The 57,671-nt window shown below is 72.5% G+C and carries 42 protein-coding genes; 14 read left to right on the top strand and 28 right to left on the bottom strand.

Annotated features, from left to right (window positions below):
* The first annotated feature begins 240 nt into the window (after nucleotides 1-240).
* Complete coding sequence (locus ACFQSB_RS25105; protein WP_380829436.1) at nucleotides 241-1,386, top strand: PQQ-dependent sugar dehydrogenase; 1,146 nt, start codon at nucleotides 241-243, stop codon at nucleotides 1,384-1,386.
* 183 nt (nucleotides 1,387-1,569) lie between these two features.
* On the opposite strand, the gene ACFQSB_RS25100 is transcribed toward ACFQSB_RS25105, so the two are convergent.
* From ACFQSB_RS25100 to ACFQSB_RS25075, 6 genes are all read right to left on the bottom strand, one after another.
* Entirely contained in the window at nucleotides 1,570-4,029 is a 2,460-nt protein-coding gene (locus ACFQSB_RS25100) for a VanW family protein (protein ID WP_380829435.1), read from the bottom strand.
* A gap of 231 nt (nucleotides 4,030-4,260) precedes the next feature.
* Entirely contained in the window at nucleotides 4,261-5,769 is a 1,509-nt protein-coding gene (gene gatB, locus ACFQSB_RS25095; protein WP_380829434.1) for an Asp-tRNA(Asn)/Glu-tRNA(Gln) amidotransferase subunit GatB, read from the bottom strand.
* Complete coding sequence (gene gatA, locus ACFQSB_RS25090) at nucleotides 5,766-7,256, bottom strand: Asp-tRNA(Asn)/Glu-tRNA(Gln) amidotransferase subunit GatA (RefSeq protein ID WP_380829433.1); 1,491 nt, start codon at nucleotides 7,254-7,256, stop codon at nucleotides 5,766-5,768. Before gatA ends, gatB begins: the two co-directional genes overlap by 4 nt.
* A complete protein-coding gene (gene gatC / locus ACFQSB_RS25085) occupies nucleotides 7,253-7,552 on the bottom strand; it encodes an Asp-tRNA(Asn)/Glu-tRNA(Gln) amidotransferase subunit GatC (RefSeq protein WP_354847287.1) in 300 nt (99 codons plus the stop codon). Before gatC ends, gatA begins: the two co-directional genes overlap by 4 nt.
* Nucleotides 7,553-7,686: 134 nt before the next feature.
* Nucleotides 7,687-9,753: a putative bifunctional diguanylate cyclase/phosphodiesterase gene (locus ACFQSB_RS25080; RefSeq protein ID WP_380829432.1), complete on the bottom strand. Its 2,067-nt coding sequence runs from the start codon at nucleotides 9,751-9,753 to the stop codon at nucleotides 7,687-7,689.
* Nucleotides 9,754-10,218: 465 nt separating this feature from the next.
* Nucleotides 10,219-14,265: a S8 family serine peptidase gene (locus ACFQSB_RS25075; RefSeq protein ID WP_380829431.1), complete on the bottom strand. Its 4,047-nt coding sequence runs from the start codon at nucleotides 14,263-14,265 to the stop codon at nucleotides 10,219-10,221.
* Between the two features lie 304 nt (nucleotides 14,266-14,569).
* Between ACFQSB_RS25075 and ACFQSB_RS25070 the strand changes: the two genes are divergently transcribed.
* Entirely contained in the window at nucleotides 14,570-15,679 is a 1,110-nt protein-coding gene (locus tag ACFQSB_RS25070; RefSeq protein WP_380829430.1) for a LuxR C-terminal-related transcriptional regulator, read from the top strand.
* Between the two features lie 316 nt (nucleotides 15,680-15,995).
* Here the strand turns inward: ACFQSB_RS25070 and ligA are convergent, their stop codons facing one another.
* The 3 genes from ligA to ACFQSB_RS25055 all read right to left on the bottom strand — a co-directional run bounded on the left by ligA (nucleotide 15,996) and on the right by ACFQSB_RS25055 (nucleotide 20,291).
* A complete protein-coding gene (ligA, locus tag ACFQSB_RS25065; protein ID WP_380829429.1) occupies nucleotides 15,996-18,308 on the bottom strand; it encodes an NAD-dependent DNA ligase LigA in 2,313 nt (770 codons plus the stop codon).
* A 217-nt stretch (nucleotides 18,309-18,525) separates the two neighbouring features.
* Entirely contained in the window at nucleotides 18,526-19,056 is a 531-nt protein-coding gene (locus tag ACFQSB_RS25060; protein WP_380829428.1) for a hypothetical protein, read from the bottom strand.
* A 224-nt stretch (nucleotides 19,057-19,280) separates the two neighbouring features.
* Nucleotides 19,281-20,291, bottom strand: a complete 1,011-nt coding sequence (locus ACFQSB_RS25055; protein WP_380829427.1) for a methionine synthase — start codon at nucleotides 20,289-20,291, stop codon at nucleotides 19,281-19,283.
* 116 nt (nucleotides 20,292-20,407) lie between these two features.
* Between ACFQSB_RS25055 and ACFQSB_RS25050 the strand changes: the two genes are divergently transcribed.
* Nucleotides 20,408-21,043: an MBL fold metallo-hydrolase gene (locus tag ACFQSB_RS25050; protein ID WP_380829426.1), complete on the top strand. Its 636-nt coding sequence runs from the start codon at nucleotides 20,408-20,410 to the stop codon at nucleotides 21,041-21,043.
* 18 nt (nucleotides 21,044-21,061) lie between these two features.
* Here ACFQSB_RS25050 and mnmA read toward each other — a convergent pair whose 3' ends face one another.
* Nucleotides 21,062-22,132, bottom strand: coding sequence for a tRNA 2-thiouridine(34) synthase MnmA (mnmA, locus tag ACFQSB_RS25045; RefSeq protein WP_380829424.1), 1,071 nt, complete (start codon nucleotides 22,130-22,132; stop codon nucleotides 21,062-21,064).
* A gap of 183 nt (nucleotides 22,133-22,315) precedes the next feature.
* Between mnmA and ACFQSB_RS25040 the strand changes: the two genes are divergently transcribed.
* Complete coding sequence (locus ACFQSB_RS25040) at nucleotides 22,316-23,359, top strand: DUF695 domain-containing protein (RefSeq protein WP_380829423.1); 1,044 nt, start codon at nucleotides 22,316-22,318, stop codon at nucleotides 23,357-23,359.
* Nucleotides 23,360-23,382: 23 nt separating this feature from the next.
* Here the strand turns inward: ACFQSB_RS25040 and ACFQSB_RS25035 are convergent, their stop codons facing one another.
* Complete coding sequence (locus ACFQSB_RS25035; RefSeq protein WP_380829422.1) at nucleotides 23,383-24,330, bottom strand: MerR family transcriptional regulator; 948 nt, start codon at nucleotides 24,328-24,330, stop codon at nucleotides 23,383-23,385.
* 75 nt (nucleotides 24,331-24,405) lie between these two features.
* Between ACFQSB_RS25035 and rplK the strand changes: the two genes are divergently transcribed.
* A complete protein-coding gene (gene rplK / locus ACFQSB_RS25030) occupies nucleotides 24,406-24,831 on the top strand; it encodes a 50S ribosomal protein L11 (protein ID WP_380829421.1) in 426 nt (141 codons plus the stop codon).
* 125 nt (nucleotides 24,832-24,956) lie between these two features.
* Here rplK and ACFQSB_RS25025 read toward each other — a convergent pair whose 3' ends face one another.
* The gene (locus tag ACFQSB_RS25025; protein WP_380829420.1) at nucleotides 24,957-25,790 is read right to left on the bottom strand and encodes a CPBP family intramembrane glutamic endopeptidase; all 834 of its coding nucleotides are present in this window, start codon (nucleotides 25,788-25,790) and stop codon (nucleotides 24,957-24,959) included.
* A gap of 332 nt (nucleotides 25,791-26,122) precedes the next feature.
* Between ACFQSB_RS25025 and ACFQSB_RS25020 the strand changes: the two genes are divergently transcribed.
* Complete coding sequence (locus ACFQSB_RS25020) at nucleotides 26,123-27,340, top strand: serine hydrolase domain-containing protein (protein WP_380829419.1); 1,218 nt, start codon at nucleotides 26,123-26,125, stop codon at nucleotides 27,338-27,340.
* A 172-nt stretch (nucleotides 27,341-27,512) separates the two neighbouring features.
* Complete coding sequence (locus ACFQSB_RS25015; protein ID WP_354847246.1) at nucleotides 27,513-27,929, top strand: DUF2871 domain-containing protein; 417 nt, start codon at nucleotides 27,513-27,515, stop codon at nucleotides 27,927-27,929.
* A gap of 55 nt (nucleotides 27,930-27,984) precedes the next feature.
* Here the strand turns inward: ACFQSB_RS25015 and ACFQSB_RS25010 are convergent, their stop codons facing one another.
* A complete protein-coding gene (locus ACFQSB_RS25010; RefSeq protein ID WP_380829418.1) occupies nucleotides 27,985-29,145 on the bottom strand; it encodes a cysteine desulfurase family protein in 1,161 nt (386 codons plus the stop codon).
* Between the two features lie 60 nt (nucleotides 29,146-29,205).
* Between ACFQSB_RS25010 and ACFQSB_RS25005 the strand changes: the two genes are divergently transcribed.
* Nucleotides 29,206-29,715 (top strand): TetR/AcrR family transcriptional regulator, encoded by a 510-nt coding sequence (locus ACFQSB_RS25005; RefSeq protein WP_380829417.1) that lies wholly within the window; start codon nucleotides 29,206-29,208, stop codon nucleotides 29,713-29,715.
* A 656-nt stretch (nucleotides 29,716-30,371) separates the two neighbouring features.
* Nucleotides 30,372-31,745, top strand: coding sequence for an MFS transporter (locus ACFQSB_RS25000; protein ID WP_380829416.1), 1,374 nt, complete (start codon nucleotides 30,372-30,374; stop codon nucleotides 31,743-31,745).
* A gap of 131 nt (nucleotides 31,746-31,876) precedes the next feature.
* On the opposite strand, the gene ACFQSB_RS24995 is transcribed toward ACFQSB_RS25000, so the two are convergent.
* From ACFQSB_RS24995 to ACFQSB_RS24950, 10 genes are all read right to left on the bottom strand, one after another.
* Nucleotides 31,877-32,830 carry an electron transfer flavoprotein subunit alpha/FixB family protein gene (locus ACFQSB_RS24995; RefSeq protein ID WP_380829415.1) on the bottom strand — a complete coding sequence of 318 codons (954 nt, stop codon included), beginning with the start codon at nucleotides 32,828-32,830 and terminating at the stop codon, nucleotides 31,877-31,879.
* A gap of 11 nt (nucleotides 32,831-32,841) precedes the next feature.
* Nucleotides 32,842-33,621, bottom strand: coding sequence for an electron transfer flavoprotein subunit beta/FixA family protein (locus tag ACFQSB_RS24990; RefSeq protein ID WP_354847226.1), 780 nt, complete (start codon nucleotides 33,619-33,621; stop codon nucleotides 32,842-32,844).
* A 423-nt stretch (nucleotides 33,622-34,044) separates the two neighbouring features.
* Nucleotides 34,045-35,259: a serine/threonine-protein kinase gene (locus ACFQSB_RS24985; protein WP_380829414.1), complete on the bottom strand. Its 1,215-nt coding sequence runs from the start codon at nucleotides 35,257-35,259 to the stop codon at nucleotides 34,045-34,047.
* A 45-nt stretch (nucleotides 35,260-35,304) separates the two neighbouring features.
* Nucleotides 35,305-37,359, bottom strand: a complete 2,055-nt coding sequence (locus ACFQSB_RS24980; protein WP_380829413.1) for a serine/threonine-protein kinase — start codon at nucleotides 37,357-37,359, stop codon at nucleotides 35,305-35,307.
* Nucleotides 37,356-40,067 (bottom strand): serine/threonine-protein kinase, encoded by a 2,712-nt coding sequence (locus ACFQSB_RS24975; RefSeq protein WP_380829412.1) that lies wholly within the window; start codon nucleotides 40,065-40,067, stop codon nucleotides 37,356-37,358. Before ACFQSB_RS24975 ends, ACFQSB_RS24980 begins: the two co-directional genes overlap by 4 nt.
* 479 nt (nucleotides 40,068-40,546) lie before the next feature.
* A complete protein-coding gene (locus tag ACFQSB_RS24970) occupies nucleotides 40,547-41,095 on the bottom strand; it encodes a YbaK/EbsC family protein (protein WP_380829411.1) in 549 nt (182 codons plus the stop codon).
* 3 nt (nucleotides 41,096-41,098) lie between these two features.
* Nucleotides 41,099-42,826: a flavin monoamine oxidase family protein gene (locus ACFQSB_RS24965; RefSeq protein WP_380829410.1), complete on the bottom strand. Its 1,728-nt coding sequence runs from the start codon at nucleotides 42,824-42,826 to the stop codon at nucleotides 41,099-41,101.
* A 64-nt stretch (nucleotides 42,827-42,890) separates the two neighbouring features.
* Nucleotides 42,891-43,733 (bottom strand): M55 family metallopeptidase, encoded by an 843-nt coding sequence (locus ACFQSB_RS24960; protein WP_380829409.1) that lies wholly within the window; start codon nucleotides 43,731-43,733, stop codon nucleotides 42,891-42,893.
* Nucleotides 43,730-45,031, bottom strand: coding sequence for a DUF6395 domain-containing protein (locus tag ACFQSB_RS24955; protein ID WP_380829408.1), 1,302 nt, complete (start codon nucleotides 45,029-45,031; stop codon nucleotides 43,730-43,732). The genes ACFQSB_RS24960 and ACFQSB_RS24955 overlap by 4 nt, the downstream gene beginning before the upstream one ends.
* Nucleotides 45,032-45,137: 106 nt before the next feature.
* Nucleotides 45,138-45,500 carry a hypothetical protein gene (locus ACFQSB_RS24950; protein ID WP_354847203.1) on the bottom strand — a complete coding sequence of 121 codons (363 nt, stop codon included), beginning with the start codon at nucleotides 45,498-45,500 and terminating at the stop codon, nucleotides 45,138-45,140.
* Between the two features lie 198 nt (nucleotides 45,501-45,698).
* Here ACFQSB_RS24950 and ACFQSB_RS24945 point away from each other — a divergent pair, with 198 nt between their 5' ends.
* The gene (locus ACFQSB_RS24945) at nucleotides 45,699-45,956 is read left to right on the top strand and encodes a hypothetical protein (protein WP_380829407.1); all 258 of its coding nucleotides are present in this window, start codon (nucleotides 45,699-45,701) and stop codon (nucleotides 45,954-45,956) included.
* 173 nt (nucleotides 45,957-46,129) lie between these two features.
* On the opposite strand, the gene ACFQSB_RS24940 is transcribed toward ACFQSB_RS24945, so the two are convergent.
* From ACFQSB_RS24940 to glgP, 5 genes are all read right to left on the bottom strand, one after another.
* Complete coding sequence (locus tag ACFQSB_RS24940; RefSeq protein ID WP_380829406.1) at nucleotides 46,130-46,486, bottom strand: winged helix-turn-helix transcriptional regulator; 357 nt, start codon at nucleotides 46,484-46,486, stop codon at nucleotides 46,130-46,132.
* A gap of 10 nt (nucleotides 46,487-46,496) precedes the next feature.
* Nucleotides 46,497-47,075 carry an NADPH-dependent FMN reductase gene (locus ACFQSB_RS24935; protein WP_380829405.1) on the bottom strand — a complete coding sequence of 193 codons (579 nt, stop codon included), beginning with the start codon at nucleotides 47,073-47,075 and terminating at the stop codon, nucleotides 46,497-46,499.
* A 103-nt stretch (nucleotides 47,076-47,178) separates the two neighbouring features.
* A complete protein-coding gene (locus tag ACFQSB_RS24930) occupies nucleotides 47,179-48,462 on the bottom strand; it encodes an RNA polymerase sigma factor (protein WP_380829404.1) in 1,284 nt (427 codons plus the stop codon).
* 66 nt (nucleotides 48,463-48,528) lie between these two features.
* Nucleotides 48,529-48,912: a YciI family protein gene (locus tag ACFQSB_RS24925; RefSeq protein WP_380829403.1), complete on the bottom strand. Its 384-nt coding sequence runs from the start codon at nucleotides 48,910-48,912 to the stop codon at nucleotides 48,529-48,531.
* Nucleotides 48,913-49,030: 118 nt separating this feature from the next.
* On the bottom strand, nucleotides 49,031-51,628 hold the full coding sequence (gene glgP, locus ACFQSB_RS24920; protein WP_380829402.1) for an alpha-glucan family phosphorylase: 2,598 nt from the start codon (nucleotides 51,626-51,628) through the stop codon (nucleotides 49,031-49,033).
* Nucleotides 51,629-52,077: 449 nt separating this feature from the next.
* Here glgP and ACFQSB_RS24915 point away from each other — a divergent pair, with 449 nt between their 5' ends.
* From ACFQSB_RS24915 to ACFQSB_RS24900, 4 genes are all read left to right on the top strand, one after another.
* The gene (locus ACFQSB_RS24915) at nucleotides 52,078-54,105 is read left to right on the top strand and encodes an alpha-1,4-glucan--maltose-1-phosphate maltosyltransferase (protein WP_380829401.1); all 2,028 of its coding nucleotides are present in this window, start codon (nucleotides 52,078-52,080) and stop codon (nucleotides 54,103-54,105) included.
* Nucleotides 54,106-54,157: 52 nt separating this feature from the next.
* Entirely contained in the window at nucleotides 54,158-55,870 is a 1,713-nt protein-coding gene (gene treS / locus ACFQSB_RS24910) for a maltose alpha-D-glucosyltransferase (RefSeq protein WP_354847182.1), read from the top strand.
* Nucleotides 55,867-57,294 (top strand): maltokinase N-terminal cap-like domain-containing protein, encoded by a 1,428-nt coding sequence (locus ACFQSB_RS24905; protein ID WP_380829400.1) that lies wholly within the window; start codon nucleotides 55,867-55,869, stop codon nucleotides 57,292-57,294. The genes treS and ACFQSB_RS24905 overlap by 4 nt, the downstream gene beginning before the upstream one ends.
* A 146-nt stretch (nucleotides 57,295-57,440) precedes the next feature.
* Nucleotides 57,441-57,671, top strand: a 231-nt coding sequence (locus ACFQSB_RS24900) for a hypothetical protein (RefSeq protein ID WP_380829399.1), incomplete at its 3' end; no start/stop codon positions are given.

Genomic DNA, 57,671 nt, shown 5'->3' with positions numbered 1-57,671 from the left:
CACGCCGGCACCGCACGCGACCACCGGCACCCCACCCCGCCCATCCCCCCGCCCGTTGCTTCGCCCACCCCGCCCATCCCCCCGCCCGTTGCTTCGCCCACCCCGCCTGTCCGCCCGCCCGTCTCTTCGCCCACCCCGCCCGCATCCGCCGTCGCCCGGACCCCGCCGGCCGACGGCCCGCTCCCACCGGCCGGCCCGAGGACGGCGCCCCGCGCGCCGGTCCTGAGCAGGGCGCACGCGGTGCGGCGGGTGCTCGCCGCCGCGACCGCCGCCGTGCTGCTGGCGGGGTGCGCGCCCGGGAAGGCGGAGCGCGCGGACGGCGACGGCTCCTCCGTCCCGCCGACCGGCGCCGCGCCCGCGGCTCCGTCCTCCGGCGCGGCCCCGCCCTCCGGCGCGACGGAGTCCCCCGCCAAGGTGGCGACGCCCGGCACCCCTCACACGCTCGTGGGAGGTCTGGCCGTGCCCTGGGCCATCGCCTTCCTGCCCGGCGGCGACGCTCTGGTCACCGAACGCGGCTCCCCGCGGTTGCTGCGCGTGTCCCCCTCCGGCGAGGTGAGCGAAGCCGGGGTGATCGAAGGCGTGTCCCCGAGCGGGGAGGGCGGCTCGCTCGGCGTCGCCGTCTCCCCCCGGTTCGCGCAGGACCACTACGTCTTCGTCTACTACACGGCCGCCACCGAGAACCGCATCGTGCGCTACCGCTACCAGAACCGCCTGAGCGACCCGGTGACGATCCTCAGCGGCATCCCCAAGGGCGCCATCCACAACGGCGGGCGGCTCGCGTTCGGGCCCGACGGGTACCTGTACGCCACGACCGGCGAGACCGGCGAGCGTCCCCTGGCCCAGGCGCTCGGCACGCTGGGCGGCAAGATCCTGCGGATGACCGTCGACGGCAAACCCGCACCGGGCAACCCGTTCGAGAACGTGATCTGGAGCTACGGGCACCGCAACGTCCAAGGCGTCGCCTGGGACCCGGACGAGCGCATGTACGCCTCGGAGTTCGGCCAGAACACCTATGACGAGGTCAATCTGATCAAGAAGGGCGGGAACTACGGCTGGCCGGGGGTGGAGGGCTTCGGCGGCGGCGACGGTTACACCGACCCGCTGCTCACCTGGTCTCCCGCCGAGGCATCGCCCTCGGGGATGGCCTACGCGAAGGGCTCCCTGTGGATCGCCGCCCTGCGTGGGACGCGGCTGTGGCAGGTGCCGGTGATCGGCATCGGCCGCGTGGGCACGCCCATCGCCCACTACACGGGAAAGTACGGCCGCCTGCGCGCCGTGGCCGCCACCCCCGACGGCTCCTCGCTTTATGTCAGCACCAGCAACAAGGACGGCCACGCCCCTTCCACAGGCGGCGAGGACCGCATCCTGGTCATCCCGCTCCGCTGACCCGGAACCCTCCGCGGACCGGAGCCCGGCCCTGGCTTCTCCCGGCCGGAGCCCGGTCCGGCCTGTGCGGGGACGGGCCCGAGCCCGGCGCCGGTCGGCCCGAGATGGACGCCCGGGTCAGGACGGCCTCATCGGCCGGAGCCGCTCCTGGCGACGATGCCGGTGACGATGCCGCTGACGGCGTCAGTCGCTTCCGGTCGTCCCCGCGGCGCCGCGCCCATTGCCGTCGTTCCCGCTGCCGCTCGACCGGCCGTTCCCGTTGTTGCCGTTCCCGTTCCCGTTCCCGTTCCCGTTCCCGTTCGAGTTGCCGTTCCCGTTCGAGTTGCCGTTGCCGTTGCCATTGCCGTTCGAGTTGCCGTTGCCGTTCGGCGTGGTGTTCCTGCGGCCGTTCCCGTTCGGGTTGGCGTTGCCGTTCGGCGTGGTGTTCTTGTTGCCGTTGCCGTTGCCGTTGTTGTCGGAGGTGACGGGCGTGCTGGGCTCCGACTGCTTCTTACCGCCGTTGCGGCGCTGCTTGGCCGAGCCGTCGAGGTCCTGACCGGAGGGCTCGGACTGGACGGTGGAGTCGTTCTGCCGTTCGGGACCGCTCGGCTGCTCCGGCCGGCAGATCACCTTCGGCGCGGCCTCGTACACCGTCGTCCGCGGGCGGTCCTTCTTGACGATCTTGCCGTCCTTGTGGAAGACCCGGGTGACCGTGACGGTGTAGCCGGGGATGCCCTCCATGGGGATGCAGTCGGGATCGGTGACGGTCCTGGTCTCCGGCTGGCCGGGGTTGGCGCGCTGCGAGGTCTCGATGGCGATGCGGTCGTACTTCCTGGTGCTCCACAGCGACACCGTCAGCGCCGTGCCGGTGTAGGACGCCTTGACCAGCACGCCGTACTCGGTGACGTTGCGCCACCGCAGGTCCTCGTCGGGGTAGTTCACCGACGCCTCGCGGCCCATCGGGTAACGCGTCACGTAGAACGGATAGGGGGTGCGGGCGACCTCCTCCATCCCGGCGAGGAAGGCCGCGTCGTACAGGGTCGTCGCGAACTGCGACATGCCGCCGCCCGTCGCGATGACCAGACGGTCGCCCCCGACGGACTGGGCACGGACGAAGCCGCGGGTGGCCGGGTCGCCGATGGCCTCGTTCAGCGAGAAGACCTGCCCCGGCCGCACGATCATGCCGTCCACCAGGTCGGCCGCCTTGTGGATGTTGGTCACCCTGGCGGCGCAGCACGGGTAGGTCGTGGTGGACTGCGCGATCTGCTCCTTCACCCCGAGCCTCACGGCCTCCGCGTCGCTGAGCGTGGGCTCGGTGATGGCCAGGGACACCGGGATGGTGCGCGCCCCGCCGACGGTGATCACCTTGCCCACCGCGTCGGCCAACTTGGCGCTGTCGACCCCCTTGCCCGTGCGGGCGTGCACCAGCTTGGGCCGCTGGTTCTCGATGACGAACCCGGCCTCGCGAGGCGCCGCGGCCATGCCGACCAGCTTGGTCTCCAGCCCGGCGACCGCCTTGTGCGCGTCGAAGACGGGGCGGACGACGCCGGCCTGGTCGGGGGTGAAGGTCAGGTGGGCGGCGATCAGCTTGGGGGTGAGGTGGGCGCGCCTGCCGCCGTTGACCAGCGTGATCGGCTCGGCCACCGCGCGCCGGGCGACCGCGAGCGCCCCGTCGAAGGCCTGGATGCCCGCCTTGGGCTGGACGAGGTCCACCGACAGCGGCACCGGGGACGGGGCGTCCAGGAACGCCCGCCTGATCGCCTTGGCGGTGGCCGCCTCATCCAGGACCTGCCCTTCCTTGGGGGTGCGCAGCTCCGGCGTGGTGCCGTTGTAGACGATCGCGCCCTCCTGGGCGGGACGGCCGACGTCGGCGGCGATCCGGCGGAGGCGGTCGGCGAACTTGGTCTGGTTGAGCGAGATGCGCAGCGGCAGCTCGCGTTCGCCGGTGAAGGACTGCCAGACGGCGATGGGGCTGGGGAAGCCGGTCTCGGCGTCGGCGATCGTGGCGTCGACGTCGATCGTGAGCCCGGCGTCGCGCGGGTCCAGCACTCCGACGCGCCGCCCGTCCAGCATGAGGACGAGGGGCTGCTGGTCGTTGCCGTCGAACCGCTCGTGCAGGCGGTCGAGCGCCTGGGTGGCGTTCATGCCGCCGATGCGCACGTCTTTGACGTGCGTTCCCGGCGGCACCTTCCCCCAGATCAACGTGGCAGGAACGCCGTAGCCGAGCAGGAAGAGGAGTGTGAGCGCTCCCACGGCCAGCAGGACGCGCCGCAGCCCATGCCGCCGCACGGACGGTTCAGGGTCGTCCAGGTCCGCCGGCTCGGGCTTGGGCTCGTCCTCCGGGCGGCGCACCCGCACGCCGGCCGTCATCGGCCACGGCTCGGGCGGGCCGGCGGGCGGCGGCAGGGTCACCGGCGGGCTGGAAGGAGCACCGGACGGCGGCGGGGTGTTGACGAAGATCTCGGGAGACACGCCGGGCGGCAGCGGTGAGACCCCGCGCGGCAGCTTCCTGCGCGTCGCGGACGCGTGGCCCGCGGCGGGGTCCTTCTGCTCGCCGGTGTCCTTGGCGAGTTGCCGGTCGGCCGGAAGCGCGACGGGCGAGTCAGGCCGGACCGCCGCGAACGGGTCGGGAGGCGGGTCGATGGACGCTCCGGCGTTCCGCACGCCTCCGTCCTCCTCCCACTCCGTACCGAATCCCCCGCATCACCCTAAACCAACACCACTCACAAATTCTTCAACATCGCTGGATGAATCCAGTCCCAGGTATGAGCGATTTATAGGTGAAAAGCGTACTAAGTACGGAAGATAGGTTCGCCTCACATAAGGCGGACGGGTCTCGCGGACCATTTCCGCGAGACCCACACGCACACCGACGGACGGTTCGGCGCCCGGCGCCTACTCGGAGACGCCGAGCTTCTCCAGGATCAGCTCGCGGGCACGGCCGGCGTCCGCCTTGCCGCGGCTGGCCTTCATCACGCCGCCCACCAGCGCGCCCACCGCGGCGATCTTGCCCGAGCGCACCTTGTCGGCCGCGTCGGCGTTGGCGGACAGCACCTGGTCGATGATCGAGGACAGCTCGCCCTCGTCGCTGACGATGCGCAGGCCGCGGGCCTCGACCACCTCGTCCGGGGAGCCCTCGCCGGCCAGCACGCCCTCGAGCACCTGCCGGGCCAGCTTGTCGTTCAGCGCGCCGGAGGCCACCAGCTCGACCACCCGGGCGATCTGCTCCGGCGTGATCGGCAGCTCGGCCAGGGGCGTGCCGGACTCGTTGGCGCGCCGCGCCAGCTCGCCCATCCACCACTTGCGCGCGTCGGCCGCGGGCACTCCCGCCTTGACGGTCGCCTCGACCAGGCCGAAGGCGTCGGCGTTGTGCATGGCCGCCATGTCCAGGTCGGAGACGCCCCACTCGGCCTGCAGCCGCCTGCGCCGCGCCGTGGGCAGCTCGGGGAGCTCGGCGCGCAGCTCGGCGATCCACTCCGGGCTCGGCGCGATGGGCAGCAGGTCGGGCTCGGGGAAGTAGCGGTAGTCCTGCGCCTCCTCCTTGGACCGGCCAGAGGTGGTGGCGCCGGTGTCCTCGTGGAAGTGGCGGGTCTCCTGGACGATCTTGCCGCCGTCGGCGAGGATCGCCGCCTGCCGCTCGATCTCACCGCGCACCGCCCGCTCGACGCTGCGCAGCGAGTTGACGTTCTTGGTCTCGGTGCGGGTGCCCCACTCGCCGGCGCCGCGCGGCATCAGCGAGACGTTCACGTCGCACCGCAGGGAGCCTTCCTCCATGCGGACGTCGGACACGCCGAGCGTGCGCATGACCTCGCGCAGTTCGGTGACGTACGCGCGGGCGACCTCGGGCGCGAGCTTCTCGGTGCCCGGGATGGGCTTGGTGACGATCTCGACCAGCGGGATGCCCGCGCGGTTGTAGTCGACGATCGAGTAGTCGGCGCCGTGGATGCGGCCGGTCGCGCCGCCCACGTGCGTGGACTTGCCGGTGTCCTCCTCCAGGTGGACCCGCTCGATCTCGATGCGGACCGTCTCGCCGCCCACCTCGACGTCGAGGTAGCCGTTGCCGCACAGCGGCTCGTCGTACTGGCTGATCTGGTAGTTCTTCGGCATATCCGGATAGAAGTAATTCTTCCGGGCGAAGCGGCACCATTCAGCGATCGTGCAGTTCAGCGCCAGGCCGATGCGGATCGTCGACTCGATTGCCTTGTCGTTGGCCACGGGCAGCGCGCCGGGCAGCGCCAGGCACACCGGGCAGACGTGGGTGTTGGGCGGCGCGCCGAAGGCGGTGGAGCACCCGCAGAACATCTTCGACGCCGTGCCGAGCTCGACGTGGGTCTCAAGGCCCAGCACCGGCTCGAAACGCTCCAGCGCCTCGTCGAACGGCATGACGGAGTGGGTGGTGGTCACAGGGACGGAGCCTCCTTCAGCAGCGGGCCGCCCCAGCGGTCCTCAAAGGCCTTCTCGACGGCGGCGCCCACCCGGTAGCAACGGTCGTCGCCGAGCACGGGGGCCATGATCTGCAGGCCGACCGGCATGCCGTCCTCGTCGGCCAGACCGCAGGGCACCGAGATGGCGGCGTTGCCCGACAGGTTGGCCGGGATCGTGCACAGGTCGGCGAGGTACATCGCCATCGGGTCGTCGGCGCGCTCGCCGATCGGGAAGGCGGTGGTGGGCGTGGTCGGCGAGACCAGGACGTCCACCTGGTGGAAGGCCGCCTCGAAGTCGCGCGCGATGAGCGTGCGGACCTTCTGCGCCGAGCCGTAGTAGGCGTCGTAGTACCCGCTGGACAGCGCGTAGGTGCCGAGCATGATGCGCCGCTTGACCTCGGGGCCGAACCCGGCGGCGCGGGTGAGCGCCATGACGTCCTCGGCGCTGCGGGTGCCGTCGTCGCCGACCCGCAGCCCATAGCGCATGCCGTCGAACCTGGCCAGGTTGGACGAGCACTCGGAGGGGGCGATCAGATAGTAGGCCGGGAGGGCGTAGCCGAAGCTCGGACAGGAGACCTCGACGATCTTGGCGCCGAGGGACTCGAGCAGGTCGACGGCCTCGCGGAAGCGGGCGATCACGCCCGGCTGGTAGCCCTCGCCGCCGAACTCCTTGACCACGCCGACGCGCAGGCCGGCGACGTCGCCGCGGCGGGCGGCCTCGACGACCGGCGGCACCTCCTCGTGGATGGAGGTGGAGTCCATGCTGTCGTGGCCGGAGAAGGCCTCGTGCAGCAGCGCGGCGTCGAGCACGTTGCGCGCGAACGGGCCGGGGGTGTCCAGCGAGGAGGCGAAGGCGATCAGCCCGTACCGCGAGGAGCCGCCGTAGGTGGGCTTCATGCCGACGATGCCCGTGACGGCCGCCGGCTGGCGGATCGAGCCGCCGGTGTCGGTGCCGGTCGACAGGGGCGCCTGGTAGGAGGCGACGGCCGCGCTGGAGCCGCCCGAGGAGCCGCCGGGGATGCGGCCGAGATCCCAGGGGTTGCGCGTCGGGCCGTAGGCGGAGTTCTCGGTGGAGGAGCCCATCGCGAACTCGTCGAGGTTGGTCTTGCCCAGGATGACCAGGCCCGCCTCGCGCAGCCGCGCGGTGACGGTGGCGTCGTAGGGCGGGCGGTAGCCCTCGAGGATCTTGGACCCGGCCGTGGTGGGCATGTCCTTGGTGGTGAAGACGTCCTTGTGCGCGATCGGCACGCCCGCGAGCGGCCCGAGGGGCTCGCCGGCGGCGCGGCGTTCGTCCACCGAACGGGCCTGCGCCAGCGCCGACTCGGTCGCCACGTGCAGGAACGCGTTGACCTGCGGGTCGACCTCGGCGATGCGGTCGAGGTGGGCCTGGGTGACCTCGACGGCCGAGACCTCGCCGGAGGCGATCAGGGCGCCCAGCTCGGCGGCGGTCTTGCGGGTCAGGCTCATGCCTCCTCCCCGAGGATGCGCGGGACGCGGAAGCGGTCGTCCTCGACCGCCGGGGCGGCCGCCAGGGCCTCCTCGGGGGTCAGGCACCGGCGCACCTCGTCGGGACGGTAGACGTTCGTGAGCGGCAACGCGTGCGACGACGGCGGGATGTCGTCGGTGGCGACCTCGGAGACGCGCGCGACCGCGCCGATGATGTCATCGAGCTGGGTGGCGTAGTGGTCGAGCTCGTCATCGGACAGCGCCAGCCGGGACAGCCGGGCGAGGTGCGCGACCTCGTCGCGGGTTATGGCGGACATGAGTCGTTAACCCGTTTCATGGATGGCAATCGGACAGTGTCATCCTAGGGCGCGTGACCGAACGTGGCCGAACCATTAAGCATGGTTCTCCGGGCCATGACCGCCGGTGATCACCGGTCCGGCGGCCCCGGGCCCTACAGGGCCGTGACCCCGCGCGTGCCGCAGCGGCCGTAGGACGGCGCGCCCACCCGCTCGCCCAGCCAGTCGGTCATCTCCCCCGCCGGCATCGGCTCGGCGAACCGCCACCCCTGGGCGGCGTCGCAGCCCATGTCCTGCAGGCGCTGGGCCACCTCGTCGCTCTCGACGCCCTCGGCCACCGACCGCAGCCCGAGCGAGCGCACCAGGTCGACGATCGAGCGGACGATGCGCTCGTCGTCCACGGTCTTGCCGAGCCGCTGCACGAACGAGCCGTCGATCTTGACCTCGCACACCGGCAGCCGCTGGAGGCGCACCAGCGAGGAGTACCCGGTGCCGAAGTCGTCCAGGGCCAGCGGGATGCCGAGCTCCACCAGGGCGTGCACCGAGTCGGCGGTGTAGGCCTGGTCGGTCATCAGAATGCGCTCGGTCACCTCGAGCTGGATGGCGCGCGGCGGCAGGCCCAGGCGGTCGAGTCCGGCCCCGATCAGGTCGGGCAGGGTCGCGTCGAGCAGGTCGCGTGCCGACACGTTGACCGACACGGGCACCTGGATGCCCGCGTGCCACCAGTGGGCCGCCTGCTCCATCGCGGTGTCGATGACGTACTGGGTGATCTGCCGCATCAGGTACGACTGCTCGGCCAGCGGGATGAAGTCGTCGGGCAGGATCGGGCCGCGCTCGGGATGCCACCACCGCAGCAGCGCCTCGACGCCCTCCACCATGCCCGAGGCGAGGCCGACCTTGGGCTGGTAATGCAGCTCCAGCTCGCCGCGGCCGATGGCGCGGCGCAGGTCGCCGAGCAGGTTCAGCCGCTCGGGCGAGTTGCGGTCCTTCTCGGCCAGGTAGACCTCGACGCCGGTGCGGCCCTCCTTGGCGAAGTACATCGCGACGTCGGAGCGCTGCAGCAGCAGCTCGAAGTCGGGGGCGTGGTCGGGGTACAGCGCGATGCCGATCGAGGCGTCCAGGTCGAAGGTCATGCCCTCCAGCCGGACCGGTTCGGTGAGCGCCACCCGCAGCCGCGCCGCCACCTCGCGAGCGGCCGTGGCGTCGCGGACCGTCGGCAGGAGCACGGCGAACTCGTCCCCGCCGAGCCGCGCGACGACGTCGCCCGGCCGCACGCTGTGGGTGAGGCGGTGCGCGACGATCTGCAGCAGCCGGTCGCCGACCGGGTGACCGAGGGTGTCGTTGACCTCCTTGAACCGGTCGAGGTCGAGCAGCAGCAGGCCGACCCGGACGTCCTCGCGGGCCTCGGCCAGCGCCTCCTCGGTGCGCACGATCAGCAGCTTGCGGTTGGGCAGGGACGTCAGCCCGTCGTGCATGGCCTGGTGGTCGCGGCGCACCGACAGCGAGGCGGTGAAGTACAGGGCGGCGAGGGGCGCGACGAACAGCGGGGTCAGCGCCGGGGAGCGGCTCATGACGACGACGACCAGCGGGGCGAGCCCGAGGAGCGCGGCGTAGACCAGGCTCTGGTGGCCGATGCTCGTGCGGATCACCCGCGGCAGCGACCGGCGCTCGTGCAGCGCCACCGCTCCGCAGACCAGCAGCCCGCGCACCACGAAGTACGCCACCGCCGCGAGCGCGACCGCGGCGATGTCGGTGCCCTCCGGCACCCAGGGCGCCGCCGGGTGGGGATGGTGGCCGAACGCGGCGAGCACCACGGCCGCCCCCGTCGTGGCCAGGGTCACCTGGGAGACGTTGAACAGCACCCGGTGCCAGGCCCTGCGGTGGACCAGGCCGCTGACGACCAGCGCCAGGGCGTGGATCAGCACGGCCACCGACAGCCCGTGGTAGAGCAGCAGGGCGAAGGTGAACAGCGTCGAGGTGGCCGTGCCCCCGGCCAGGCGCGAGGAGGAGACCACGATCGGCCGGAGCTCTCCGAGCACGACCAGGACGATGAGCACCCAGAACAGCGAGGTTCGCGCCAGGTCGGCGAGATCGCCGAGGCCGAGCCTGATCTCGGCGGTGAGCAGCGCCGCCAGGCCCGTGGCGACGACCCCCGTGAGGTAGGTCCACAGCGGGGAGAAGGGACGCGGCGGCGTGTCCCTCGTGTCGGATGGATCCGTCATAAGCAAGTAAACCCCCAAGAGGTCACTATGGGAGGGTACGACCTCTGGGCCACTTCGCGAAACCGGTTGGGCACGTTCCGTTACCGGTTATTTCCGGCATACAACGGTTCTGCTTCGTCCGCGGCATGGATGCCGGATGACTGAAACTTAATGAAATAATCTTCTAGGGGTATTTTTCCAGGATCGATGCCGTCATGCAGCGGAGATCGTCCGGCCGCCGACCGGCGGGAACCGGTCCGATCCCCCCGTCGGTCCTCCCCGGACCGACCGCCGAACTTCCGCAGGAGATGTCACCCTCCGAGTACGGGCGCCGGCGACAATGGGCGAAGGCCCGCCACCGGTGCGGTGACGGGCCTTCGGGAAGCGGACCCTCTCCAGGCTCGGCCGGACGGGTTCGCTGGTCGGGCCGTGCCGTATGGCCTGGCCGGCCGGCCCTGGACGGACGCGCGCGCCCGCGGCGCGGCGTCAGTACCGGAAGCGCTGCAGCCCGTCGGCCCAGGGGTTGACCACGTACCCGGTCCGGCTCGCCGGGTCCAGGTACAGCCCCTGCCTGCTGTCCGGGCTGATGTTCGACGTGGCGATGGTCGAGTTGACCAGGTTCACCACCGGGTGCCGTGCCAGGACCTTCCCGGTGTCCGGCTCGATGACGGTGATCTCGCTCAGGGCGTTGTTGTCCCCGGTCGTGCCCGCCTCGTACAGGTGCGCGATCACCGCGACATGGTTGAGGTCGTCCAGCGCCGCCCACGCCGGGCCGTGGGTGCCGAGGTCCGCGGGCGCCGGGCCGGTGAGCGTGGCCTGGTCGGCGACCGTCCAGGTGCTCGTCGGGAACTGCCCGCGGTCGGGCGTCGAGGCGCCGGCGAGCATGTACACCTTGGCGCCCTTGCCGTCGGGGTAGAACCCGGCGGTGCATCGCGGCGCGTCGGTGATCGGCGTGACCGTGCGGGCGTCCAGGTCCGCCCGGACCGTCCAGAACGGCACCCGCGTGTTGAGGCAGGGACCCTGCGTGCCGGAGGTGGCGGCGAAGACGGCGCCGGTGGCCGCGTCCATCGACACGCTGCGGAAGGTGCGTCCGAGGTTCGCCGGGTTCAGCGGGATGGGCGTGCCCACCTTCCCCGTCGCCATGTCCACCGGCCACAGCTCGGCCAGGCCCGACCGGGCGTCGAAGGTCGTCACGGCCGCCCGGTGGCGCACCCGGTCCACGGCGCCGCCCTCCAGGAGGGTCATCTCACCGTGGGTGTCGTCCTGGAGCGTGGTCGCGAGAACGCGCTTGCCGGTCGCGGTGTCGCGCACGTCGAGCTGCGGCGCCGCCGCGGCGTCGAACGGCCTGCGGGCGATCAGCGTGTGGCCGGTCGCCGGGTCCGAGCCCACGACCGACTGCGTCTGCGTGCCGCCGGACTCGCTCAGCAGCGGCGCACCGAGCTTGCCGTCGATGAGCGAGTACGGCGTCGTGGCCGAGGTCCTCACATGGGTCCCGCCGTCGTCGCCCTCGGCGAACTCGTCGGTGGCGATGAGCGCCGTCCGGCCGGTGACCTCGAAGTTCTCCAGCGCCCCCGTGACCGGTTCGCCGTCGCGGTACTCCAGGAACGACGTCGGGGACGCCTGGCCGACCGGACGGCCGCCCCGGGTCGCCAGCACGCGCACCGGGTACTGCGTGCCGGTGGTCAGGCGCAGGGCGTTCAGGTCCAGCACCGTGGTGCCCTTGGCGGACGGCAGCGCCCGCACCAGCGTGGAGGCGTGGTCGACGCCGTTGTCGTCCGGGCCGCTGCCGTTCTGGTTGGTCGCGGTGTTCAGCGACCCGTACAAGGTCGGGCCGGGGGTGAGGAACTCCACGGCCGCGCCGTCGGCGCCGCGCACGTCCTTGACGTCCCAGGACACCTTGAGCTTCGGCGCGGCCAGCGTGACCAGGGCCGAGTGGCCCTGCTCGCCGTCGCCGCCGGTCAGCAGGGGCGCCTGCGGGCGCTGGTCCGCGCCCTCGCCGACGCGCACCGCGCGGAAGTCGCCCCACACGGCGCCGCCGTTCAGGCTGACGCCGACGCCGTAGATCCCGGCGCCGCCGGCCGCGAAGGCCGAGGCGGGGATCGTCACCGAGCCCTTGCGCCCGGCGAGCGGGGTGCTCCAGTGGGCGCGGAACTTGTCGGTCGTGGACAGGGGCGTCCAGTGGCCGACGGAGGACAGCACCAGCGTGGCGTCGGACAGGTCGCGGGTGCGGGACAGGTCGTACTGCACGGTCAGGGGCTTGCCCAGGGCGACCGATCCCGGCACGACCGGCGCGGGCGCGCCCGTGCGGGTGCCGTCGGAGGCGGAGAAGGTGAGGCTCCGCGAGACGGCGGCGACGGGCTTGCCGTGGCGCAGCGCCTCGAACACCACCGGCACGGTCCGCTCGCCGTCGGCGGCCACCGGCAGCCCCGCCGCGGCGAGAAGCTCCTCCGGGAGCACCCGCAGGCTCGGCCCGGCGGCGGCGATCCGCCCACGGTCACCGACGCGCAGCCGGTAGGTCAGATCGGCGTCGCCGCCGGTCATGTCGAGCCCGAAGGTGATCGGCGAGGTCGCGTTCTGGCCGGACGACTCGCCCCAGAAGTCCGCCGGGCCGGTCAGGTCCAGGTGGGCGGGGTCGGTGGCCTCGACGAAGGAGGAGGTGACGTCCGTGGCGATGAGCTGCCGGTGCGCGACGGACAGGCGCAGCGCGGCGGTGGGGATGCGGTGAGATCCGCCGAGCACCTTCTCCACGGCGGCGGTCACGTCAAGCTGCGGCCCCACGTGCAGCTCCTGGTCGGCCTGCGGCGGCTGGGCCACCGGGCGGCCGGTGGAGATGAGCAGGTCGCGGACCTCCCGCGGGCTGAGCTTCTGGCCGGTGGCCCGCGCCGCCGACAGGACGTTCGCCGCCGCCGCGGCGATCATCGGCGCGGAGGCGGACGTGCCGCCGTTCAGCGTGACCTGCGGCCCGTCGGGGGAATGGAACAGCGTCGGCAGGTTGTCGCCGGGCGCCGCCAGGTCCACCCGGCTGCCGAACCCGGAAGAGTAGCTCGCCGCGCCGTTGTACCGCGTCGTCGGGTAGGTGGCGGTGCGGACGTCCGCCGAGGTGAGGGTGTCGTCGACCGTGGTGCCGCCCGCCGAGATCACGCCGGTGTCGCGCACGAGCGTGGGAGTGCCGGTCGCGGCGACGTCGTCGAGCGTCGTCTGCGCGGAGGCGCTGCGGGTGACCTCGGTCGGGGTGCTGCCGCCGTCCGGGCCGATCGAGACGGGCAGGCCCAGGCGCGTGCCGTCGTTGGAGGAGACGACCACGACGATGCCCGAGTCCACGATCTCCCGCAGGGTCCGGCGGATCTGCGGGTCCTCCTCCAGCCAGCGGGAGGGGAAGCCGATGGACCCGTCGGTGCCGAAGCCCAGACTGGCGGTGATCACGGTCGGCCGCGGGCGCTGGGCCGCCGCCGCGCGAAGGGCCGCGTCGATGCCCCTGCTGGAGGGCTCCTGCGGGATGACCAGGCGGTAGTCGGCGCCGGGCGCGATGCCGAGCAGGTCGGTCGGCCCGCTGCCGGTCGCCTCGGGGCGCTGCCGGTCGTGCGGCAGGGGCGCCATCATGCTGAAGTCCATGAGGACCTCGCCGAGGTAGGGGTCCTGGCCCTCGATCGCGCCGGTCGGGTCGAGACGGCCGTCGTTGTCGGCCGTGTAGGCGGGGATCAGCGGGAGCGAGGGGTAGTCGAGGTAGCGCTGCCCGTCCTTGACGACGGACGTCGGGCCGTAGGCGCGCACGTAGTCGTCGCCCGCGTCGGCCATCGCCTGGTCGGTGAGGTCGCCCAGGGATACGTTCGTGATGATCTGCCCCTTGCCGGGCAGCGCGTGCAGGTAGGTCGCGAAGTGCTGGAAGGCGCCGACCGCGTTGACGCCACCGGCGTTCAGATACGACTGGAACGAGGTCGTCAGCCCCTCGTTGGCAGGCACGGCACTCGGCGCCGCCGCGGTCGGAGCCGCGCCCGGATCCGCGTACGGAGCCGCGTCCGGGCCCGGCGTCGCGTCCGGGCTCGCGTCGGGCGTCACGTCCGGGGTCGCGTCCGGGGTCGCCTTCGGGGTCGCGGACCGCGCGGCGGGGTGGCCGAGCGCGGACAGGGCGGCGCCGGGGATGGCCACCGCGCCGTAGTTCATGGCGCGCGGGCGCACCGCGGAGGTCGCCAGGCCGGACGGCGCGCCCACGGTGTAGGGGGTCAGCCGGGCGGCGTCGGCGCGGCGCTGCAGGCCGGCGGCGGTCGGGGTGAGCGGCACGCCCAAGCCGGTGCGGCCGGGGTTCTGCGGCACCGGGAAGACCCGGGTCCTGCCCGCCTTGTCGGTGAGGCTGCCGGTGCCGTCGTCGGTCCAGCGGACGACCGACCCGTCGGCCAGCGTGACGGAGTGCGCCGCACCGTCCGTCCCGGGCCCCTCCTCGGCCAGCGCGACGGGCGTGCCTGACGCCAGCAACGCGGTGGCCAGCAACGCGGCGGCCGCTGTGGCGGCTGAGACGCGCCTGAAACCTGCGGACATTCTCGTCCCTTCGGGGGGTGTTACTACCAGGTAAAATGTCGCTTTTGCACCAATCGACATGATCACCCTGGCGGCGCTCCCACCCCTGAGCAAGCCCTTGCACCTGCCACTTAGCGCAACTGCCCATGTGAGACGCCCAACCCGTGGACCGCCTTCCACGGAGACGGGACCAGTCTGACCATCACCGCCGCCGCGCTCCCGCGCACCAGACGGCCCTCAGGTCGGTTCGGTCGGAGGCGGATTCGGGGAGAGGGGCGGCGGGTCGTACGATCGACGCCACGCGCACGCTTCGAGGAGTGACCCGATGGACCCGTCCCCCGGCGCGTCCTGGGCCGGCACCGGCCTGACGCCCCTGGCCGGGCAGGTTCTCGAATACCTGGTCGGCCATCCGGACTCCGGTGAGAGGACCGTCGCGGCGGCGGTCGGCGCGACGGCCGAGGACACCCGCCTCACCCTGGCGTCCCTGGAGGCCGACCTGCTGGCGGTGCGCGTCGACGGCACACCGGCCGGGGCCGGCGTGGAGGGGCCGCCCTCGCGCTGGCGCGCGAGCCCGCCGCGCTCCTCGCTCGGGTCGCTGCTGGCCCGCAGACGTCAGGACCTGGCCCGCGCGGAGCTGTACATGGAACGGCTGCACGAGCTCTACCGGGCCGCGGCGCACCGCTACGTCGACTCCGACCTGTTCGAGGTCCTTACGACCCCCGCCGAGGTCGCGACCCGCTACGCGCACCTGCTCAGGACCGCCCGCGAGGAGGTGCTGCACCTGGCCAAGCCGCCCTACGTGACCTCTGTCCCCGTCCCCCGCGATGGGGAGGGACGTCCCGGGCCGGTGGCCGAGCCGGTCTGGGGGGAGGAGGTCAGGCTGCGGTCGGTCTACGACAGCGACGGGTTCACCGACGCGGTGTCACTGGAGACCGCGCTGCGCGGCACCTCCCGGGGAGGGGAACTGCGGCTGGCCCCGGACGTGCCGATGAAGCTGGCGGTCTTCGACCGCACCGCGGCGATCATGCCTCTGGGCGGGGCCGACCCGGCCGGCGGTTCGCTCGTGGTGCACTCGCCGCCGCTGCTGGAGGTGCTGACCGCCCTGTTCGAGAACATCTGGCACCGCGCCGTCCCGGTTGCCCTCAGCCCGCACCCCCGCCCTCCCGCCCCGGACGACCGAACCTCCCCTGCGGCCGACCGGGCGGCCGTCCGGGCCTCCGCCCTGGGCGGCCCGGACGAGCGGACCCGCGAGATCCTGCTCCTGCTGTCGGCGGGGATGAAGGACGAGGCGGTCGCGCGGGTGCTTCACCTGAGCCGCCGGACGGTCCAGAAGCACATCAGCGACGCCGCCAAGACGCTGGGGGCGAGGACACGCTTCCAGATCGCCCTCCTCGCCCGCGACCGCGGCTGGCTCCACCCCGGCCAGGACACCTGACCGGCGAACGGCCACCGTGCCAGTGCGGTGACCACATACGTTCACCGAGCACGGCTCCCCACCCCCGGCCACACCCGGAGCGGTGACCACATACGTTCACCGAGCACGGCTCCCCACCCCCGGCCACACCCGGAGCGGTGACCACATACGTTCACCGGGCGCGGCTCTCCATCCCCGGCCACGGGCTGCAGTGATCGGCGCCGGGTCGGCGGGTCGTGGTACGGCGATGCCGGCGCCTGCTACGGCGCCCGAGCCGGTGAACGTTCGTGGACGGCGCCTAGGTGTACTCGGTCACCAGGTTGGTGACCGAGTACACCTAGGCGCCGGCCGTCTCCACGGCCTCGACGGCGGGAACGATCTCGTCGGCGTCAGCGTCGGCGATGGCGTCGGCAGTGGCCTGGTCGGCGTCGGCGGGGGCTTCGAAGCCGGTGTCGGCGGGGGCTTCGGAGCCGGTGTCCGGCTCTTTCGGGGGACGGACGGCGTCGGGGCCCTGGGCGAGGAGGGTCTCGAAGGCCGCCTCGTCCAGGATCTGGACACCCAGTTTGGCGGCCTTGTCGTACTTGGAGCCGGCGTTCTCTCCGGCGACCAGGAAGTCGGTCTTCTTGGAGACCGAGCTGGTCACCTTGCCGCCGCGCGCCTGGATGGCCTCCCCCGCCTCGTCCCGGCTGTATCCGGCCAGCGTGCCGGTGACCACCAGGGTGAGACCGGCGAGGGTCTGCGGGCCCTCGACCGCCGGGGGCTCGTCCTCCATGCGGACGCCCGCCGCCTTCCAGCGCACGACGATCTCGCGGTGCCAGTCTTCGGCGTACCACTCCTGGATGGAGGCGGCGATGGTCGGGCCGACGCCCTCGACGGCGGCGAGCTCCTCCTCCGAGGCGCCGAAGATGCGCTCGAGGGACAGGAACGCCGCGGCCAGGGCCTGCGCCGCCGTCGGGCCGACGTGCCGGATGGACAGCGCGACCAGCACCCGCCACAGCGGCCGGTCCTTGGCGACCTGGAGCTGGGACAGCATGTGCTCGGCGTTCTTGCTCGGCTCGCCGTTCATGTTGGCGAAGAAGGTGACGATCTTCGGCTCGCCGGTCTCGGGGTCGGTCTTGGGCAGGCCGGTGTCCTGGTCGCGGACGACCGACTTGATCGGCAGCAGGCGCTCGATGGTCAGGTCGAACAGGTCGGCCTCGGTGCGCACCGGCGGCTCCTGCGGCGGCAGCGGGGCGGTGAGCGCGGTCGCGGCGACGTACCCCAGGCCCTCGATGTCGAAGGCCCCGCGGCCGGCGGCGAAGAAGATGCGCTCGCGCAGCTGCGCCGGGCAGGACTGGGCGTTGGGGCAGCGGATGTCGACGTCCGCCTCCTTCATCCGCCGCAGCTCGGTGCCGCACTCGGGGCAGTGGGTGGGCATGACGAACTCGCGCTCGCCGCCGTCACGCAGGGCGGCCACGGGGCCCACGATCTCGGGGATGACGTCGCCCGCCTTGCGCAGCACCACGGTGTCGCCGATGAGCACGCCCTTGCGCGCGACCTCGGAGGCGTTGTGCAGCGTGGCCCGCTCGACGGTGGACCCGGCGACGACCACCGGCTTCATCACCCCGTACGGCGTGACCCTGCCGGTGCGTCCCACGCCGACCTGGATGTCCAGCAGCTTGGTGTTGACCTCTTCGGGCGGGTACTTGAACGCGATCGCCCACCGGGGGGCGCGGGAGGTGGAGCCGAGCTGGCGCTGCGCCTCGATGCGGTCGACCTTGACCACCACGCCGTCGATCTCGTACACCGGGTCGTGGCGATGCTCCCGGTAGTACTCGATGAAGTCGTTGATCTCGGTGAGGCTCTCGACGACCTTGTAGGTGTCGGCGACCGGCAGCCCGAACGCGCCGAGCCGCTCGTAGATCGCCGACTGGGCCTCCGGGCGGGGGGAGCCGCCCTCCCAGACGCCGACGCCGTGGCAGATCATGGACAGGTCGCGCTGCGCGGTGATGCGCGGGTCCTTCTGCCGCAGCGAGCCGGCGCCGGAGTTGCGCGGGTTGGCGAACGGCGGCTTGCCCGCCGCGACGAGCTGCTCGTTCAGCTTGTGGAAGCCCTCGACCGAGAGGTAGACCTCGCCCCGGACCTCCAACCGGTCGGGGATGCCGTCCCCGGTGAGGCGGTGCGGGATGTTCTTGATCGTCCGGACGTTGGCGGTGACGTCGTCGCCCACCCGGCCGTCGCCCCGGGTCGCGCCGCGCACCAGCCGGCCCTTCTCGTACACCAGGTCGATGGCCAGGCCGTCGATCTTCAGTTCGCACAGGTAGGGGCCGGGATCGGCCTCCAGCAGCCGTTCGGCCCTGGCCTGCCAGCCCGCGAGGTCGGCGTCGTTGAAGGCGTTGTCCAGGCTCTCCAGCCGCCGCGGGTGCTGGACCGGGGTGAAGTCGGAGGAGATGGGGGCGCCGACCTTCTGCGTCGGGGAGTCGGGCGTGCGCAGGGAGAGGTGCGCCTCCTCCAGCTCGCGCAGCTCGCGCATCCACGCGTCGTACTCGCCGTCGCTCACGGTCGGCGTGTCGAGCACGTAGTAGCGCCAGTTGGCCTCCTCGGCCAGCTCGGCCAGCTCGGCGTGGCGCTCCAGTGCGCCCACGGGCACGCCCTCGACCTCGGCAGCCATGCCGTCTCCCCTCATCGTTCAGCCCCAAGGAGAACGCTACGGGCTACGAAGAGTGCTCGCGCCCTCGCACAGACGTCCTACCAGGGGAATCATTACTCCTACCATGCCACCCACCACCGACATTTCCCCACGAAATGGACTCCCCTGCCAGCCCCCTGATGCGATGACCGCGCACCTCCACCGAACGCGGCTCTCCATCCGCCATGTGCCGCGTGGCTCAGCCGCCCTGGGCCCAGACGCCTTCCCAGTGGGAGCACTTGCCGGTGACGCGGGTGGCGGTGCCCCGGCAGACCTTCGCCAAGGAGCTCAGCATGTGTCCCGCGTCGACGCGGAAGGCGCGCGGCGCCGACCGCGAGCAGTTCTTGACCGTCGCGGTGCGGTACCCGCCCTGGCCGGTCAGCCACTTGATCTTCAGCCATGAGCACGTGCGCGCGCCGCCCGCGTCGTACAGGTTCCCGGTGATCCGCAGGCCGGATTTGGTGGTGCGGATCTCGCCCTTGGCCCACCCCTTGGCGTCGGTGGAGGTCGTCGGCCCCCACGACCACTTCTCCGCCGCCGCGCTGCGACCCTCGGCCGTCCCCTGAACCCCGGCCTCCGCCGAGGTGGCTTGAGCTGACGTGGCCTGAGCGGAGGTGGCCCGAGCCGAGGCGATCCCCTGACCTGCCGCGGAGGCCGGAGCGGCGCAGAGCCCGAGTCCCAGGGTCGCGCCGGCGGTGAGCCCGAGCAGTACGTGAAGTCCGCTACGCATGTCGTTCCTTCTCTTGCGTGTGGCGCTGGTCATTGCCCACCAAGAGATAGACGGCGCCGCTTGCACCGGACTTGCCCCCACTTGCGACCGGCTGTCCCCGCTGTTCCGGCGTCCACCTCGCACGAGCCCCCTTCCAGGAGCCGGCCGCAGAATGCCGTTCGGGCGGCCACTCGCACGAACCGGAACGCGGGCCCCCGTGGCGGCCGGGCTCCTGCCGCCGCAGGTCAGCCGCGCTCTTCCTCGGGGTCCTCGCGCAGGACGCGGGCCGCCTCCCGGCAGCGGGCCAGGGCGGCGCGGGCGTAGGCGGGAGAGGCTCCGGCCAAGCCGCACGCCGGCGTGAGGACCACCTGCTCGGCGAGTCGCGCGGGGGTGAAGCCGAGCCGTCCCCACAGTTCCAGCGCCGGTTTGGCGACGACGCCGACGTCCGGCAACCGGACGTCGGCGCCCGGGACCACGCCGAGGAACAGCGCCGTGCCGGCCTCGATCGCCTCGCCGATGCGGTCCTCGTCGCGGCGCCGCAGCAGGCTCGCGTCCAGGGAGATCCCCCGGGCCCCGGCGGTGCGCAGCACCTCCAGCGGCACCCCGGGCGCGCAGCAGTGCACGATCGTGAAGGTCTCGGCGGGCAGGACCACGCCCAGCCGGTCGGCGGCGACCGGGCCCTCGACGGCGGCCAGCCGCCCGAAGCCCGAGGCGGTCGGCACGGTGCCCGCGAGAACGGCCGGCAGGCCGGGCTCGTCCACCTGCACCAGAACCTCGGCCCCCGGCACCCGCCTGCGGACGTCGTCCAGATGAAGCGCCAGCCCCTCGGCCAGCGACTCCGACAGATCGCGCACGGCCCCCGGGTCGGCGAGGATCTTGTCCCCGTGGCGCAGTTCCACGGCGGCCGCGAGCGTCCACGGCCCGCACACCTGGATCTTCAGGCGGCCCTCGAAGCCCAGCGCGACCTCTTCCAGGGCGTCCAGGTCACGGGTCAGATGATCCCTGGCCCTGCGCATGTCGCGGCCCGGGCGGTCGGCGACGCGCCATCCGGACGGGCGGACCTCGACCGGCATGTCGACCAGCAGCGACGCCGTGCGCCCGATCATGTCGGCGCCCACGCCGCGGCCGGGCAGCTCAGGCAGGTACGGCAGGCCGGGAAGCTCGCCGAACACCATGCGCAGCGTCTCGACGTGGTCTTCGCCGGGGTGGGACCCGACGCCCGTCGCGCTCGCCGCATCCCACGGAAACTCGCTCACACCGCGCAAGCTTAGGGACTGCGCGAAGGCCGTGGACTCATCGGAGCCGAGAGATCGTCAGAAAGAGCGGTGGGCGCGCTTCCGGACCGCTGATCGGGCAGGTCCATGATGGAGGGATGAAGCTCACCAAGCACGGTCACGCGTGCGTCCGCCTGGAGAAGGACGGCTCGACGCTGGTCATCGACCCCGGCGGCCTCACCGAGGAGTCGGCGCTCGACGGAGCCGACGCCGTCCTCATCACGCACGAGCACTTCGACCACCTGGACGCCAAGCGTCTGGCGGCCCTGCGCCCCGACGTGCGGATCTGGACCTGCGCCGCCGCCGCCCAGCAGCTCGAAGGGCTGAGCGCGAAGGTGAACGTCGTCGGCGAGGGCGACTCCTTCACGGCCGCCGGATTCTCGGTTGGGGTCCTCGGCCGCGAGCACGCGCGCATCGCCTTCGACATGCCCGTCGTGCAGAACGTCGGCTTCCTCGTCGACGACGAGGTCTTCCACCCCGGGGACGCCTTCACGCTGCCCGGCAGGCCCGTCGGCACCCTGCTCACCCCGACCAGCGGCCCGTGGCTGAAGGCCATGGAAATGGTGGACTACCTGCGGGAGGTCGCGCCGCGGCGGGCGTACTCCATCCACGACGGCCTCTACAACGACATCGGTCTCATGCTGGTGGACAACATCCTCTCCCGCCGGGCCCAGGCCCAGGAGGCGGACTTCCGCCGCCTCGCGACCGGCGAGAGCGTCGACCTGCCCGGCTGACCCCGGAGGCGGAGGCGGTCAGCAGGACGAGGCGATGGTGGCCGAGCCGAGGACGGTGTCGCCGTCGTAGAGGACGGCCGCCTGGCCCGCGGCCACGCCGGTCGCGGGAGCGTCCAGCTCGATGTGCAGGGCGTCGCCGGACACCTGGGCGCGGCAGCCGTACACCTCGCCGTGAGCACGGAGCTGCACCTGGCAGGCCAGCGGCTCGTGCGGCGCGGCGATCGGGCCGTTCCAGACCGGGCGCTCGGCGTCGATCGAGGTGACCGCCAGCGAGGAGCGGGGGCCGACCGTCACCGTGTTGGACACCGGCTCGATCGACAGCACGTAGCGCGGGCGGCCGTCGGGCGTCGGCCGGTCGAGGTGCAGGCCCTTGCGCTGGCCGACGGTGAAGCCGTACGCGCCGGCGTGGGTGCCGAGGACGGCGCCGGACTCGTCGACGATCGGGCCGGTCTCGGCGCCCAGCCGCTCGGCCAGGAAGCCCCGGGTGTCGCCGTCGGCGATGAAGCAGATGTCGTGGCTGTCGGGCTTGTCGGCCACCGTGAGACCGCGGGCGGCGGCCTCCTCGCGGACCTCGGCCTTGGTGGAGCCGCCCAGCGGGAAGATGGCGTGCGAGAGCTGCTCGCGGGTGAGGACGGCCAGCACGTACGACTGGTCCTTGCCGGAGTCGACACTGCGGCGCAGCGCACCGTCGGACAAGCGGGCATGGTGACCCGTCGCGACCGCGTCGAACCCGAGCGCGAGCGCGCGGTCGAGCACGGCCTCGAACTTGATCTTCTCGTTGCAGCGCAGGCACGGGTTGGGCGTGCGCCCGGCGGCGTACTCGCTGACGAAGTCCTCCACGACGTCGCGGTGGAACCGCTCGGCCATGTCCCAGACGTAGAAGGGGATGCCGATCACGTCGGCGGCGCGCCGGGCGTCCCGGGCGTCCTCCAGCGTGCAGCAGCCTCGCGCGCCGGTGCGGTAGGACTGCGGGTTGGCCGACAGAGCGAGGTGGACGCCCGTCACGTCATGGCCGGCCTCGGCGATGCGGGCGGCCGCCACCGCGGAGTCGACGCCGCCGGACATGGCGGCAAGCACACGAAGACTCATAACACCCCCGAGGTTACCCGCCCCCCGGCCCCGAACGGCTGCCGCCGCCCACTTCACCCCCTCCCCACGCCCGAGGCCGGGTGGCGGGGGTGGGGGTCGCGGGGTGGCGAGGCGGGGCTGTGCGGATCTTGGATGAGGGCTCACGTTCGCGTTCAGGGCGTACACCTGGGAGGATCCAGGGCCATGGGACTGTTCGGGCGCAAGAAGGAGCCGGGTGGGCCTGCCGAGGCGATCACCGGCTTCTGGGCGTGGTGGGCCGATGCGCGGCCGAAGGTCGAGACGCTGCTGGACGCGGGCGACCGCGAGGCCCTCGCCGCCGAGGTCGGCCCGGCGGTCGCCGCGCTGAGTCCCGAGCTGACGTGGGACATCACCCCGGGCCGCGCCGCGCTGCACGCGCTGATCGTCTCCTCGGGCGGCGACCCCGAGCTGCGCCCGCTGGCGCACCGCTGGGCGCTCGCCGCGCCGCCGACGGACGCGCTGTGGGAGTTCCTGCCCTCGCGCCCGGCCCGCGCGGACGCCGCCGCGCTCACCTTGGAGGTGGCGGGCCGCGAGTTCGCGCTGGGCGAGCTGGTGCTCGGGCTGCGGGTGCCCAACGGCGCCACGCGCATCGACATCGCCGCCTTCCACCCGCTGTTCCCCGACCTCGGCGACGAGACGCGCATGGAGGCCGCGCTGCTGGCCCTCGACTGGCTGCTCGGCGAGGACGAGGTCGCCCGCTGGGTGGGCGACATCACCGCCGCCACGTTCCAGCCCATCGACGCCGTGGCCGCCGTCCACCTGCCGGCCGTGGTGGCCGACCTGGCCTCGGAGTTCGAGCAGGAGCAGTGGGCCCTGCTGGAGGGCCAGACCGGCGACGGGGCACGCCTGATCGCCGCCGCCCGCCATCCTCTGCGCCCGGTCGACCATCCGCTGCTCGACCAGCACATCGCGATCACGCTGCCGTACGCCGAGTCCGACGAGGACGGCCTGCCGGACGGCGGGTCGGCGGCGGCGCTCCGCGAGTTCGAGGAGCGCCTCGCGGCCCTTCTCGACCGGCTCGGCGACGCGGCCCTGCTGGTCGTGCACGTGAGCGCGCAGGGCTCCCGGGTGCTGCACGTCTACGCCGACCCCGCCGCCGAGGTCCCCGCGCAGGTCGACAAGCTCGTCTCCACCTGGCACGAGGGCCGCCCCGACCTCGCCATCGCCGAGGACCCCGGCTGGATCGCCATCTCCCCCTTCCTGAGCTGACGCCTCGGTGGGCCCGGCCGGCGTCAGGGGGCCGGGTGGGCGCGCAGAGCCTTGGCTATCCAGTCGTGGGCGATGGTCTGCGGGTGTGGCCAGGGGGTGCCCTGGATCGTGGCGACCAGTTGCCAGTGGCGGACGGCGCGCGGGTCGTGCTCCTCGTACCCGCGTGACAGCGAACTGCGGAACTCCGGCCCGTCGCCCGCCGCGCCGTGCATCCCGCTCAGCAGGATCACGACCCGGGCGAGCACCACTCCCGCCTCGGCGGACTCCGGTTCCACGCCCTTCTCGACGGCCGCGAGGACGGTTTCGGCGATCTCCTCGTTGGCTCGGCACCAGCTCTCGAACCGCTCGCCCCCGGACCGGTCGCGCCGCTCCCAGAAGCCGGTGTCGTCCCGCCGCAGGACGGCCCGGTAGTCCTCGTCCGAGAGCAGTTCGGCCAGTTCCAGCCACGCGTCGAGTTGTTCGATGGTCGGCTCGGACGGCAGGTCGGGCACCATGGCCTCGCGCAGCCCGGTGAGCCATTGCTCGCGGGCGCGGCTGCCGCCGCCGACCTCGCCGACGAAGGCGTCCATCAGCGCCTCGCGCTCGGCGGCTCCGAGGCGGCCGAGCGTGTTCAGCCGGCGCAGGTCGGTCTCGGAGGGCTCGCCGCGCTCCAGGGTCGCCCGCAGGACGGCCCGGGTGCGCTGGAGCGCCTTGAGCTGGGTCTCCACGGTGCGGAGCTGGAGGGCGAGCACCTGACGCAGGTCGCGCTCGCCCAGGTCGCGGATCGTCGCCAGGTCGACGCCGACGTCGCGGAGGGTGCGGATGAGCTCGAGCCTGGCCAGGTCCTCCTCGCCGTACAGGCGGTACCCGGCGGCCGTGCGCTCGCGCTCGGGCAGGACACCGACGTCGGAGTAGAAGCGGATGGTCTTCACCGGCAGGCCGGACAGCCGGGCGACCTGCCCGATGGTGTAGCCGTCGTGTCGGGGCTCCATGGCTCGGCTCCGTCGTGTCCTGCGGGCGAAAATCCCGTTGAGTCTCCAGTTACTGGACACTTTACCGTTTCCGGCATGGCGAAGAACAAGATCACCAGAGTCGTGAAGATCCAGCTCAGAGCGGGTGAGGCGGGGCCGGCGACCGTCGGCAAGGACCTCGGCCCGCTGGGGATCAACCTGATGGACTTCTGCCGGCGCTACAACGCCGCGACCGAGTCCCAGCGCGGATTCGTGGTGCCCGCCGAGGTGACCGTGTACGAGGACAGGTCGTTCGACCTGGTCACCAAGATGCCCACCACCGCCTCGCTCCTGCGCAGAGCGGCGGGCCTGGACGGCGGCAGCCCCCGCCCCGGACACCAGACCGCCGCCGCCATCACCCGCGACCAGCTCCGCGAGGTAGCCCGCGTGAAGCTCCCCGACCTCAACACCACCGACCTCGACCAGGCCGAAAAGATCATCACCGGCACCGCCCGCTCCATGGGCCTCCAGGTCAAGGAGTGACCGCCAACGCCCGCCGTCCACGACCGTCGACCCCCCACCGCACCGCCCAAGCCCGGCGGGGCCGAACTCCGCGACGCACCCGCACACTCACGCGGTGGTGCCCGCCGGCCGGGACCCGATACCGGTCACTGGGCGGGGGTGGGGCCGGGCTCGGCCGGGGCGAGGCGGCGGCGGGGGACGATGGTGCCGCGCTTGCGGGCCAGGCGGATGAACAACCAGGTCACCAGCAGGCCGGCGGCCACCGTCACCAGGCTCGCCTCGGGGCCGAAGTCGCCGCCGGTCAGCGCCGCCGGGCCCGACGTCAGACCGTCCAGCAGCCCCTCCGAGCCGGTCTTGCCCGAGACGTCGGTGCCGAAGATCCCGGCCTCGGTGTAGTTCCAGGCGAAGTGCAGGCCGATCGGCAGCCAGAGCGTGCGGGTGGCGGCGTAGGCCGCGGCGAGCATCCAGCCGGCCTCGATGCCGATGGCGAGCGCCCCCCACAGGGTGGCGTGCGGGTTGATGATGTGCATCAGGCCGAACACCAGGCCGGTCAGGACGAGCGCCCCCCAGGTGCCGAGGCGCTCCTCGATGATCCGGAACAGCACGCCGCGGAACATCACCTCCTCCGTCACGGCCGCGGCGGCCGTGACGCCGATCAGCGTCACCGCGCCGCCGACCGAACCCCAGCCGTTCACCCGGTAGCCCCCGAACAGGGCGATCAGCAGGATGACCGCCGTGAACATCGCCGCACCGATCAGCAATCCCCGGCCGAGCGAGGCGGCGGCTCCCTCCCTGGCCACCTCCACGGCGTCGCGGTGCTCGGTCCACCGCACCACCTTCGCGTACGTCAGCAGGGCGAGCAGGGCCGTCGCGACGCCGGTGATCAGCGCGAGCACGGGGACCCCCTGCACCGCGCCCACCAGCAGGCTGCCGAGGAAGGCCACCACCGCGACGGCTCCCAGTTGCTTCAACAGACGCACGACGACTCCTTGTGGGTTTCCCGCGGCCCGGCGCCGCGCGTGCCTAGAACGCTATGGATTCGCGGCCCCGGAATCGTCACCGCCCAGTGGACACCTCCCCGTAGCTCGCACGGGGGACAAGCCGACCGGCCGTCCGTCCTCCGGCGACGCAGAGTCGTCGGAACCCTCGGAACCCTCCGTACGCCCGGGGAGCACCCGGGCGATCGGCGATCACGCCGCCCGAGTTGCCGAAGTACCTGCTTCCGCGCGTACTTGATCGATAAGATCGCGCAAAAGTTACTAAAGGTACTTGGGGGACGAAAGTGGCGCTCAGTCGGCGTGAAGTGTTCAAGGTGGGCGCCGGGCTGATGCCCGCGATCGCGCTGTCCGGATCGCCGGCGTACGCGGCGGGCGCGCCCACCGTGACGGCCACAGGCACCGCGCCCTCGCAGCTGGCCGCCCTCGACACCGTGATGAAGACCTACATCAAAGAGCGGAACATCCCCTGCGCCCAGCTCGCCGCGGTCAAGAACGGCAAGCTCGTCCTGGCCCGGGGATACCGCTACAGCAGCGACACGGCCGTCCCTGCCGTGCAGCCGACCTCGCTGTTCCGGATCGCGAGCCTCAGCAAGAACATCACCGCCGCGGCGGTCCTGCGGCTGGCCCAGGACGGCAAGGTGTCGCTCGGAGCGAAGGTGGCCGACCTGCTCGGCCTGCCGACCACGACCGACCCGCGGCTGAAGAACGTCACCCTGTGGCGCCTGATGCAGCACACCGGCGGCTGGGACCGCGACATCTCCGGCGACTACCTGATGGCCGATCGGACCATCGCCGCCAAGCTCGGCATGCCGCTACCGGTCGGCAAGAGCGACATCGTCGCCTACGCCGGCGGCCGGCCGCTGGACTTCGCCCCGGGCGCCCGGATGGCCTACAGCAACTACGGCTACCTGCTGCTCGGCCTGGTCGTCGAGAAGGTCTCGGGGCAGAGCTACGAGTCGTACGTGAAGCAGAAGCTGCTCGCCCCCGCCGGCGTCACCCGGATGCGGCTCGGCCGCGGCCTGAGGTCGCAGGCCGCGGCGGGCGAGGTGCCGTACTACTCGCAGTACACCTCCAAGACCGTCCTGGACGACTCGGGAGCCGTCGTGCCCGCGCCGTACGGCGGCTTCAACATGGGAAACCATGCCGCCAACGGCGGCTGGCTGGCCTCGGCGGTCGACCTGGTCAGGTGGGCTCGGATCTTCGACGCCGCCGGACCGGTGCTGAACGCCACCTCGATCAGCCGGGCGTTCGCCAAGCCGGAGATCGGCGTCAGCGCGGACGGCTCCTGGTACGGGTGCGGCTGGTACGTGCGCCAGGTGACCGGCCACCTCAACACCTGGCACAACGGCAGCCTGCCCGGCACCTACACCTACCTGGCCCGGCTGCAGCAGGGCTTCACCTATGCCGCCGTCTTCGACCAGCGCGAGGAGACCGGCACTCCGGACTACGACGTGCTCAGCTCCCGGATGAACACCGCCTGGAACGGCGTCGGCACGTGGCCGACCGGCGACCTGTTCCCCAAGTACCTCTGACCCGGGCGGCACCGGCGCTCGCTCACGCGCCGGAGCTCCTCGGCAATGCCTCTTAGCAGTACCAGCCGGAACGACGCCAGCCTCGGTGGCCGACGAACCACGCCGGTCTCCGTGGCCGCCGTCCGGCGTTCCGGCCGCCCATCCCCGCACCGACTCCCCTGAGGTCGCAATCATGAAAAAGCTCTACTACGCGGCACACACCTACATGATCCTCGGCGTGGTCAGCGGCCTGTACTACCGCGAACTCACGAAGATGAACGACTTCACCGGCGACACCCAACTCGGGGTGGTGCACACCCACCTGCTCGCCCTCGGAATGCTCTTCTACCTCGTCGTGCTGGCACTTGAGAAGTTGTTCACCCTGTCGGCGAGCAAGCTGTTCAACTGGTCCTTCTGGGTCTACAACGCGGGTCTCGCGCTGACCGTCCTCATGATGATCATCCACGGCACCCAGACGGTCCTCGGCGCCAAGACCAGCGCGGCGATCTCCGGCATCGCCGGACTGGGGCACATCGTGCTGACCGTGGGCCTGATCCTCTTCTTCGTCAACCTGGGCAAGCGGATCCCCGCGACGAGCGGCACGAGCTGATCACCCGCCCGGGCGGCGTACAGCCCCGGGCGGGCGGACGGACCGGCAGGAAGTGTCAGGTCAGGCCGGCGCGGCGGGCGCGTTCGACGGCGGGGGCGATGACCTGGGCCAGCTCTTCCACGTCGGCGGCTGTGGAGGTGTGGCCCAGGGAGAAGCGCAGCGAACCGCGCGCCCGTACGGCGTCGGCGCCCATGGCGAGCAGCACGTGGGAGGGCTGGGCGACCCCGGCGGAGCAGGCCGAGCCGGTCGAGCACTCGACTCCCTTGGCGTCCAGCAGCATCAGCAGCGCGTCACCCTCACACCCCGGGAAGGAGAAGTGGGCGTTGCCCGGCAGGCGCTCGTCGGGGTGCCCGTTGAGCACCACGTCCGGCACCGCCGCGCGGACGCGGGCGATCAGCTCGTCGCGCAGGGCGCGCAGCCGGGCGGCCTCGGCCTCCCGCCGCTCGACGGCGACCCGCACGGCGGTCGCGAAACCGGTGATCGACGGGGCGTCCAGCGTGCCGGAGCGGACGTCGCGCTCCTGGCCGCCGCCGTGGAGCACGGGCACCGGGTCCACGCCACGGGCGAGCAGCAGGGCGCCGGAGCCGACCGGGCCGCCGACCTTGTGCCCCGAGATGGTCATCGCGTCCACGCCGGACGCGGAGAACGACACCGGCAACTGTCCCACCGCCTGGACGGCGTCGGTGTGGAACGGGATGCCGTACTCGTGGGCGATCGCCGCCAGCTCCTGGATCGGCTGGACGGTGCCGACCTCGTTGTTGGCCCACATCACGCTGACCAGGGCCACCCGTTCAGGCGCCCGCTCGATGGCGGCGCGCAAGGTGCCGGGGTGGACGCGGCCGTACTCGTCGACCGCGAGCGGCTCCACGGAGGCGCCCTGGTGCTCGGCCAGCCAGTGGGCGGGGTCGAGGGCGGCGTGGTGCTCGACGGCGCTGATCAGCAGGCGGTCGGCGCCGTGGGAGGCGCGGCGCGCCCAGAACAGGCCCTTGATGGCGAGGTTGTCGGCCTCGGTGCCCCCGGAGGTGAACACGACCTCGCTGGGCCGCGCGCCGAGCGCGCCGGCGATGGCCTCGCGCGACTCCTCGACGACCCTGCGGGTGCGGCGGCCCGCCGCGTGGAGGGACGAGGCGTTGCCGACGCGGGCGAGCTGCGCCGTCATCGCATCGACGGCCTCAGGAAGCATCGGCGTGGTCGCCGCGTGGTCTAGGTAAGCCATGGCGTACTCCAGCGTAACCCAGTTCGCGCACTGTACCGTCCAGCCGGTATAGTAACGGGCGTGCGGAAAGACGAGCTTTTGAACGCGGCGGAAGACCTGCTGGCCGACCAGGGGGCCGGGTGCCTCACGCTGTCGGCCGTGGCAGAGCGGGCCGGCGTGAGCAAGGGCGGTCTTCTGTACCATTTCGCCACCAAAGAAGCCCTGATCAAGGCCCTGATCGAGCGCCTCATCGCCGATTTCGACGAACTGGTCGCCGCCCAGGGCCAGGCCTCCTACACCCGGTCCTACCTGGCGGCCACCCTGGCGGCCATCCGCACCGGGCGCCTGCGGCGCTGGGCGGTGGTCACCGGCGCCGCCGGCGACCCGCAGTTGCTGGCCCCGCTGCGCGAGGCCATGTGCCGCTGGCACCGCGAGGGCATGCAGACCGAGGCGGACCCGATGTCGGCGCAGATCGTCCGCCTCACCTGCGAAGGGCTGTGGGACGTGGCGACCCACGACCCCGGCATCTACGACGAGGCCCAGTACGAGGAACTGCACCGGCGCCTGCTGGCCCTGCTGTCGCCCTTATGATCGGGCCACGCCGCTCGCGACACGCGCAGGAGCCCGTCAGCCTGTGAGGCAGCCCGTCAGCCTGTGAGCCTGTGAGGGCGCCCGTCAGCCTGTAAGCGCCCTTCCCGGCCGACCGCCGGACATGGGCCCTTCAGCATGCCCGTCCCCCTGTCTCGGCTCCGCATCCGACGCTCCCTCCTGACGGCATGGGAACCCCCACCGCGCTCCGACCCTGCCGGACTTCGGCCGCCGCGGCGCTTCGATCCACCGACCACCATCCGGTCGCCGCGCCCCGACCTGTCAGCGTCCGTCCGCTCACCGCGCCGACCTGTCGCCATCTGTGCGGTCACCGCGCTGCGGCCCCAACGCCATCCGTTCGTTCCCGCGCTCTTACCTGGGCGCTATCCGTCCGGCCCGCTCTCTGAGTTGGGCGCCATCCGTCCGGTCACCGCGCTTCGACCCACCGGCATCCATCCGTGAGGTCGCCGCGCTTCGACCAACGCCATGCATTCGGTCGCCGGCGCGCTTCCGCCCGCCGGCGTCCCTTCGATCGCGGACGTCCGTCCTGCCCCGTCTCCTGCCCCCCTCGGCGTCGACCGCCGTGCCTGAGGCCGCGACCGGCGCTCGTCCGCGCGCCCCGTCCACACCTGTGGACACCAACGTGAAAGGAACTTGTGTTGACCCCCGTTCTGAGGGTGGCCCGCGTGCGGGCGATCCTCACCTTCGTTCTGGCCGGCCTGATGTGCGGCACGTTCACCGTGCGCATCCCCGCGCTGGCCGAGAAACTCGGCATATCCGAGGCCTCGGTCGGCGTCGCCCTCCTCGCATGGGGGCTCGGGGCCCTGGTGACCATGCAGTCCATGCGGGGCGTGATGGCACGGGTGGGCAGCCGTGCCGTCCTGCGCGCCGGAGCCCCGCTCACCGCGGCGACGCTCGCCGGGGTGGCCTTCGCGCCCTCCCTGCCGTGGCTGGTCGCCGCGACCGCGCTGTTCGGCATGGCCTTCGGCGCGGTGGACGTCGCGATGAACGCGCAGGGCTCCGCGGTCGAGCAGGCGTACGGGCGCCCGCTGATGAACGGCATGCATGCCGGATGGTGCGTGGGCGCCGGGTCGGCCGGCCTGCTCGGCACCCTCGCGATCTTCTTCGGGGTTTCCTTCACCGCCAACCTGCTCGCCGTGGCGATCGTCTCGGCGCCGATGGCCTACCTGCTCAGCCGCGGCTTCCTCCCGGACGGAGCCGTCCCGGCGGACCGGCAGTCCCCCGCCAAGTCCACCGCCGCCCGGAGCTCCACGCCCTCCGCCGGCTCCCAGAGCTCCGCACGCCCCGCCGACCCCCAGAGCTCCACGCGCCCCGCCGACTCCCAGGGCTCCGCCGCCTCCGGCCGTGGCAGGGCGGCCCGGACGCGGATGCCCCGGGTGGTCTACCTGCTCGGCGCGATCGCGTTCGGCGCGTTCATGGTCGAGGGCGCGGTCGCCGACTGGAACGGACTGTTCCTGCGGAACGTCATCGGCGCGCCCGAGGCCGTCGCCGCCCTCGGCTACCCGATCTTCGAGGCGGGCATGCTGATCGCCCGGATCATCGGCGACCGGCTGCGCGCGAACCTCGGCGCCCGTCGCCTGATCACCGCCTCCGGCCTCGGCACGGCCGCCGCCTTCACGGTGGTGATCACGACCTCCTCACCGGTGGTCGCCGTCGCCGGGATGGCGCTCGTCGGGATCAGCGTCGCCGCGATCTCCCCGATCGCGCTCTCGCTCGCGGGCACCGCCACTCCCACCCCCGGTCCCGCGATCGCCCAGACCGGCGCGATGGGGTACGCCGGCCTGCTCCTCGGCCCGGTCGTGATCGGCTTCCTGTCCCACGCCATGACACTGCGCTTCGCCCTCGGCGTCGCCGCCGTCCTCGGCGTCTCGATCGCGGTGGCGGCCCGCTTCCTGCCCCGCACCCGCTCCCTCCGGGACGCCGCCACCACCGCCGAGCCCCGGCCCTCCGCCCTGCGCGCCGCGGCCCCCAAGCGCACGCCCGAACCCGAGCCCCTGGACCTGGTCGCCTGACACCGAACGCCCACCGCCCTCTCAAAACCACAAGAGCGGTGGGCGTCAGGTTCGGACTCGCCGGGAGGGTGCGGAAGGGCGCCGTCTCCCTGACCGATGGACTGGAAGGACGGCGCCCGGGGCGTTGGGGGTTACTTGCGCTTGTCGACTTCTTCGGTGAGTTGGGGGACGATCTGGTGCAGGTCGCCCACAACGCCGAAGTCGGCCAGCTCGAAGATCGGGGCCTCGGGGTCCTTGTTGATCGCGACGATGGTCTTGGCGGTCTGCATGCCGGCCCGGTGCTGGATGGCGCCGGAGATGCCCGCAGCGATGTAGAGCTGCGGGGCGACCGTCTTGCCCGTCTGCCCGACCTGGAACTGGTGCGGGTACCACCCGGCGTCGGTCGCGGCGCGCGAGGCGCCGACGGCGGCGCCGAGGGCGTCGGCCAGCTTCTCGATGACCGCGAAGTTCTCGGCCGAGCCGACGCCGCGTCCGCCGGAGACCACGATGGCGGCCTCGGTGAGCTCGGGGCGGGCGCCCTTCTCCTGCTTGACCCGCTCGACGACCTTGGCGGCCTTGTCGGCCTCCGACAGCGTCACCGTGACCTGCTCCTCGGCCGCCGCTCCCGTGGAAGCCTCGGGGGTGGTGGCGTTGGGGCGCACCGCGAAGATCGGGGTGCCCTTGGTGACCCGGGAGTGGACGTTGACGCCGCCGCCGAAGATGGACTGCTCGGCGACCGGGCCGTCCACGAGGCCCACCGCGTCGGTGATGATGCCGGAGTCGGTGCGGATCGCCAGGCGGCCCGCCACCTCCTTGCCCTCGGCCGTGGCGGCCACCAGCACCGCCGCCGGGGAGGCGGAGGAGACGAGCTGGGCGAGCAGCGCCGTCTTGGGGGCCACGACGTGGTCGGACACCTCCGCGGAGTCGGCGATGTAGACCTTGTCGGCGCCGTACTCGGCCAGCCGCGCCTTGGCGTCGGCGGAGGAGCCGGGGCCGGCCCACACCGCCGACGGCGAGCCGAGCGTGCGCGCGAGCGTCAGCAGTTCGAGGGTGACCTTCTTGACCTCACCCTCGACGTGCTCGACGAGAACCAGAATCTCAGCCATCGACCCGCCCCTCAGATGAACTTCTTCGACGCGAGGAAGTCGGCGGCCTTGGAGCCGCCGTCGCCCTCGTCCTTGACGATGGTGCCGGCCGCGCGCGGCGGGGCCGCGGAGAAGTCCGCCACCTCGCTCCAGGCGGCGGCGAGGCCGACCTGGGCGGCGTCGATCTCGGCGTCGGCGACGCCGAAGGTCTGCACCGGCTTCTTCTTCGCGGCCATGATGCCCTTGAAGGACGGGTACCGCGGCTCGTTGATCTTCTCGACGACCGAGACGACGGCGGGCAGCGAGGCCTGCACCTTGTCGTAGCCGTAGTCGGTGACGCGCTCGATGGTGACCGCGGAGCCCTCGACGTCGACCTTGCGGGCGAAGGTGAGCTGCGGCGCGCCGAGGCGCTCGGCCAGCATGGCGGCCAGCACGCCCATGCGCGCGTCGGTGGACTCCGAGCCGAGGATGACCAGGTCGAACCCGATCTTCTTCAGCGTCTGGGCCAGGGCGTAGGAGGTGGACAGCGCGTCCGAGCCGTGCAGCGCGTCGTCGACCAGGTGGACGGCCTTGTCGGCGCCCATGGCCAGGGCCTTGCGGATGGTGTCGGAAGCCTTGGCGGGCCCCATGGTGAGCACCGTCACCTCGCCGCCGTGCGCCTCCTTGATCTTGAGGGCCTCTTCGACGGCGTACTCGCACAGCTCGTTGATGACCCCATCGGCGGCGTCACGGTCGAGCGTGTTGTCCTTGTCACTCAGCTTGCGCTCGGTCGCCGTGTCGGGGACCTGCTTCACGCAGACGACGATGTTCATGGCCGGTGGCCGACCTCCCGTTTCACGAGGCGCCACCGCATCGCTGGGCTGGCGCCGATTGATCGGCACGTGCGCGCGGGGGTACGCACACGTCGTACGCGCCGCTCCGGTGACGGGCACCGGAGCCGCGATCAGATTGTCATGCTCCCGGGAACGCCGTGACGCCGGGTGGGCCAGGACGATCTCCGTGTCGGAAGCGCATCCCTTTCCTCCCTCAATGTACCCGCAAGTAGTTACTCGTCAGTAGCTTAGTCGCGTACCCGCAGCGTACGACACCTGGGGGCCCGCACGACGAGGCCTTCCCACCCTACCGAACTATATTCCAGTGCATTGTCCGACCCGCCCCGCGCGACGCGTCCACCGGCGCCGGGACGTCCCGGGGCGATCACACGGTCCGCGGGGCCGGCACGCCCCCTCGGGCGATCATCCGGCGAAGGCCACCGTCAGCAGAACGAACAGCACGGTGCCCAGGGCCAGCAGCAGCGTGAACGGGCTGAACAGCGCGATCAGCGCCGCGTACAACCCGGCGGTGCCGGCCCCGCTGACCAGGGCGAACACCACGCGCCCTCGCGCCCTGGACACCGCGCCGACGCCCGCGTCGACCAGCACGCCGACGCCGTAGGCCGAAAGGACCAGCAGCGACAGCTCGGGGACGTACTGGTGGACGGCCGCGGCGACCAGCCCGGACACGACGCCCGACCCGGCCACCCACCGCCGGCGCACCTTGTCGCGGTGGCGCGTCCGCGCGTCGTCCACCTGACCGGCCGTCTCGCGGCTGCGTGGCCGCCACTCCTGCGTCGGCGGCTCCGGGGCCGCCGCGCGGCGCGGCCGCTCCGCCGGTAACGGCGGCGGGGCCGCGCCGCCCAGCCTGGCGCACAGCTCAGCGGCCTCCGGGCGTGCGGAGGGGTCGCGCCGCAGGCATTCCCGCAGCAGCGGCACCAGCCAGGCCGGCGCCTCGGCGAGGTCGGGGTCGTGGTGCACGACGCGGTAGGCCACCGCGGGCGGCGGCCCGGTCCCGTACGGCTGGCGCCCCGAGGCGGCGTAGGCGACCGTGGCCCCCCAGGCGAAGACGTCGGCCGCGGGCCCGGCCTCCCCGCCTTCCAGGACCTCCGGCGCCAGGTACCCGGGAGTGCCGAGCACGGCCCCCGACGCCGTCACCGACGCCGAGTCCAGCGCGCAGGCGATGCCGAAGTCGATGACGTGCGGCTCGCCGTCGGCCAGGATGACGTTCGCCGGTTTCAGGTCGCGGTGCACGACCCCGGCGGCGTGGACGGCCGCCAGCGCCTCGGCCAGCCCCCGCGCCAGCCGCGTCAGCTCCTCACCGCGCAGCGGGCCGCCCGCGGCGAGCACGGCGCCGAGCGACCTGCCCTGCACGTACCGGGTGACCAGGTAGGGGCGCGAGCCGGTGAGATCGGCGTCCAGCACCTCCGCCAGGTGCGGCCCGCGCACCAGACGCATGGTCTCCACCTCGCGGGCCAGCCGCGCCAGGGCCTGCTCGTCGGCCGCCACGTGCGGGTGGAGCACCTTGACCGCCACCGTGCGGCCCTCGGGGTCCAGCGCCAGATGGACCTCGCCGAACCCGCCCGCGCCCAGGCGCGACAGCAGGTGGTACGGCCCCAGCCGACCAGCGGTGCTCATGCCACTCCTTCCGGCCGGCCCGGCCCGTCGTCGCCTCCGGCTCGGTCACCTGCCCCAGAAGGCCAGAAACCCCAGGCCGAGGTCGTTCATCAGGTCCTTGACCAGACCGCCGATGAGGCCGGTGGCGGTGCTCCTGGCCTGTTCGCTGAGCGCGTCGATGGCGTGCGAGGGCGCCTGCCACGGGATCCACGAGGGGACGGCGGACATCGCGGCCACCACGGTGAAGAACGCCAGCGTGCCCACGATGATCGTGGCGACCATGCCCGCGCCCGGGCTGCGGATGGCGGCGGTCAGCGTGCGGGCGACGGCCTTGCGGGGCTTGCCGCCGCCCGGCAGCAGGAACAGGCCGCCGACGAAGGCCGCCGCTCCGTAGGAGGCGGCGGTGTCGGTGCCCATGCCGCCCGCGAAGTGCAGCCCGCCCCAGACGCACAGGGCGAACATCACCGTCAGCGGCGTGACCAGCACCGTGGTCAGAGTGGCGCGGATCAGCGCCCACGGCGTGCCGAGCACGGCGAGCAGCGGGTCGCTGGCCGAGCCGCCCCGGATGGAGCGGCGCTCGGCCAGGTCGCTCCAGAGGTGCTCGCCGACCCGCAGGCAGAGCACCACGACGACCATGAAGACGCACATCAGGACGGGCAGCAGGCGCGCGCCGGCCACGGCCACGGCCAGCAGCAGGGCGGCGAGCACGGGGTGCCCGGCCCGGTAGGGCGGGCGCTCGGGGCGCCGCTCGTCGCCGCGCGGGCCGGCCTCCGGACCGTACGGGCCGGGGCCCTGCGCGGGCGGGTACGCCCGCGGGGGCTGGGTGGGCGGGGGCGCGCTGCCCCGCGTGGGCGCCGGATAGGCCGGCGGGGGCGGCCCGGCCACCCGCTGGTCGGGATAGGGCACCGGCGCGTACTGGCCGGGCGGGGCGTACGGCGCCGGAGGGTACCCCTGGGCGGGCGGGGGCGGCGCGTACGCGGCCGGGGCGGCGGGCGGCGGCGCCCCGGCGCGCCCGCGCCTGCGCTCGCGTTCGGGCTCGGCGTACCGGACCGGCGGCAGCAGGTCGGAGTAGCTGTCCTCCGAGGCCGGCTTGGTGCGCTTGGTCGGCGTCGTGCCGTCGGAGCGCTCGCCGGCGCCGAGGACGGCGGTGCCGTCGCCGTTCAGCACGTGCGTGGCGTCCGGCGCGCCGCCGGCCGGGCGAGCGTCGGCGTCCAGCACGCGGGTGCCGTCGGGCAGCCGGCCGTTGACCTGCGCGCCGTCCAGCCGGCGGGTGTGCCCCGGCGGCACCGCGGACTCCCGCAGGGCCGTGACGCTCGGGTCCAGAGACCTGGCCATCGCCAGCAGGCGCTGGGCGTCCGGCCGCTCGGCGGCGTTCACGGCGAAGGCCGCGCGCAGCCAGCCGCGCAGCCACGGCGGCGCCTGGTCGATGTTGGCCCGGCCCTCCATGATGTTGTAACAGACCGACTCGAACGAGCCCGTGCCGAACGGCGGCTTGCCGGTGGCCCCGAAGAAGACGGTGGCGGCCAGGGCGTGCACGTCGGCCGCCTGGGTGATCTCGTCGTCTCTGATGATCTCGGGCGCCAGGTAGCCGGGCGTGCCGACGAACATGCCGGTCTGGGTGAGCCGGGTGGCGTTGACCAGGTGGGCGATGCCGAAGTCGATGACCAGCGGGTCGCCGCCGACCAGCATGACGTTGGCCGGCTTGAAGTCGCGGTGGATGACGTCGCCGGCGTGGATGGCGATCAGCGCCTCCGACAGGCCCCGCGCCAGCCGCACGACCTCGTGCGCCGGCAGGGGACCGTCGGTCAGGACGGTCTCCTCCAGCGTCCGCCCGGGGGCGAACCGGGTGACGATGTACGGCGTCGCGCCGGTCAGCTCGGCGTCCAGGACCTCGGCCACGCGCGGGCTGCGCACCCGGCGCATGGTCTCGACCTCGCGCGTGAGCCGGTCGCGCGCCTTGAGGTCGGCCGCGACGTGCGGGTGCAGGACCTTGACGGCGACCTGCCTGCCCTCCTCGTCCAGGCCGAGGTGGACCACGCCCATCCCGCCCTCGCCGAGCCGGCGGAGCAGCCGGTACGGCCCCAATCTGTCGAGCGTCTCCGGCACGGTTTCCCCCGTCATCCTGTGTTTGTCCGAAGCTCTTGCAAGCGGCGCAGCCAGGTGTCCACGTCCACAGGACTCCAGACTGCATCGCCCATGGGCCTGACGAGCGTGGCGACCGCGTAAAGGACCACGAGCACGGCCACGACCCCGAGTGCCAAGGTCAGCGCCGTGGCGGCGCCCTTGGCCGGGAACGCGGCGGCGAGCGTCCTGCCCAGCTGGCGGCCCGGCCCCTCCACACCCGGGCCCGCGCAGATGATCCAGAGCGAGACGGCCACCCCCCAGCTCAGGGCGGTGCCCGAGGGGATGCTGTCGACCAGGAAGGTGAGCACCAGCGTCACGGGCACGCCCAGGATGAGGGCGTAGGGCAGCAGGGCCAGCGTGACGCCGGCCGACTTCGCCAGCGCCCCCGGCCGGCCGAACACGCGCAGCACGTCGCCGGCGGCGGCCGCGGCGGGCCGCCGGGACGCGAACGCCGGCTGGGCGATGTCGGCGGCCCTGAGCAGCACGGCGACCGGGACCACCAGCACCGTCACCACGACCGGCAGCACGACGGCCGCGCCGACCGCGATGATCAGCGCGAGCACGCCCGCCACGGTGTACACCGGGGAGCGGGGCGTGCCGTCGACGCCGATGCCCTGCCGGCCGAAGTCGGGCGTGGCCTCGGGCGGCAGGTGGACGGTCGGCACGTAGGGCGCGGGCGCCGACTGGGCCTGCGCCGGGTGGCGGATGTGCGGCGTCTGCTCGAAGAGCTCGGGAGACTGCTCGAACAACGCCTGGTGGTAGGGCCTCCCGCCGGTCGGGCCGTGGCCGCCGGGACCCGGGTGGCCGGGCGGGGCGTGCCCGCCCGGCGCGGCGAACCCGGACGACCCCTGGCCACCGTGGCCGCCGTGCACGCCCTGACCGCCCTGGGCGCCGTGAGTGCCCTGACCGCCGTGGCCACCGTGGGCTCCCTGACCGCCCTGACCGCCCTGGACGCCCGGCGCTCCCCGGGAACCGGCGGCCGAGCCGTGGCGTCCCTGAGGACCGTGCGAACCGGCGCCAGGGGGTGCCTGCGAGCCGGTGGATCCGGGCAGCGGGACCGCTCCGGGAAGGGCCGAGACCCCGGGCGTGGCCCCCGGCTCGGCGCGGTAGGTCTTGGCCTTGGCGTCGAGGTCGCCGAGTTCGTCGGGACGCACCCGCCTGGTGGGCACCTCGCCCTGGTCGAGCGGCGCGGGACGGCCGCCCTCCCACGGGCGGGACCCCGACGGCGGGGCGTACCGGGTGGGGATCTCGCCTTCGCCCCGGCCGCCGTCCGCCGGGGACGGCCCGCCGCCGGCGAGATCGGGCCCGGGCCCGCCGCCGGAGGGGCCGGCGCCCGGCGCGACGGCGCCGCGGTCGAAGGCGATGCCGGCCTGGCGCAGCTCTTCCCCGGTCACCCGCACGGTCGGCCATGGGTCGCCCACGGCGGGGGCCTGCGGCGCGTCGCCGAGCAGCGAGACGAACTCCTCGGCGGGGGCGCCGCCGGGGCGGGCCTGCCCCGCGCCGGGACGCGACCCGGAGGCGCCGGTGCGCGGGTCGGCGGCCGTGCGCGGGTCGGCGGCCGTGCGCGGGTCGGCGGCCGGGGACCCGGCGGACGGCGTGGCCACGCCGGGCGGCGCCTCGGGCGGGACCGTGCCAGGACGGGCGCCAGACGCCGCCGCGGCCGGAGACGCCTCGGGGGCGCCGGTGCGCGCGCCCGAGGCCGCGCCGGGCACGACGCCCGGCACCCCACCAGGCAGCGCGCCGGGTGGGACCGCGCCGAGGCGCGGGTCGGCGGACGGGGAGCGCCCTGCCGCCGGCGGCTCGGCGGGGAGCGGTTCCGGGTGGGACAGTGAGGTGCCGGTAACCGGCATGCCCGACATATCGGGAACGGTGCGGATGTCGTCGGGCACCCGCGCGCGTCCCTGCGGCGCACGCGGCGGCACCAGGCGCGAGAGCTGCGCGGCGAGCTCGGCGGCCCTCGGCCGCTTGGCCGGGTCGCGGTTGAAGGCGGCGCGCAGCAGAGGGCGGACAACGGCCGGGGCCGCCTCGACGTTGGCCCGCCCGGCGGTGATGTTGTAGAAGACCATCTCCAGTGTGCCCTTGCCGAACGGCGGCGCGCCCGTGGCGGCGTACAGCATCGTTCCGGCCCACGCGTGGACGTCGACCTCCGGACCCGCCTCGTGGCCCTCGATGATCTCGGGCGCGAGGTAGCCCGGGGTGCCGATGAACATGCCCGTCTGGGTGAGCCGGGTGGCGTCGACGGCCTGGGCGATGCCGAAGTCGATGAGAACGGGCTCGCCGTCGAGCATGAGCACGTTGCCGGGTTTGAGGTCGCGGTGGATGACACCGGCGGCGTGCACGGCCGTGAGCGCCTCGGCCACGCCCTGGGCCAGCCTCAGCAGCGCGCCGACCTCCAGCGGACCGTCCTGCTTGACCGTGTCGTCCAGGGGCCTGCCCGGCACGTAACGCGTCACGATGTAGGGACGGCTGCCGGTCACGTCGGCGTCGAGCACCTCGGCGATGTGGCTGCTGCGCACCCGCCGCATGGTCTCGACCTCGCGCGCGAGCCTGCGGCGCGCGACGTCGTCCCCGGTGACCTCGGCGCGGAGCACCTTGACGGCGACCTGCCTGCCCTGGGAGTCGAGCGCGAGATGCACCACGCCCATGCCGCCTTCGCCGAGCCGCCGGAGCAGCCGGTAGGGGCCCAATCGGTCGTCATGATTCATCTGATCTCCGGCGGTGCCCCGGCAGTGGTGACCGGAGGGAAGCGCCTTGCTCCAATTGTCACGGTTCGCTCACTTTGTGCAATGCCCATACCGAAAAAGTCCGGCCGGCGAATCATGGCATGCCACACCGACGGATCCGCGCGGCGCGAACCCGCGCGCCATCGCGGCTGGCAACCCCCGTCGCCGGCCGGGCGGCCGGCGGTCTCGGGGAGGCGCCCGCCGGACTCTTCCTTGAGCCCGGCGCGGAGACCAGAGCGCTGCGCGCGCTCGCGGCCGTTGACGGCACGTAGCACCATACCGGCTTAAACCCCGCCCATGAGAGGAACCAAGAGGCCACATTCCCGGTAGTACAACGGCTGAACCGGACCCAAGGGTTTCCAAAATCGGGAAACTCCTGTGACCCGTGTGCGCCGGAGCGATCACTGTGCGCGTCATGGCGGGGTGTGCGCGCGCCGTACCAGGGTCCCGGCGCCCGCAGGTCACTGGGCGAGCGCGACCACCTCGGCGGTCTTGAGACGGGCCAGCGCCTCGCCCGGGAGCGCCAGCTTGGAGCCCCTGATGCCGCTGCCGATGACCAGCAGCGGCCGCCGCGCGACCTCGGCGTCCACCAGGACGGGCCAGTCGTCGGGCAGGCCGAGCGGCGTGATGCCGCCGTACTCCATGCCCGACAGCGCCACGGCCTCCTGCTGCGGGGCGAAGGACGTCTTGCGGGCGTCCAGATGGCGGCGCACGACGCCGTTCACGTCGGCGCGCATCGTCGCCAGCACCATCACCGCCGCGTACCGCGTCTCACCTCCGCGCTTGGCCGCGACGATCACGCAGTTCGCCGACTCCTCCGGCGCCACGCCGTACCGCTCGCAGAACGCGGCGGTGTCGGCCAGCGCCGGGTCGATGGGCGCCACCGACACCTCACCGGCCACCCCGGAGGCCATCTCGGAGGTCATGGCCCCGATGGCGCGCGCGACCGGATCGGCGAGCAGATCGGGCCGGTCGCCGGCGGGCACCCATTCGAGCGTGCCCAGTTTCATGGGTCATGCCTCCTTCAGGACGCGGTGATGGAGTTCGGTCACCACCTTACGGGCGGACTCGAAGGCTCCCGCCTGCCAGGCGATCAGATGGGTGAGCCAATCCCCGGCGAAGTACACCCGCCCGGCGGGACGCAGCAGCGCCCGCTGCCCCGAAGGCGAGGACCAGCGCACCCACGCGCCCTCGATGTGCGGCTGCCGCCCCCAGGAGACCGACACACTGGACAGCAGGTCCTGACCGTACTTGCGGCCGTGGATCTTGCGGCCCTGGGTGAGGGCCCTGCGCAGGCGCTCCCGATGGGTCAGCGCACTGTAGACGTCGGCGTCGGCGCCGGTGTTGTAGTAGCCCACCACCAGCCCGCGCCGCTCGTGGAACCCGTGGGAGGGGTACCAGATGTGGCCGACGTCCAGGTCGGTCTCGGTGGCGCCGCCGTACACGCGGTCCTCGATCTCCCACCAGCGCCGGCCGTACTCCAGGCCGAGCTTGCCCGCCGCCATCGGCACCGCGCCGGTCAGGGCCGTCTTGACCTCCGCGCCGAGGTTGCCGGGGATGCGGGCCAGCACGTGCGGCGGCAGCGCCGCGACGCAGTACTGCGCCCGCAGCGGCGCGCCGCCCTCCACCGCGACCTCGACGCCGTCGGGGGCGTTGGTGATGCGGGTGACCCGGACGCCGGTCCTGATGCGCGCCGCCCCGACCCGCCCGGCAAGCGCGCGGACGATCGCGTCCATGCCGCCCACCGGCTGGAACATCGGCATGGCCTGCTCGTACCCGGCGTCCATCGTCAGGACGCGGCCGAGCCCCTGGCTCAGCACCTCGGTCAGCGCGGGGACGGCGCCCAGCTCGGCGCCCGGCCCCACCCCGGGGTTGACCCGGAAGCCGCGGCGCTCGCCCCCGGTGTAGGCGTGCGAGGGGCCGATGTCCCCGAAGTGGGAGAGGAAGTCCAGCAGCCGCTCCTTGTCGGCGCGGGTGAGCCGGGCGTCCAGCGCGCCGGCGTCGGTCGCCTTGGCCAGCAGCTCGGAGATGTACCCGTAGGCGTCGGCGCGGGCCGTGCGGGCGCGGACGGGCGCCTTCATGCCGTCGGTCAGGACGTAGGCGGCGGAGTTGGTGTTGACGAACACCTCCAGCGGGACACCCAGCTCGCGGCAGTAGTCGAGCGTGACCATCCACTGCGCGATGCGCGCGGGACCGGCGTTGAAGTACGTGCCCTCCCCGAACCCCACCCGCTGGAGTTCCCCGGCCTGCCCCGCTCCCCCCTGCAGCGGCAGCTCGGCGACGGTGTCGCCGCCGCGCAGGGTGAGGCTGCGCCCGCCCACCCGGTCGCGGGCCTCCAGCACCGTGCACTCGTATCCGGCCTTGCCCAGCTCGTACGCGCAGGCCAGGCCGGCGACGCCCGCGCCCAGCACCAGCACCGACGCCGGGCGGCCGCCGCGCAACGCGAAGTCCGAGCGCTGCGGCGGGACGTACGGCGACGACGCGGCGGACCCGCCTGCCAAGGGCACGGGGGCCGTCTCCTTGGACGGGGCCAGGCCGAGCACGCCCATGGCGGCGTACATGGCTCCCGCTCCGCCCGCGGCGCCGATGCCGACCAGCAGCGACCGCCGCGTCAGGCCGTCCCCGCCCCGCGACTCCGGTGACCCGCCGTCCCGCAACCCCGACGGCACGCCGTCCCGCGACCCAGGTGGCAGGCCGCCCCGCGACCCCGACGGCACGCCGCCTCGCGGTCCAGGTGGCACGCCGTCACCGTGTCCCGGCGGCCCGTCCTCCTGTGGCCGCGGTGACCCGTCTTCGCCCACCGGCTCAGCCGTACACGCCGCTGCCGCAGGCCACCTGGCCCGCGATCATGGCGAAGATGCCGAGCAGGGCCATGATGTCCCGGAAGTCCTCCGTGGTGAACTCGGTGTGCCGGGGGCCGGCCGCGCGCACGCCGGGAATGAGCGAGCAGCCGGCGGCGATGGCCGTGGAATTCCACTCGACGCCGAGGGTGTACGGCGAATCCACCACGTGCGGGCGGAAGTCGCTCAGCCGGTTCAGGGCCCGCGCGGTGGCCTCCCGGATCAGCGCCTGGGCAACGCTGGGCGGCAGCAGCTCGGCGGCGAACCTGTCCACGCCCTTCTTGACCGCGACCGTCTCGACGTCGCCGAGCAGCTCGCGCGCCTCGGCGCAGACCGCCTCGTCCCCGGTGACCAGCGCCACCGGCACGCCGAGGAACCCGGCGAACCCGGCCACCAGCCGCGTCTCGCCGCACACCTCGCCGTTGAGGTAGACGTTCTGGATCTCCTTGCCCATCCAGGTGTGGTTGAGCACGCCGTGCTGGACGCCGGCGCGGGCGTGGTAGCCGGCGAAGCAGGCGGCCTGGAAGTCGGCGGTCAGCCCCTGGGCCATGCGCATCGGCTTGCCCGGGCCGCGGAGCAGCGTGGCCCGCGCATCCAGCAGGTCCACCCGGAGGTTCTTGGTCGAGCCGTGGGCGTCGTTCACGGTCACCGCCGTCGCGCCCGCCTCGCAGGCGCCGGCGATCACCGCGTTGGCGTCCGCGGTCATCAGCTCGCAGCCGCGTTCGTAGCCGCGGCCTCCGGCGTGCATCTCCTCGGGGTCGGTGAGCCCGGTCACGCCTTCCATGTCGACCGACACGTAGACCTTCATCGCCCTCCCCAGCTCTCTACCCGCTTGACGTCGTCCGCGTCCATGAAACCGAAGTCACGCTCCATGACGGCCGCGATCGCTCCGCGCCAGCGCGCGGGGATCTCCTCGACGGCCGGAGGGTAGCACCGCTCCAGCCAGGCGGTGGACTCGGGTGTGGCCCTGAGATATCCGGCCGCGCGGGCGAAGGGCGTGTCGTCGATGTTCGGGATGTGCGCGCACCCGTACTCGATCATCTCCTGGCCGCCGTACGGCGGGGGCTGCTGCCACTTGCGCGCCACCGGCCGGTCGGCGGTGATCGCCGTGCTCATCGGACGGCGCTCGATCGCGGCCTGGATCAGCTCCTTGTACAGGCACTTCCCGCACCGCCCGCACGGGCCCGCGCCGTCGCCGCGCAGGCACCAGCGCACCTGGTCGCGCAGCCCGGAGCCCAGCGCGACGCGCATCGTCATCGCCTCGCTGATGCCGCCGACCGGCAGGACCAGCGGCAGGCCCGCGGCGGCGAACAGCCGGCCCCACGGGCCGTGGCCGGACCACATCGGGTTGTCCGGGGTGTACCGGTGCACGTACCGGCCGCCGCCCAGCCACCGGGAGCCGATCTCGTAGCCCAGGGCGACGCCGCCGAGGTCCATGGCGTCGGCCAGCAGGACGGCGCCCGCCATCACGGCATGGTGCTCGGGGTAGCCCGGGCGGGGCGAGCGCAGCAGGAACTCCAGGTCGGACTCGACGATCGTCACGTCCCTGCCGGTGTCGTTCGCCAGCGCGGCCAATACGTCCGACCGGTAGTGCGTCCAGCGGTTCGGGACGCGGGGATGGCCGACCCTGCGGAAGTGGATCAGCGGCGCGTCCGGCAGGATCGCGGCCACGGCCGCCGAGTCGGCGCCCCCGCTGTAGGAGATCGCCAGCCGGTCACCGGCCGCACGCGGCGGCCCCCCGCCCACCGGCCCGGCCTCGACGCCCCAGCCGCTCTCGAACGCCGCCGCCAGCTCGGCCGAGATCGGCCGGTCGAACACCACCCTGTGCCGCGTCCACGGCGCCGCCACCGTCCACGCGGCCAGCGCCAGCAGATCGGGATGCGCCTCCCCCGGCGGCGTTCCCGCGCCGGACGAACCCGCTCCCGACGACCCGGCCCCGGACGGGCCCACGTCGCCCGCACGGGCCGGAAGGCGCACATGGCAGGTGTCGGTCGCCAGCTCCACCGGGTGCCCGTCGGTGACCGTCCCCGCGAGGTCCTCGCCGGAGTCGAGCCGCATGCGCAGCCGCCACACTCCCCCGTCCAGAGCCGTCCACGCGACCCTCACGACGCCACCCCGCCGCTCCTCGGGCCCACGTCCGGGACCGTACAGGCACCCCTCACGTTGCCGCCCCGCTTCCCGGGCCCCCGTCCGGGGCCGTCCAGGCGCCCCTTCACGATGCCGCCTCGCCGCTCCTCAGGCCGTCCACGGCCTGCCAGAGCCGGACCTCCTCCTGCAGCAGGTGGTCGACGGCCGAGGCGGTCTCGGTGGCCAGCCGGTGGGCGTCCTCGACCTTCGCGGTCAGGGCCGCGCCCGGCGTCCCCGCCGTCGTGGCGGCGCGCTTGACCTCGCGGCGGAGCTGCTCGACCTCGCGCCGCAGCCCTTCCATCTCCCTCTTGAGCGCCTGGACCTCCCACAGGGCGTCCCGGACGTCCTGCCGGTGGTCGGCCCGCGTCACATAACGGGCATCCAACCGGCCGACCACAGCGCGCCGGAGCCGCAGCGGCGCCAGGACACGCATCACGAACCCAGCCATGACCGGTCACCTTAACGGCAAAGCCTGATCTACCCGAAACCCATAGATGACCGTTACATCACGTTTCCTGACAACCCACGCTGACTCGGCACCCAGGCATCCGACACGACCCGGAAGCCACCGCACAGCAGATCAACAGCGTCATCACTCAACACACTTGACTGATAGCATTCCGTGACATGCCCCCTGGAGGAGATCATGAAGGACACCACCTGGCCCGTCTACAGCCCCTTCGCCAAAGAGCACTACGGCAAGGGCCTCGAAGCGGGCAAGAAGGAAGCACGGGTCGAAGAGAGGGGCAACGCGGTGCTGACCAACCTCAAGGCTCGCGGCGTCCACGTCTCCGACGACGTCCACGAGCGCATCACCACCTGCACCGACCTCTCCCTGCTCAGCACCTGGATGCTGCGCAGCGCCACTGCCACCACCACGGACGAACTGTTCACCGGCGACTGAGCGTCGCACCGGCTCTCCGGCCCTTGTCCCCGACCTCCCCGGCCTCCCCGTCCCGCCGATCGAGCCGTCGTGGTCGTCGTGTTCGTCCGCCGGCCGCGCGAGCGTCGCGGGGGTGAAGGCAGGGCCGTCCCCGGGGCGGTGGCGTCCAGGTCACCGCCCTGCGCGACCCGGCGTCACGTCTCGGCGGCCGGGCCGTCGGCGGAGGGCAGCGGGATCCATTTGTGGGACCAGGCGATCATGGCTTCGAGCACCGGGGCCAGGTCGCGGCCCTTCTCGGTGAGGTGGTACTCGACCTGCACCGGAGTGGCGGGCAGGACCACGCGCTCGACCAGGCCCTCGGCCTCCAGGGTGCGCAGCCGGGCGGCCAGCATGGTGTCGCTGATCCCGGGCACCGCCTCTCTGATCTGGGCGTACCGGCTGTGGCCGGTGAAGATGACCCGGAGGACGGCGCCGGTCCAGCGGGCGCCGATCAGTTCGACGGCGATGTGGAACCGTGCGCAGACCTTGTGGATCTCGGTCGTGGCCGTCATGGTTGGCTCCTCATGCGGGCAGGCTCTCGCGGAGCGGCCGCAGGGCGTCGCTCACGCGCCTCAACTCGTCGAACATGGCCTTCGCCGAGGAGACCATGAGGTCGTTCGGGGAGAGGGTACCGTCCTCGCCCACGAACTGCTGGACGAAGGGGATCGCGACCGCTTCGACCACGGGCGTCATCTTGAGGGTCGTGACGACCTGCTTGATCATCTGAGCCGCGCGGAGCCCGCCGGAGACCCCTCCGTAGCTGACGATGCCGACCGGCTTGTAGGCCCACTCGTGGAACAGGTAGTCGATGGCGTTCTTCAGCGGGGCGCTGTAGCCGTAGTTGTACTCCGGCATGACGAAGACGAAGGCGTCGGCCCCGTCCACCTTGGCGCTCCAGTCCAAGGTGTGCTGGTTGAGGTAGTTGCGCATCCTCGGGTGGTGCGGCTCGTCCATGAAGGGCAGGCCCAGCTCGGCGAGGTCGACCACCTCCACCTCGTCGAACGCGCCCTGCGCCCTGGCCTCCTGCTCGATCCACCGCGCCACGGGAATCCCCGCGCGGTTGGGCCGGGTGCTCGCCACCAGGATCTGCAACTTCGCCATGACCATCTCCTCACCAGCGGACTCGGACCTCTCAGACCTTGCCCGCCGCCGCATTTGGCTAAGTATTTCTTAGCCGCTACGGTTAACTGAGCACCTCACCTCCTTATTCCGGATCCGCTGAAGAGCCATCGATCCCCCGCGCGCCGTGCGACGAGCCGTGCTCGGTCGCGGCGGCGGCGCGTTCCATGAGCAGGGTGCGCTCACGGGTCGTCGGCGCCAGGCCCGCCGCCCGTTCGAGCTCCTCGGCCGCCTCGGCCGACCGGCCGAGGCGCAGCAGGACGTCGCCGCGCACGGCGCCGAGCAGGTGGTAACGCGCCATCCGCGCGTCCTGCCGGACGGCGTCGAGCGCCTTCAGCGCCACCTCGGGCCCGTCCGCGTGCAGCAGCGCGACCGCGCGGTTGAGCTCCACCACGGGCGAGGGGGCGAGCTGGGCGAGAGCGTCGTACAGCGCGACGACGGCCTCCCAGTCGGTCTCCTCGAACCGCCGGGCACGGGCGTGGCAGGCGGCGATGGCCGCCTGCAGGGTGTAGGGCCCGAGCGGGCCGCCGGCCGTCTTGGCGCGGGCGAGCGAGGCCAGCCCGTGCGCCACCAGCGTGCGGTCCCATCGGGAGCGGTCCTGATGCTGGAGCGGCACCGGCTCGCCGTGCGGGCCGGTGCGGGCACGGAAGCGAGACGCCTGCACCTCCATCAACGCCACCAGCCCGTGCACCTCCGGCTCGCGCGGCAACAGGCCGGCCAGGATGCGGCCGAGGCGCATGGCCTCCTCCGCGAGGTCCCTGCGGACCCACTCCTCACCCGACGTGCCCGAGTAGCCCTCGTTGAAGATGAGGTAGACGACCTCCAGAACGGCCGACAGCCGGGCCGGCAGTTCGTCGTCGCCGGGCACCTCGAACGGCACCCGCGCCTCGGTCAGCGTGCGCTTCGCACGGGTGATCCGCTGCCCCATGGTCGCGGCCGGGGCCAGGAACGCGCGGGCGACCTCCTCGGTGCTGAGCCCGCCGACCAGGCGCAGCGCCAGCGCCGCGCGCGACTCGCGGGACAGGACCGGGTGGCAGGCGACGAAGACCAGCGACAACAGTTCGGCGTCCGTGGCCCCGCCGGGCGGCGGAGCAGGAGCCAGGAGGTCGGCCGCGACCTGGGCGTACTTCTGGTCCCGCACCCGCTCGCGCCGGATGAGGTCGATCGCCCGGCGTCTGGCCGTGGTGGTCAGCCAGGCGCCCGGGTTGTCCGGGACGCCCAGCCGCGGCCACTGTTCCAGGGCGCACGCGAACGCCTCCTGGGCGATGTCCTCGGCCAGCCCGATGTCCTGGACCACCCTGGCGAGGTAGGCGACAAGGCGCGCGGACTCCATGCGCCACACCGCCTCGACCGTGCGCCGGGCGTCCATCACGCCCCTTCCCCGAGCGAGCGCCGCGCGTGCACCGCGTCCCTCCCCGGACTCCGGCCGGCGCCCTCAGCCCCGCGCCTCCGCGGCCGGAAAGTCCTCCTCGTCGTAGTACGGGCGCACCTCCAGGACCTCCCGCCTGCCGCTGCCGGGGTCGCTCGGGCACTGCCGGGCCCACTCGACGGCCTCCTCCAGGGATCTGACCTGCCAGACCCAGTAGCCGACGATGATCTCCTTGGATTCGGTGAACGGACCGTCCACCACCGAGGTCGTGCCGCCCTCGAAGACGACCTGCGCTCCGTCGGAACTCGGCCGCAGGCCCCCGCCGTCGAGCATGATGCCCGCCTTCACGAGCTTCTCGTTGTAGGCGCCCATCTCCGCCATCATCTCCGGCGTCGGAACGATCGCGCTCTCGTCCGCTCCGCTCACCTTGATCATGACCATGACCCTCATGACTTCTCCTCCGTCGGCCGCCGCCCGGCCGTCGTGCCGGGCGGGCTTCTCACATGGACGTCGAACGGGCGAGCGGCCTTTTCTACATGAACGGAGAATTCGGCGCGAACAAATCGCCTCAGCGGAGGGTGCCGCTGGTCATGCCGGCGGGTTCCTCCGGGACGGCGATGAGGCCGAGCTCCGCCGGAGAGGACATCAGCGGGTGGGAGGGGACGACCCGGACGGTGTAGCCGAACGCGCCGGTGCGGTCGAGGGGGACCACGCCGGTGTAGGCGGCCTTGCCGTCGTCGCCGGCCGGCCCGGCGGTGAGGGGGATGTACGACGGCGCGAGGAGCTGGTCGTGCACGCCGACCTTGCCGTAGGCCGCCTCGACGCTGACGTCGTCCGGGGACAGATCGCCCAGGGCGATGGTGGCGCGCACCTCCATCGACGCGCCCAGCTCGGGAGTGTCCCCGATGCCCGACGCCTCGATGTGCTCGACGCGCACGCCCGGCCAGGCGCGGGTGACGCGCAGCTTCCAGGCCGCGAACTCGCGGGCCTTGGCGTGCTCGCCCTTGGACAGCTCGCGGGCCGACCCGGCCGCCGGGGTGTAGAGGTCGACGACGTAGTCGCGCAGCATGCGCCCGGCCAGGACCTTCGGGCCCAAGGAGCTGAGGGTGTGCTTGACCATGTCGAGCCAGCGGCGCGGGTGGGAGTCGCCGGCCCGGTCGTAGAAGCGGTCGGCCACTTCGCGCTCGATGAGGTCGTACAGGGCGCCGGCCTCCAGCTCGTCGCGGCGGTCGTGGTCCTCGACGCCGTCGGCGGTCGGGATCGCCCAGCCGTTGAGGCCGTCGAACCACTCGTCCCACCAGCCGTCCCTGATGGACAGGTTCAGGCCGCCGTTGAGCGCGGCCTTCATGCCGCTGGTGCCGCAGGCCTCCAGGGGGCGCAGCGGGTTGTTCATCCACACGTCGCAGCCCTGGACCATGAGCTGCCCGAGCGCCATGTCGTAGTCGGGCAGGAAGACGATGCGGTGGCGCACGTCCTCGCGGTCGGCGAACTTGACGATCTGCTGGATGAGCCTCTTGCCGCCCTCGTCGGCGGGGTGCGCCTTGCCGGCGATGACGATCTGGACGGGCTTTTCCGGGTCCAGCAGCAGCTGCTTGAGCCGGTCGGCGTCCTTGAGCATGAGGGTGAGCCGCTTGTAGGACGGCACCCGGCGGGCGAAGCCGAAGGTCAGCACGTCCGGGTCCAGGGCCTCGTCGATCCACCCGAGCTCCGCGGTGGAGGCGCCGCGGGCGCGCCAGGAGGCGCGGAGCCGCTCGCGGGCGGCCTCGACGAGCCGGCGGCGGAGCCGGCCGCGGATGGCCCAGATGTCCTCGTCGGAGAGCTTCTGGACGCCCTCCCATCCCTGGGCGATCTCGACCAGCGAGGGCAGTTCCTTGCCGGCCAGCTCCATCACCTCGCGCGCGACCCACGTGGGGGCGTGCACGCCGTTGGTGATCGAGCCGATGGGGACGTCGTCGAGGTCGAACCCCGGCCACAGACCCTGGAACATGCCGCGGCTGACGTCGCCGTGCAGCTCGGAGACGCCGTTGACCCGCTGCGCGAGCCGCATGCCCATGACGGCCATGTTGAAGACCTGCTCGCCGCCCTCGGGGCCGTCGGGCTCGGCGCCGAGCGCGAGGATGCGCTCGACCGGCACGGTCGGCCAGGCGTTGTCGCCGCCGAACTGCTTGCCGATCATGTCGGCGGGGAACCGGTCGATGCCGGCGGGCACCGGCGTGTGCGTGGTGAACACGGTGCCGGCGCGGACGGCCTCCAGCGCCTCGTCGAACGACAGCCGGTGCTCGGTGAGCTCGCGGATGCGCTCGAGGCCGAGGAACCCGGCGTGGCCCTCGTTGGTGTGGAAGACCTCCGGCGCGGGGTGGCCGGTGACGCGGCAGTACGCGCGCAGCGCCCGCACGCCGCCGATGCCGAGCAGCAGCTCCTGCATGAGCCGGTGGTCGGTGCCGCCGCCGTACAGCCGGTCGGTGACGTCGCGGGCGGCGTTGTCGTTCTCGGCCACGTCGGAGTCGAGCAGCAGCAGCGGGACGCGCCCGACCTGGGCGACCCAGATCTGCGCGTGCAGCGCGCGGCCCTCGGGCAGCGGGATGACGACGCGGGCGGGCGTGCCGTCCTCCTCCTTCAGCAGGCTGAGGGGCAGGCCGCCGGGGTCCAGGCTCGGGTAGTGCTCCTGCTGCCAGCCCTCGGCGGACAGGGACTGGGTGAAGTAGCCGTGCCGGTAGAGGAGCCCGACGCCCAGGATGGGCACGCCCAGGTCGCTGGCGGCCTTCAGGTGGTCGCCGGCCAGGATGCCGAGACCTCCGGAGTACTGCGGGAGCGCGGCGGCGATGCCGTACTCGGGCGAGAAGTACCCGATGGCCGCCGGGGCGTCCGGCAGAGTCTGGTACCACCGGGGCGCGGTCATGTACTCGCGCAGGTCGTCGGCGGCGTCGGCCAGCTTGCGGAGGAACCTGCGATCACGGGCCAGCTCGGCCAGCCGGTCAGCCTCCACCGCTCCGAGCAGCGCGACCGGGTCGTGCCCGACGCGCTGCCAGGTGTCGGGGTCCACCTCGGCGAACAGGTCCATGGTCTCGGGATGCCATGACCAGCGCAGGTTGTGGACGAGCTCGCCGAGCGCGGCGAGCTCCGCGGGAAGAACGGTACGGACGGTGAATCTGCGGATTGCTCTCACTGGCCAGACCCTAGTTACTCAGCGCCACGACGCGCGACCGGAACACTCTTGTGCGCCTACCAGATCTCATGCGTTTCTGCTCTCACCGCTACCCAAGCGGCTCAAACCTCACTAAAGCCGACTCGTCACAGTGATCTCAACTTGATCATGTCTTGATCATGTACGACCGATGACCGAAGGCCGAGACCAGGCCCGACAGCGGGAGACACAAGCCCCCCAAGTATCCCCTGACTTCCCTCAAGCAGGCTTGAAGCGCGACTATGGGGGCAGTCCCATGTAAGAGCCACACCACCGCCTGCCAGCCCCGGGACGACGGTCGTCGTCTCGGGGTGTGATCCATCATGCCCGCCCATAGCCGGCGTCCGCCGGCGACGACCCGAAAAAGCAAGATCCTCCTGCCCTCACAATTCCCGGCGGCGCCCGGCGCGTCGCCGCTACCTTGAGACGCGATGATCGGACGAATCCCAATCCAGGACATCCAACCTGTCGTCGACTGCGGGCAGTGGCCCGCGAAGGCGGCGGCCGGCGAGACCTTCGAGATCAGCGCCACCGTGTTCCGCGAGGGGCACGACGCCGTGGCCGCCGGGGTCGTGCTGACCGACCCGCAGGGCACGCGCGGGCGCCTGCTCGCCATGCGCGAGGTCGCCCCGGGCACCGACCGCTGGGCCGTCGAGGTGACGCCGCCGACCGAGGGCGAGTGGCAGTACCGCGTCGAGGCATGGAGCGACCCGATCGCCACCTGGCTGCACGACGCCGGTATCAAGATCCCCCGCGGCATCGACACCGATCTCATGTGCGAGGAGGGGGCGCGCCTGTTCGAGCGCGCCGCCAAGGCCGTGCGCCAGGCGGGCTGCGACAGGTGCGCCCACCGGGCCATCCTGCAGAACGTGGCCGACCAACTGCGCGACGACGACCTCGACCCGCGGGCGAGGCTGGCGGTGGCGCAGCTCCCCGAGACGGCGGCCGTGCTGGCCCAGCACCCGCTGCGCGACCTGGTCACCCGGGGTCCGAGGCACCGGCTGCGGGTCGACCGCAGGCGGGCGCTGTACGGCTCGTGGTACGAGCTGTTCCCCCGCTCCGAGGGCGCGGTCCTCGACGAGGGCGCCGTCCCCAAGTCGGGCAACTTCCGCACCGCGGCCGAGCGGCTGCCGTCGGTCGCGGGCATGGGCTTCGACGTGGTCTACCTGCCGCCGGTCCACCCGATCGGCGAGACGTTCCGCAAAGGGCGCAACAACACCCTGCATCCCGACCCGCACGACGTCGGCTCTCCCTGGGCCATCGGGTCGGAGGACGGCGGCCACGACGCGCTCCACCCCGACCTCGGCACGCTGGAGGACTTCGACGCGTTCGTGGCGCGGGCCCGCGAGCTCGGCCTGGAGGTGGCGCTCGACCTGGCCCTGCAGTGCTCCCCCGACCACCCGTGGGTCAAGGAGCACCCCGAGTGGTTCACCGTCAGGGCGGACGGGTCGATCGCCTACGCCGAGAACCCGCCGAAGAAGTACCAGGACATCTATCCGCTGAACTTCGACAAGGACCCCGAGGGCATCTACGCCGAGGTGCTGCGGGTGGTGCGCCACTGGACGGCGCACGGCGTGCGCATCTTCCGCGTGGACAACCCGCACACCAAGCCGGTGGGGTTCTGGGAGCGGCTGCTGGCCGACGTCCACGCCACCGACCCTGACGTGCTGTTCCTGGCCGAGGCGTTCACCCGTCCCGCCATGCTCCAGACGCTGGCCAAGATCGGCTTCCACCAGTCGTACACCTACTACACGTGGAAGAACTCCAAGGCCGACTTCGAGAGCTACCTGACCGAACTCTCGCACGAGACGTCGCACTTCCTGCGCCCGAACCTGTTCGTCAACACTCCGGATATCCTGCACGAGTACCTGCAGAACGGGGGGGTCCCGGCGTTCAAGATCAGGGCCGTCCTGGCGGCGCTGGCGTCGCCCACGTGGGGGGTCTACGCGGGCTACGAGCTCGCGGAGAACGTCCCGGTACGACCGGGCAGCGAGGAGTATCTCAACAGCGAGAAATTCGAGCTGAGGCCGCGCGACTGGGCCGCCGCGGAACGCGAGGGCCGGAGCCTGGCTCCCTTCATCACAACCCTCAATTTGTTCAGAAGAGCACACCCGGCGGTTCAGGAACTGCGTAACCTACGGTTCCACAACGTCGACCACCCGGACATGGTCTGCTTTTCCAAGCGGCTGCCCGGAGCTTATGACGCGTCCACACGAAGGCACGGCATAGGCGATGTGGTCGTGGTGGTGGTCAACCTCGACCCACACAACACCCACGAGGCGACGGTCTGGCTGGACATGCCTGCCATCGGCCTCGATTGGGGCGCCGAATTCGTCGTGGACGATGAGCTCTCGGGCGAGTCGTACCACTGGCGGCATGCCAATTACGTGCGCCTCGATCCGCACATCAACCCAGCCCACGTCCTCACACTGCGAGCGACGCCGGCCAGTCAGCCGTAGGCACTGGCGAAGGCGGCGGAAAGCGCGCATAAGCACAGCGGGGAGTCCACAGGTGAGCTTGACGCCTCAGCCCGTTCCGAATACCTTCACACACGAAAAGCCGCGCGACCCGCACTGGTACAAGCGCGCCGTCTTCTACGAGGTCCTCATCCGGGGATTCGCGGACAGCAACGGCGACGGCACCGGTGACATCCGCGGGCTCATCAGCAAGCTGGATTATCTCCAGTGGCTCGGCGTCGACTGCCTGTGGCTCCTGCCACTCTACGAATCCCCCCTCAAAGACGGCGGATACGACATTTCCGACTTTATGAAGATCCTCCCGGACTTCGGTGACCTGGGAGACTTCATCAAGCTCGTGGACGAGGCGCACAAACGCGGCATGCGGGTCATCGCCGACCTCGTCATGAACCACACCAGCGACCAGCACCCCTGGTTCCAGGCGTCCCGGCACGACCCCACCGGCCCGTTCGGCGACTTCTACGTGTGGTCGGACAACAACGAGGAGTACAGCGACGCCCGCATCATCTTCATCGACACCGAGACCTCCAACTGGACCTACGACCCGGTGCGCGGGCAGTACTACTGGCACCGGTTCTTCCACCACCAGCCGGACCTCAACTACGAGAACCCGGCGGTTCAGGACGCCATGGTCGAGGTCCTGAACTTCTGGCTGGACCTCGGCATCGACGGCTTCCGCCTGGACGCCGTGCCCTACCTGTTCGAGCAGGAGGGCACCAACTGCGAGAACCTCCCGCAGACCCACGCCTACCTGAAGCGCATCAGGAAGGAGGTGGACGCGCTCTACCCCGACCGCGTGCTGCTCGCCGAGGCCAACCAGTGGCCCGCCGACGTCGTGGAGTACTTCGGCGACCCGGTGACCGGCGGCGACGAGTGCCACATGGCCTTCCACTTCCCGCTGATGCCGCGCATCTTCATGGCCGTCCGCCGCGAGACGCGCTACCCCATCTCCGAGATCATGGCCCAGACCCCGAAGATCCCCGACCACTGCCAGTGGGGCATCTTCCTGCGCAACCACGACGAGCTCACCCTGGAGATGGTGACCGACGAAGAGCGCGACTACATGTACACCGAGTACGCCAAGGACCCGCGGATGCGCGCCAACGTCGGCATCCGCCGCCGCCTGGCGCCGCTGCTGGAGAACGACCGCAACCAGATCGAGCTGTTCACCGCCCTGCTCATGAGCCTGCCCGGCAGCCCGGTGCTGTACTACGGCGACGAGATCGGCATGGGCGACAACATCTGGCTCGGCGACCGCGACGGCGTCCGCACCCCTATGCAGTGGACCCCCGACCGCAACGCGGGCTTCTCCGACTGCGACCCCGGCCGGCTCTACCTGCCGGTGATCATGGACCCGATCTACGGGTACCAGGCGCTCAACGTCGAGGCGCAGCAGAAGAACCCCGGCTCGCTGCTGCACTTCACCAAGAAGATGATCGAGATCCGCAAGCGCCACCACGTCTTCGGTCTCGGCGAGTTCACCGAGCTCAACTCCTCCAACCCCAGCGTCCTTGCCTTCGTCCGCGAGCTGGGCGACGACCGGGTGCTGTGCGTCAACAACCTGTCCCGCTTCCCCCAGCCCGTCGAGCTGGATCTGCGCCGGTTCGAGGGCGTCACCCCCGTGGAGTGCACCGGAGGGGTGCCATTTCCCCCAATTGGCGAACTTCCGTATCTTTTGACGCTCCCCGGGCATGGGTTCTATTGGTTCACCCTTCCGCCCACGAGCGCAGCAACCGAGGAGACGTGAGACATACTCTCGAAGAGCTGCTTGCCGGCTGGATCACCCATCAGCGGTGGTTCGCCGGCAAGGGCCGCGCGATCACCGAACTGGCCGTCGAGGCCGCCACCACGTTGCCCCTTCGTGGTCCTGCAGAATCCTTCCACAGCGATGTGGCGGGGTCCTGCGGGACCACGGACCGCCGCAGACCGCCGACCGACGACCGCGTCACCGTGCGCCACCTCGTCATCACCGTCCGCCAGGACGCGCGCACCGACCGCTACCAACTCTTGATCGGCTTCCGTCCCGAACTGCCCCAGCGGCTCAAGCACGTCGCCATCGGCGAGACGCCCGACGGCCACGCCTACGACGCCGTGCACGACGCCGAGGTCACCGGCCTGCTGCTGTCCGGCATCGCCTCCGGCGCCGACATCGGCGGCCTGCGGTTCCGCCACATGCCCGGCATCGAGATCGACACCGCCCTCCGCAGCCTGGTGCTCGGCGCCGAGCAGTCCAACACCTCCCTGGTGTTCGGCGACGCCTACATCTGCAAGCTGTTCCGCAAGATCGTCCCTGGGGTGAACCCGGAGCTGGAAGTGGTCTCCGCCCTCGCCGAGCGCGGGTCGCCGAACATCGCCAAGCCTTACGGGTGGATCGAGACCGACATCGGCGGGGAGAACACCACGCTGGCCTTCACCCAGGAGTTCCTGCCCACCGCCAGCGACGGGTGGGCCCTGGCCCTCACCAGCGTGCGCGACCTCTACGGGTCGCTGCCCGGCACCACCGCGGCCGAGGCCGGAGGCGACTTCGCCGCCGAGTCCACCCGGCTCGGCATGGCCACCGCCCACCTGCACAAGGAGCTGGCCGCCGCCTTCACCACCAGCACGGTGGAGGCGCCCGAGGTCAAACGCATGGTCGAGGGGTTCAGGCGGCGCCTGGAGGCCGCCATCTCCGAGGTGCCCGGCCTGGCGGAGCACGCCGGTGTCGCCCACGAGGCGTTCGACCGGCTGGCCGACACCGGACGGCCCATCACCGTGCAGCGGGTGCACGGCGACTACCACCTGGGCCAGGTCATGCGCACGCCCGGCGAGTGGGTCGTGCTGGACTTCGAAGGCGAGCCCGGGCAGCCGCTCCAGGAGCGCCGGGCCCTGGACTCCCCGCTCAGGGACGTCGCCGGCATGCTCCGCTCGTTCGACTACGCCGCGCGCCACCTGCTGGCCGACCACCCCGAGGCCAAGGAGCTGGAGCCGCTGGCCGCGGAGTGGGCACAGCGCAACCGCGCGGCGTTCATCGCCGGATACTCGGCGGGCGGCGGGCGCATCCACGGCGACGACGCGGTGCTGCTGCGCGCGCTGGAGCTGAGCAAGGCCGCCTACGAGGTGGTCTACGAGGCGCGCAACCGGCCGTCCTGGCTGCCGATCCCCCTGGCCGCCTTCAGTCACGACCTGAGCTGAGTCAGCCACGACCTGAGCCGACTCGGCCGCGACCATAGCCGACCCGGCCACAACCTGGGTTGACGGCGCTCGCGAGGCGGCGTGCGCGCCCCCACGTTGGATACGATGGGCGACCGGACATTGACGGACGGTGAGAGAGTGGGCTGATGAGGCGACGGCGGCTCGCGATCCCCGTCGTATTCGGCGTCCTGGTGTCCGGCATGTGCGTGTTCGCGCTGACCGTCCGGACGGGCGAGGAGCGCGGAGGGACGCGGCGCACGCCCCCGGCGGCCGGCGGGCCGACCGAGGCAGGGCGCCCCGAGCGCGCCGCCCCCGGAGCCGATGACGAGGTGAGCTCGCGCAGCCGCCCGGCCGCCCGCGCCCGGCTCGACCCGGCG

Source organism: Sphaerisporangium rhizosphaerae (genome assembly GCF_042665155.1).
Taxonomy (GTDB): domain Bacteria; phylum Actinomycetota; class Actinomycetes; order Streptosporangiales; family Streptosporangiaceae; genus Sphaerisporangium; species Sphaerisporangium rhizosphaerae.
Note: the sequence above shows the minus strand (reverse complement) of the source record. Positions and strands in the feature narration are given on the sequence as shown.

Coding starts and splice junctions, on each gene's coding strand:
- ACFQSB_RS24915 (WP_380829401.1), top strand. CDS start 52,078: ATGATCGGACGAATCCCAATCCAGGACATCCAACCTGTCGTCGACTGC.
- ACFQSB_RS24940 (WP_380829406.1), bottom strand. CDS start 46,486: ATGACGGCCACGACCGAGATCCACAAGGTCTGCGCACGGTTCCACATC.
- gatA (WP_380829433.1), bottom strand. CDS start 7,256: ATGAGCCTGACCCGCAAGACCGCCGCCGAGCTGGGCGCCCTGATCGCC.
- ACFQSB_RS24950 (WP_354847203.1), bottom strand. CDS start 45,500: ATGGCTGGGTTCGTGATGCGTGTCCTGGCGCCGCTGCGGCTCCGGCGC.
- ACFQSB_RS25015 (WP_354847246.1), top strand. CDS start 27,513: ATGAAAAAGCTCTACTACGCGGCACACACCTACATGATCCTCGGCGTG.
- ACFQSB_RS24930 (WP_380829404.1), bottom strand. CDS start 48,462: ATGGACGCCCGGCGCACGGTCGAGGCGGTGTGGCGCATGGAGTCCGCG.
- ACFQSB_RS24975 (WP_380829412.1), bottom strand. CDS start 40,067: ATGAATCATGACGACCGATTGGGCCCCTACCGGCTGCTCCGGCGGCTC.
- ACFQSB_RS24970 (WP_380829411.1), bottom strand. CDS start 41,095: ATGAAACTGGGCACGCTCGAATGGGTGCCCGCCGGCGACCGGCCCGAT.
- ACFQSB_RS24990 (WP_354847226.1), bottom strand. CDS start 33,621: ATGAACATCGTCGTCTGCGTGAAGCAGGTCCCCGACACGGCGACCGAG.
- ACFQSB_RS25035 (WP_380829422.1), bottom strand. CDS start 24,330: ATGGAGCCCCGACACGACGGCTACACCATCGGGCAGGTCGCCCGGCTG.
- ACFQSB_RS25050 (WP_380829426.1), top strand. CDS start 20,408: ATGAAGCTCACCAAGCACGGTCACGCGTGCGTCCGCCTGGAGAAGGAC.
- ACFQSB_RS25060 (WP_380829428.1), bottom strand. CDS start 19,056: ATGCGTAGCGGACTTCACGTACTGCTCGGGCTCACCGCCGGCGCGACC.
- ACFQSB_RS24935 (WP_380829405.1), bottom strand. CDS start 47,075: ATGGCGAAGTTGCAGATCCTGGTGGCGAGCACCCGGCCCAACCGCGCG.
- ACFQSB_RS24980 (WP_380829413.1), bottom strand. CDS start 37,359: ATGACGGGGGAAACCGTGCCGGAGACGCTCGACAGATTGGGGCCGTAC.
- ACFQSB_RS24945 (WP_380829407.1), top strand. CDS start 45,699: ATGAAGGACACCACCTGGCCCGTCTACAGCCCCTTCGCCAAAGAGCAC.
- ACFQSB_RS25010 (WP_380829418.1), bottom strand. CDS start 29,145: ATGGCTTACCTAGACCACGCGGCGACCACGCCGATGCTTCCTGAGGCC.
- rplK (WP_380829421.1), top strand. CDS start 24,406: ATGGCGAAGAACAAGATCACCAGAGTCGTGAAGATCCAGCTCAGAGCG.
- mnmA (WP_380829424.1), bottom strand. CDS start 22,132: ATGAGTCTTCGTGTGCTTGCCGCCATGTCCGGCGGCGTCGACTCCGCG.
- ACFQSB_RS25080 (WP_380829432.1), bottom strand. CDS start 9,753: ATGACGGATCCATCCGACACGAGGGACACGCCGCCGCGTCCCTTCTCC.
- ligA (WP_380829429.1), bottom strand. CDS start 18,308: ATGGCTGCCGAGGTCGAGGGCGTGCCCGTGGGCGCACTGGAGCGCCAC.
- ACFQSB_RS25075 (WP_380829431.1), bottom strand. CDS start 14,265: ATGTCCGCAGGTTTCAGGCGCGTCTCAGCCGCCACAGCGGCCGCCGCG.
- ACFQSB_RS25070 (WP_380829430.1), top strand. CDS start 14,570: ATGGACCCGTCCCCCGGCGCGTCCTGGGCCGGCACCGGCCTGACGCCC.
- ACFQSB_RS24985 (WP_380829414.1), bottom strand. CDS start 35,259: ATGAGCACCGCTGGTCGGCTGGGGCCGTACCACCTGCTGTCGCGCCTG.
- ACFQSB_RS24995 (WP_380829415.1), bottom strand. CDS start 32,830: ATGGCTGAGATTCTGGTTCTCGTCGAGCACGTCGAGGGTGAGGTCAAG.
- ACFQSB_RS25040 (WP_380829423.1), top strand. CDS start 22,316: ATGGGACTGTTCGGGCGCAAGAAGGAGCCGGGTGGGCCTGCCGAGGCG.
- ACFQSB_RS24960 (WP_380829409.1), bottom strand. CDS start 43,733: ATGAAGGTCTACGTGTCGGTCGACATGGAAGGCGTGACCGGGCTCACC.
- gatC (WP_354847287.1), bottom strand. CDS start 7,552: ATGTCCGCCATAACCCGCGACGAGGTCGCGCACCTCGCCCGGCTGTCC.
- ACFQSB_RS24925 (WP_380829403.1), bottom strand. CDS start 48,912: ATGAGGGTCATGGTCATGATCAAGGTGAGCGGAGCGGACGAGAGCGCG.